The following is a 49508-nucleotide window of genomic DNA, read 5'->3' as shown; positions in this document are numbered from 1 at the left end:
ACTGCCCGGCCACCAGCCCCGGAATCAGCGTGCTCCAGGAGGCGTCGACGATCTCCAGCTTCACGCCAAGCTGCCCCGCCAGATTCTGCGCCATGTCGACATTGTAGCCCTCCCACTGGTCGGTGTTCGGATTCTTCGACTGCGAGGGGACCGAGTCCGCCATGCCGACACGCAAGGTTCCGCGCGTTTTAATGTCGGTCAGGCTGTCGTTGGATTGAGCATGAGAGGCGCTGACGCTTGCCAATACGGAGACGGCAATAGCACCCACGAACGAAGTCCACTTATACATTGCAACCTCTGGAATTTTGATTGGCGACGAACGCAGGATTCATCATCTAAGTGAATATGCTTGACATCAAGAGATCAATTTTTGATCATTAAATGAATAATTTTCATGAGACTGCATGAAACTCCCGCTGGATACCCTCCCGACCTTTCAGATCGCCGCGCAGAGCGAAAGTTTTTCGCAGGCGGCGAAGGCCCTGCATCTCACCGACAGCGCCGTCAGCCACCAGATGAAACGACTGGAGGAGGCGGTCGGCGTCGCACTCTTCGAAAGGCACGGGCGAACCGTGCGCCTCAGCCCCGAAGGTCGCGTGTTTCTCGGCACCGTTCAAATGATGCTCGGGTCACTCGACGATTCGGTCCGCGTGATGCATCGCAGTGCCGGTTTGAGCGGGACGATAACGATCGCCTGCTCCTCCATGTTTGGCAGCAAATGGCTGTCGCGACATCTGCGCGATTTCGTCGAGCGGCATCCCCATGTCGGTTGCCAACTCAAGCTGGTCGACAATGAGCGGGTCATTTTCGAGGACGATGCCGATGTGGCCGTGCTGTTCGGCAGTGGTCCCTGGCCTAATCACGTGGTCCGGCTGCTTGGCCAGGTAAACCTGGCGCCCGTGTGCAGCCCGCGCCTGTTCTCCGCACGAATAGGCATGCCCAAGGACGTGAAGGAACTGACGGACTATACAATCATCCATCAGGACGATGGCACCGAGTGGCGCCAGTGGACGGAAGCCGCCAACCTGTCCGGTCTCGGATTATTTCGAAGGCATATCTATTGCAACGATACCGGCTTTGCCATCGATCTCGCCTATCACGGAGGAGGCATCACGCTCGCCAGCGATGAACTCGCGGACTCCTATGTCAAGGAGGGGTCGCTCATCCGTCCATTCTCGGTAACGATTGAAGTCAGCGGCGGGTGGTATCTGATATCGGACCGACGACGCCATCAGGAAATGCGCGTGCAACTATTCTTCGAATGGATATCCAGTTATTTCCCGAAGAGCAAAATAGTATCATGAATTCCATCCACTCGAACAATTGTGTTCGGATGTATGGATCGGAAGCGGCGGCCATGAACCCTGACCGCCGTCTCAGGAGGGCAATCGACGGCGCTCGGCGTGCCCAGTTTGGCACTGAAATGGCGGAAGAGGTGGCTGGATAAATACAAGAAGAACTACTTGAAATCACTCTGAAAACCATGAGCCCGGCGTTCGCTGACCTCGTTCTTGGCCTCCCATAATTTTATTTATGCAGCACATGTGGAAAGGGCGCCCACGGATTACCGGGGCGCCCTCTTAGTCTCAAGCCAGTCCTCGAACTCTCGTCGCTTCCATCTCGTCGCCTTGGCGCTGAGCCTGTAGGGCGCCGGGAAACCCGGCTGCTTCGCCCATTCCCAGACCGTCGCGACGTGCACGCTGGTCATGTCAGCGATGGCCTGGGCTGACAGATACTCGGCGGCGTCAGGTGCGGGCATGCGCTGCTACCAATCCGCACGTCGTCTCGTCCGCCATCTTTCCGATCTCGTCGGCCAGGTTCTCCAAATCCTCCGGATAGAACCCAGAACCATCCTTGCGCACCTGATCGGCTTTCCTGCGGAGGATGGCCGCAACGTTGTGAAGCGTCTGCCGCTTTGCCCGGTCGATGAAGACCGCCAGTCGGGTGCCCCGGATATCGTCAAGGCGACGGATCGGCTCACTCATCGCCGCCTCCCGTTGCGGCGGCCGGCGCGTCGACGATCAGCTCTTTCGCTATCGCCTCGGCGTCGGCGATGGCGGCGTTATCGAAGTCGAAGAGCGAGCTGAAGGCGTAGAGCCATGTGGCGAGGTACCATTGCGCACGGGCTCGATCATCGGCGCTGATCCCCACCCTCAGCGTGAGGGGGCATGTCGGCGCGTCTGCCTCGACAGGCCGCCCGGCCAGCGCAGCCTTCACCGTCGGGTGGTGCATCACGATGGATCGGATCTCCGCCACCGTGAGGCGGGTCTCGCCGAGATAGCCGAGAACATGGTGGAGAGCGGCCTTGGCTGTTGATGCGTCCCCACCCATTGCGGGCTGGGGCGCGACACTACCGCTCATCTCCGCGATCCGCACGGCTTGGGCTTCGAGGGCGGCAGCGACGTCGTCCTTGTGCCCCGAGCCACCGCAGTGCGGGCAAGCAAGCTCGGCGTCGCGAACATAACGATCTTCCGGACTCTCGGTCTCGGCAAAGACCACACTTTCCCCGCCACGATCATGCTCGATGGCCTGATCCTCGACCAGCCCCGCCACGTCGGAGTTGTCGCTCGCATCTGCCGTCTCGTGAGCCACAACTGGCGTTGCTTCGCACGGGGGATCGACAAGAGCGCTGCGGATGCGGGCTTCATAGTGATCCTGGACCGTCTTCTTCGCTTCGATAACGCTAGAAGCATGCCCGGCGCTTTGCGGCCCAAGCCACGCTCCATCTCCGTAGACGGTAAGCGTGCCGAAAGGTGTCTCGGCGTAGCTGGCATAGGGATTGCGGTCCTCCCACTCCAGCGGCTTGATCTTCACCGCCCCGCCGGCCTGCGCGAGGTGCGCGGCTATGGCCCCGTCGATCCAGTCGGCAAGCCCCCGGCATTCGGCGATCGGCAGCCTAGAGAGGTTGGCGACGCTGAGCTTCAGCACTGCGGCATGATCCGCAACAGCGCGGAGGCGCTGGGCGAATGCGGAAGCAATTTCGGCGTTCATACCGGCCATCCCATGAAACGCGCGAAGGCGAGGCAACCGAGAAAGACCCCGAGCACCCACGGGATGAATTTATGGATGATCGTCCCGAGCATGGTGTTCGTGGTGACCATGCCGACGAGGAAGAGCAGGTACGCGGCGGACGCGGCTTCCAGGGCAAGGGCCGTCATTTCGTCGCCCCCTCACCCGCATCCCCCAGCCCAATAAAGACATTGCCGTAGTCGATGCCGAGTTGATCGGCGACGATGGAAGCGAGGAACTCAGTGCTCTTGTCGCCGAATTGCTCCTCAGCTCCGGCAAAGGCCGCGGCGATCTCTTCCGGCGTCGGACCATTGCACTTAGCCATTATCGATCTCCTTCAGCGCCTCATCGCGGGCGCGGTTGAGTTCCGCCATGGCGTCATGCGATCCGCCCGGCTTGTCGGGGTGACGGATTGAGGCGAGACGGCGGTAGCAGGCTTCGATAATGTCGTGCGTCACCCGCTCGCCGGGCGCGCGCTCCATAACTTCACGCCAGGGGCGCTTGGCGCCGGGCGGCGGCAGTAGCGGCGTGAAGCCTCGGAACGTCGCGCGCACCAGTGCGAGGGTGCCGTGCCGAAGTTCGGTGCGGCGCGCCTCGAGCACGTGGTGAATCGCCTGCAGGTTCGCCTCGACCGTCTTGTAGCGGTCGACCGGGATGCAGCGCTGCTCGCCATCCCAGAGGAACCATGCTGCGACGCCGGGATCGTCCGGCTTCATCTTGCCCAGCGTGATGTTCGAAGAGAGGACAATGCCCGACACCGGCTTGCCGCTGTCGCGGCCGAAGGCGCGCAGGGAGCCTTCGACGTTGTCGAGGGCGCCGGCGAGCGATGTCCGGAACTGCCCGGCCTCGCGCTTCTCCACGGCGACGCGGGGCCAGCCTTCCGGCCATGTGAGTGGAAAGGCGTCAACCATCGGCGCGCCCCTCATACTTGCAGGCGCGCTCCCACGCCTCACTCTCACTCATGCCGAGCCAGGCTTCGAAGCGGTTCTCGCTGCTGCAATGACCGATGCTAGCGTGAAGTGTGAATCCTATCGGTCCAAGACCGAGGCGCCAATTACCGCCATAAACGTCGGCGTCCTTCTCGAAGCCGAAATGCCATGTCAGCGGGAAGAGGTGGGCGCTGAAGCCGATGTCGCGGCAGTTGCGCCAGTGCCAACGGGGTTCAGCCACTACCGCCTCCCAACAGATCGATGCCGGTCCGCTCATGCAGCCGGCGCAGCCGGGCGATGATCTCGTCTGCGGTGAAGCGGCTGTAGAGGCCCGAAAGCGACGGGGCATCGCCGCGCGCGAAGGTCGACGTCGGGACGCCGAGCGGGACGACGTCCTCGCGCTGCCGGAGCATCAGCACGGTCTCGTTCTCGACGATGCGGATGGTGTGGAGCTCGTCGGCGTGCATGAAATAGTGCTCGCCAGCTTCGCGCTGAAGGCGACGGGTCTCGGCTAAGTTGACCTCTTCGGCGAAGATGAAGCCGTTGCCGCCGTTGAGCGGCGTCCGGTAGTGGAAGCGGTTGAACCGCTGCCCGCGCGGGTCGAGGTCAAACCAGACGTTCTCCGATGCCCCAGCAATGACCCATGTGTCGAAGTCATATCGGTGATCGTGAGGGTTCACGACCTCCGGCAAACGGGTCACATCGCCGTCGAAGAAGTAGAGCTTAATGGTCTCGGTTGGGCTGCGGCGGACGCAGATGTAGTCGAAGCCCTTGACGTGATAGTCGCGGATCGAATGCTCGACCGAGTGATCGATGCTGATGGCGCGATCGAGATACGGGAGCCTCTGCAACATGGTCATGGCCTCCAATCCCAGAAGCCCTGCGCGCCCTTCGCCGGCACGGGCGGCTTGATCTGCTCGATCTCGGAGACCGGCCAGGCCCAATTGCAGTGCTCGTCGCGGTCGCTGTCGTTGATGGTGCCGCCGAACTCGCCAACGATCTCGTACGAGCGCATAGGCGCGCCGAGCACCGCGGTGCCGAGGATGTGCGAGCGCGGCAGGATGCCCGGAGTCAGCTTCACACGCTCCAGGAACTCCAGAGCCTCGGGCTTGAGGCACGTCGTCCAGGCATCGTCGCCCTTCAAGCGCACGATGAGGTCAGCAACCTCCGTCGCCCTCACCGGCCGCGCGCCGGCGTGGATGGCGACGCGCTTGCCGCGCAGACTGATCGGCGCCGGCCAGCCGCGGAACTCGTAGGGCTTGAAGCCGAGGATGATGAGAGAGGCCCACGGCTGCCAGACGGTGAGCGCCTTCACGATGGCGCCGGTCATGATCCGCCCCCAGCCTGCACGGGGCAGCGGAGGACAAAGTGAATCGGATACCCCTCTGTTCCGCCCCTTCCGTCGAGATACGCGGCTCTCAGGAGGCGCGGGCCGACGTTGACGACGCGCGCGTCCTCATCCGGGCCATCGCCGCAATGACGCACGATGTCACCGACCTCGAACTGCGGCAGGCTCTCGTGTTCCAGGTTCTCGACCGAGCAGGAGCGCACCGCTGACTCCCCGTCGAGCAGGAACGTCGCGATGCCTGCGTCGAGGACGCATAGGCGCCCGACCTTGCCGTAAAGCCCCGGCAACGCGTTGTAATAGCGGCCCGTGAACCGGACGCGATCACCGGGCACGAACGTGCCGGGGACCAAGGTGCGCTTCGGTGCAACGAAAAGGTCGGCGAGGCAATCGGGCACCTCGGTGGGATTGCCCCACTCTTCGATCGACGGCGGGGCCGGCGGCAGGGTCATGTAGCGCGCCCGCGGCGCATCAGCCGAGGCAAAGCCGATTGCGGGAAGCACGAAGAACTGTTCGCCCGGGTTCTCTTCGGCAAGGCGCCCCGCTCGCCGATGGCGCTTTCCTCGCTCTCGTGCCGGAACTGGGGCGGACGAACGCCCTTCGGGTTCCAGACGAGCCAGAATGTCTCGCTCATGATGTTCTCCAGAATGGACGCGCCGCGGCTACGCGCGGCGTGGCGTCACTGCAGGATCTTCGGGATGTCGTGGGCCGCCTCGGTGCTGGCCGGCGCCGGCATCGAGGCGATGAATTCGGCGATGGCAAGCCGGTGGTCGCTGCCACGCGCGTCGGCCAGGATCTCTTCGACCGCCACCGTGATATCGGCGGCGCTGATGCCGGAGATGCTCCCGGCCGCGATGTCGCGCCGGAATGCGATGCCCTTGGCACGCTCCACCAAGCCGACCAGCATCGCGCCGGAGACGACGTTGGCGAGCAGGAACGGCCGGAAGTCGGCATCCGCGCCCTTCTTGGTCACGCTGGCTCTGCCCGCGAGCGCCAGAACGTTCTCGTCGGAGAAGAAGCGATCACACGCGTGCCGCGCCATCTCCTCGGCCGACCCGTCCGCCAGCGGGACGCCGGCCATAGCCTTCATGATGATGGCGTGCGCCGCGTCGCGCGTCGGGCGCTCCACCCGAATACGCCGATCAATTCGCCCGTCGCGCAGGATTGCCGGATCGATCGCGGAAGGCCGGTTGGTCGCCAGCATCACGAAGGCGCCGCTCTCCTCTAGCCCGTCCATCTCCGCCAGGAACGCGGCCACGTTGGAGGCATGAAAGGACGCGCTGGTCGCATCGCGCGGCGGCAGGATGCTGTCGGCTTCGTCGATGAAGATGACCAGCGGATGCCCATGCTTGCGCTTGTAGAGCCGGGCGAACTTGAAGATGTTGCGGATGGTCTGTTCCGTGACGCCGACAAAGGGGCTCTGGATCTCCGGCCCGTTGATCTTGATCAGTGATGCGTTGGCTCCATAGAGCCGCCCGACCGCAGCCGCTGCCGCCTTGCCGAACATCGTCTTGCCGCAGCCAGGCGGGCCGAACAGTAAGACGCCCTTGAGCGGCTTCTTGCCGTAATGGCGATAGAGGTCCGCGTGCTTGGCCGGATGCTCGATCGCTTCCAGCAGTGCCGTGCGCGCGGTCTCATTCCCGACGACGTCGTCCCACTGCGTCGAATGCTCAGCTGTCAGAAGGTACTTCTCGACCACCTTCTTGGCATTCTCGTATTCGCGATCATCCTGAAGCGCGGATCCACTAAAGAGGGCTGTGTAACCCCTGCGACTCATCTCATCGAAGATCGCACCAATGCTACGGAAGTCATCGGATACGAATGTGGAGCTTCCGCCCGCGCCGCCCTCTACACGTCCATCAGGCTTCCGGCCGTCACGCGGATAGCACTGGGGGCACGTTGGATCGCCGCAGCCGCCTAAGAGGTGCTCGGTTTCCCTCGGCTGAATATCGAATTTCACGGTACGCATGATCGGGTCAAACTTGGACATCTGGCTCCTCGGTATCTTGGGTTTGCGCTTCGCCATGGTCACGGCGCCACGGGCGCCGGTGAGCTGGCCTGCAGGTCCGCCAGCACCCGCAGGCGGATGGCCGAGGACAGGTTGTTGTGGGGAGCGCGGACGGCATCGATCTCGCCGGCCAGCGCGCTCATCGTCTTCCCCTCGCGTGCAGCGAGCGCCTTGAAGGCATCGAAGAATTCGTTCTCGAGGGATATGCTGGTCTTGTGGCCCGCGATCACAAGAGATCGCTTGAGGATCTTGCTCATTGACTCCTCACGATAGTAACGCGCTCGGCCGCTCGCGTAATTGCGGTATATAAATGCTTGGCTGCGTCTTCCCGAAACGTCTCGCTCTCATCGAAAACAAAGACGTTGTCCCACTGCGAGCCCTGGCTCTTGTGGACAGTCAGCGCGTAGCCGAAATCGAATTGCTCGGTGCCGCGGATCTGGTGGAACTCCAGTTCCTTCTCGCGGCCGACAAAGTAGAAACGGTGGACCTTCACATCGACGGGCTGCCGCGTCGCGCCGGCATCCGACGGCTCCACCACCATCTCGAAATAGTCCGGGTCATCCGACCGCATGTGGTCGGCGACGGCCCAGAGGCCGCCATTCAGCAGGCCCTTGTTGTGCCGGTTCTTCAGGCACACCAGCCGCTCGCCAATGTGCGGGCGCTGCCCGGTAAACCCGCGCAGATCGCGGATCCGCGCGTTGTAGCGGGTTCGCGTCTTGTTCAAGCCGATCAGGATCTGCTCGGCGCCCAGCACCTCCCCCTGCTCGACGTCACGCGGCCGGATGATCTTGCTGGCGCCATAGACGCCGAAAGTCAGTTCCCGCCCCTCGCGCACATCCATCGACATGCGGATGATCGGGCTGTCCTGTGCCTGGCGGTGCACCTCAGTGAGCATCGCGTCCGGCTGCCGGCTGGTGAAGAACCCCTCCCCGCGCACCGGCGGCAACTGCGCCGGATCGCCGAGCACCAGCACCTTCGTGCCGAAGGACAGGAGATCCTTGCCCAACGTCTCGTCGACCATCGAGCATTCGTCGATCACGACCAGCCCGGCCTTCTTCACCGCGCTGTCCTCATTGAGGACGAACTCCACCACCCCGCCACGCTTGCGGCGCGGCTTGTAGATCATTGAGTGGATGGTCGACGCGCCGATGCACCCCTTGCGCTGCAGCACCAGCGCCGCCTTGCCGGTGAAGGCGCCGTAGAGCACCTCGCCATGCGCCTCGCTGGCGAGATCCTTTGCCAACGTGGTCTTGCCCGTCCCGGCGAAGCCGGCGAGGTAAAAGACCTGCGGGCCGTTCCGGTCACGTAGCCATGTGGCGACCTGACGGCGGGCGTCCTCCTGCTGCGGGGACCAGCTCATCCCCGCCACTCCGGGCCAAAAGGGATATCGTCGTCCAAATCATCGGCCATGCTCCGAGGGCCACGGCTGCCACTGCCCGACGACCTGGTGCTAGACCCTCGATCCTCACTGCGGCGGCTATCCCGCCCGCCGCCCCGGTCGTCCCGACCGTCATCACGACTGCCGCTCTTGCGAGCCGCGCCGGGCACTTCGACCGTGCTGCCGAAGCCTTGCACAACGACCTCGGTGACGTACCGCTTCTCGCCGTTCTTCTCGTATTCGCGGGTCTGGAACTTGCCCTCGACATAGACCATGTCGCCTTTGCGGGCATGCTCTTCGACGCGCTCGGCGAGGAACTCGGTCCAGATGACGACCGGCACCCAGTCGGTGCGCTCCTGCCATTCACCATTGCGATCTTTCCAACGTTCGCTGCATGCGACGCGCAGATTCGCCACGAGCTTGCCGGTGCCCGTGCGCTTCACCTCGGGGTCGGCGCCGAGCCGCCCCAGGACCGTGACGCGATTGATGCTCATGATGTTGCTCCGTTCAGTCGGGCCCGAAGGCCATGTCGACGTCGGCCCGGACGGGGTCGCCGCTCGCCTGGCGGCGCGCCTCCCATTCCTCCGCCGTCATGGTGCGCAGCGCCTTCGCGCGCGCCTGCGCTGCGATGTCGTTGCGTGCGGCTTGAGAGATCGGCGTGACAGAAAGCGCCCGTGCCCCTGCCTGTTCTCTGCTCTTGGGCTTATCGGCCATGTAACGGTTTCCCCTAACGTCGTTTCAGACTTTACGGTCCGAAATGTAAGACGACGGCCGGCCTCATAAGAATTGATCTAACGTATAGTCAGAGACGATTCACTGATTTGGTTAAGTTCTCGCCACATTAAATTGCAAAAACTGACCATATCGGTAGACGCGAAATCAACGAAATGCGTCGCGATTCTTCAAGTGATGCTTCGCATTCGCGAGAACATCGCCCTTGAAACTTGACTTTTCGACAATCCACACGAGGTACTTCGTCGGAACGTCGTCCCAGCGTTTTCCCTTGTGTTCGCCAAAGGTGCACTTGGGCAGCAGCGCCGGCCCCTTGGACCAGCGCACCATGTCGTGGATCGAGACGCGCCCCTCTTCGAGGATGCGGGCCATCAGGGCGCCACCGACATAAGCGTCCGGCACGGCGCGATGGGCCGGAAGCCCGAGCGCCTGGTCGATATCCAGATCCAGCGCATATCGGAGGAACTGCAGCTTGTGACTGTCCAGATCGGGCCACATCCGCAGCGCGACCTTGTAGGTGCAGATCCAAGAGACCGTGCTGCCGAAGAACTGCTGCTCGAACTCGGCTTTGTGGGCGGCGTAGTGGGCGATGTCGCCGGACGCCAGATCCATGCAGGCCCGGTCCGGCGTCGGGGCGCCGACCACATCCCGGTCCGAGATATGGTGCACGGCGCGGGCCTCCGGCGGGATCGGGCGCCCCGGATTGACCAGATAGCCCTTGGGCTGGCCGAGCACCGGCACAGCAAAGCCGTCTTCGAGATCCTGCTCGTCGACCGTGATATCGCACCAGCCAACCTCGCAGATGGCCTGTCGCACGTCCTCCGTGGGCTCTCCGGTGGTCTCGAAGTCGATGCAGCGAATGATCATTGCGGCCTCAGCGGTATGATCTTGGCGGTGGCGCCGAACGCCCGCGGCCGGGGCTCTTCGGCGAGGCAAAGGTCGAGATAGACGTGGGTGCTGCGCGCCAGTTCGGTGCGGAGAGCGGCATCGGCGATATCAAGGAGCAGATCGGCCAAGGTGTGCGTGGTCGCCGAGAGGAGCATCTCGACAGGAACCCCGAGACTTGGACCCTCGCCGAACTCCTGCACCCACTCGCTGATCACGACGTTGAGCCGCTCCCGCAGGTGCTCGACTGTCATGGCGGCAGCACCGGATACGGGACCTGGCTGGCCGCGGCCCTGTCCACCACGGCCTCATCGAGCGCCTGATGGATCGTTGCGGTGAAGGTCCCGCGCTCGGCCGGGTGGCCGGAGACGATGACCTCGGCGAGAACCTGGACGAGGGCCTCCGCCACCTCGGCGGCGTCGAACACCATCCCGTCGCCGGTCTTCTGCCCGCGAGCCACAACGTGCTCGCGGACAGCCTCACGGATTGCGCCGTGCAGATCCTGCTGCATGACGATCACCCGTTCTTCGGCGGCGGCTTGTAGCCGGTGACGCTGTCGTGCCCCTTCATCCAGCAGATGCCGTGCACCCGCGCCTTCTCGTCCTTCTCCTCGACATACCGGCGCTTCAGTTCGGCCGGCACGGTCCGGGGGTGGCCGGCATGGGCGGCGTCATGCCCCTGCAGGTACATCCTGCACTGCTCGATATCGCTCTGGTCGATGCCGCGCGGCGCGACGTCGAGGTTCTCCATGCGGGTGAAGACGGCCTCGGCCTCGTCGGCGGGGTCGGCATCGGAGGTTCCCGCGTCACCCTCCGCGAACGGATCTTCTTCCTCGGGCGTCGCGGCGACATCCTGTTGCGCCGTGGCGTCGGAGGCGCGCGTCGCGGCCGGCTCGCTGCTGGCCTCAGTCGAGGCTGTCTCCGGCTCGCTCCGCTGCGCGGTTTGCGACGCCTCCTCGACCTGATCCGCCTTCTCAGCCTCGGCCGCTTCGCGCGTCGTGGTGCGCGTGCGCCGCTCCCGCTTCGGCTTCTCAGCTTCGACCTTCACGGCTGCTGCAGCCTCGACGAGTTCCACCTCGTCGGCGTCGACGGACACCGAGAGCCGGTCCAGCGCCTGGCCGAGCGTCGGCCGTGCCGGCGTGACGTCACGAGGGGCGCCGCGATCGTGCTCGATTTCGTCGACTGCGTAGACCCCCAAGATGACGTCCGGGAAGTGACGGCGCGCAAAGGCGCGCACGCTGTAATAGCCATGCTGCTGGTCTGGGTCCGCCTTCCACAGCGGCGAGTTCTTCGGCGTGATCTTGTCGAAGGCCGGCGAGACGTACTCGACCGTGTCGTCCGTGCCGTCGTCGAGAACGCCCCAGACGATGCATTTGCGTGTGCCGCCCTCTCCCTCGAAGCGGAACTTCGGCCGGCCCTTGAGCGGCGCGCGCATCAGGATCACGGCGTGGATGAGCTGCGCCTCATAGGCGAGCTGGTCATTGACCGAGTAGCTCTTATTGGCGACGGCGAAGGGCGACATGCGCCACTCGATCGCCTGGATCGTGACGGCAAGGCAGGTGCCGGGGTTGCCGCGCAGATGCTTGCGGATGGCGACGCCGCCGATCGCCATGATCTTGGCGAACTCCAGAACCTGCGACATGTTGGAGAAGGACATGCCGCCGGCGCTGTTGGAGATCGCGAGGCCACGAGTCTCGAGAGGGTCGATGCGACCGGCGATGCGCTCCTCGAGCGCGGCGAGATCATTGCTCATCGGTGGATGCCTGTTCGATTGCGCGGGACAGCACGTCGCGAAACTCGCGGACGGCGTGAATTCCCATCGGATGATTGGAAGGGTCGTCGGGCCTGGCGGCGCGGAAGCCTGCGGCCCAACAGAGGATGTCGGCGAGGTCGAGGTTCAGCCGGCGTGCGCCCTCAATCGGGTACTCGACGGCAATCACGGCGCGCCGGCGGGCGGCCACCTGTTCTGCCCGCTCCCGGCCCCGCGCCTCTTCCGTGGCGCGCTCGGCATCAGACAGCATGCGATAGAGCCGCCCACCGCCGTTCGGGAGCGTCAGGTTGACCACCTGGCCGAGCATCTCGTCCCAGCAGAGGCCATCACAGGAGCGATCGCCATGTCTGACCGTGAAGCCGTGCGGGTCCCTCTCGATCACGATCGGGTCCGAAATGCCGGAAGCTTCACCAGACGAACAAGCCCGCATGTTCTCAGCCGAGTTTCGCAGGTCTTTGCTCATCGGAACGACGCCTTTGTCATCTCCACGAACTCGACGCCGGCGATCGGCATGGAGCCCTTGTGGGTGCGGATGTGCGCGCGCAGCGCCTTCTCGAGCACATCGACCGTGAGGTACGGGCGGAGTGCCGCGATATCGACCTTCGACCAGTCGGCGACGCGGAAGTCCCACTTGTCGCTGGCGGTCGCCAGCATGCCGGTGTCGCTGCGCGCCCGGGTCAGATCGGCCGCCCGGGCCGTGGTGGTTTCGGCAGCCTGGGAGGCGCGGAAAGCCACGGTCTCGGCAATCTCGGCGTGGACCTCAGCCGCATCGGTGTCGCCGATGTCGGCCTCGAAGGTGGCGAGGCGCCGCAGGCGTTCTTCCTCGTCCCGGAGCTTCTGCTCCTCCTCCAGGGCCTTGCGCCGCGCCTCGAGCTTCTTCTGGTGCGCATAGGCATCGGCCCGCGCCGACAGGCCCTTGATGATCTTGTCGAGCCGCTCCTTCGGGCCGCGGAAGGTGTCATCGACGATCTTCCCATCCCGAAGGAAGGGGGCCTTCTCCTCGACCCGCGCGCCCTCGATCGACGAGAACGCCTCGGTCGCAGCCTTCACCACCTCACCGAGGGCAAAGTTCTCCTCCTCGGTCGAGAGCGTCTTCGGTTGCTCATTGGCCCGCTTCGCCAGCGGCTCCACCAGCGCAAACAGCCCGGCATGACGGTCGGCCAGCACCTCGGCCAAGCTGGGCGGGTTATTCCCACCCATGACCGCACGCGGATTCTCAGCCTCCATGGCGAGACCCCTTCAAGTTCGAGATGTCAGAATTCGTCGATGTCGGCCGGCGCGGTCACGGCGCCCGCCTTCACCTTCACGCTGCGATAGCTGCTCGGCTTGACCTCGTAGCCCTTGCGGTGCGTGGTCTTGGCCGTCACCTCGGTGCCGTCGCTCATCCGCCCGGTGGTGGCATTGCCGAGCATGTTGATGATCTCGGTATCGATCGTCTTGCGGGCCTTCTCGGCCGACGCGCCGGCACGCTCGACCTCTTTCAACTTCTCGCGCTCGGCAAGGATCTGCACGATCCGGTTTCCGCTGAGGTCAACCGAGGAACCGTCGTCCTGGGTGTACAGCCGCTGGATGAGCGCAGCGTCCTTGCTGAAGTCCGCATCGGGCTCCTGGTCTTCCTCGACCATCGTCCAGAAGTTCCGGACCTGTCCGCGGATCCGCTTGATCATTTCCTGATGGATCGGGATGTCGATTAGCGGCATGTCGATGCCGTAGCTGACGACCAAGGGCGCGACGGCGCCCCACGCCGCACCGGCCAAGTGTGCCTCGGTCAGAGTCTGCAGCACGATCCAGAGGGGAGGTGTCGTCTCGTGGGTCTCTGCATCAACCCACTTCCGCCGGAACGTGCCGGCCTCGACGCTCTTGACCTGCACGACGCCGAGGCCGCGCACCGGGCACTCGACAAACACGTCCACGGTCGCGCCGAGATTGACGCTGGCGTCACGCAGGTAGGCCGCGCCCCGGCCCGTGTTGTGGGTGATCTTCCATTCCGGGTGTTGCTCGCGCAGCAACTGCACGGCGACTGGCTCCAGCAGGCGACCGCGCTTCATCGCGTCGGTCTCTTCCGGGTCTTCGGCGGTGAGCCCGGTTTTCAGCGCGTAGAGGCCGAACGGGGTCTGGTAGTCGTGCACGCCGAACAGCGCGCCGACGACGGATGCGGTGATGTCGTTCTTGCGGAGATCGAGCCATTCGTCTCGGGAACTGAACTGGATGCGCTCAATGACCATGAGCGCCCCCAGATGCCGCACGTGCGGCCCTGCGAGATGAGGTCATGTTGTGCTCTGCCTGAGAGCGACGCGAGCCATTCCCGCGTCGATTTGCAGAGCATGTTGCAGATTGAGTTGTTTTGCAACTCTCTCGGCGCGGATTTTTTACAACTTTTTTAGATAGCTACCGTTCGAGATTGGCACAGAACCTGCAACACGTGCGCATGAAAGTTGTGCCCGTCGAGAAATCCCGACGCACAGAGCACGCTGAGAAAATAGGACAAGTTTCTACAAAAATGGGCTGCATATTATGATTGGGGTTATGCAGATGATGGGGGCGCTTGAGGCGCCCCTCATAGCAACCTGCTGATATATAACCTTAATATAACTCTAAGTGTATATACTACGCGGGCGTGGCGCACGCGCGCAGGAAAGGTTCGCGGCTCAGTACAGCCGGAAAGCGGCGGCGACGATTGCCACGACCTGCGCCTCGACGTCTGTGCTCCGAAGCGACATTTCCAAGCCCGAGGCCCACGGACGAACCACCGTCTGGACCTCGTTTAGCGCCTTGCGCCTCAGCTCGACGATGACCGGGTTGCCGGCAGCCGGAGCGCCGATCTGCCGCTCATAGTCGCCCGCATCGACGGCCAGCACGAACATGCCGTCCTCAAGGCCGGCATGCGGGTCCCCGCGGAACAGGTAGGCCGACTGCCGGCCGGTGTAGCGGGCATCCGGCTGGATCAGCACCGTGCCGCGCGGCTGCTTCAAGGGGCGGCGCCAGGCGCCCTCCTCGATGATTCCGACGACCGGCAGCCCCTGTCCGGAGGCTTCACTCACCGGTGGTGGCGAACCGATTTCTTCCGTGTTGCCAATGAGGTAGTCGACGGAGCACTGCAGGGCGCGGGCGAGCGCCAGGAGGGTTTTCTGCTGGGGTTTCTGCTTACGACCTTCCATGAGGTCGTACACGAAATTGCGGTGCAGCCCGGCCCGACGCGCGGCCTCCCATTGGGTGATACTCAGGGCCTCAAGTCGTTGCAGCACGCGCGTTTTCAGCATTTTCCCCTCGAAATGATTACCTCCGTCTGCGGATAGATCTCGCACTTTCGGCAATTTATCAAGCGCCTGCGGGGTTGATGTCCGTTCGCGAATGTGTTGTTTTACAACTCATGAGCATGCGTGAGACTCTCCTCTCCAACATCGGTCGGCTGATCGCCGCCTATAGCGGCCCGATCTCGAACAGCCCCGGCCGCGTGCTGCGCAGCGTCGGCATGTCTCAGACCGACGCGTCGCATGTCGCGCGGCTCCTCTCCAGCCAGAGCAACTTCACCGTCGAAACCTACGACCGGTGCGTCCAGGCATTTTCGGATGTCTGGCCGCACTATCTGCCGTGGCCCGACGGGATTGAGCGTCCGACCCGTCGCGCGGCCGGGCGTAGCGATGACAGCGCCGCCGCATAGGGCGGCGCGCGCAACCCCAGCCCAGGAATATTCCCATGGCGAAGAAAGCAAAGCCGAACACAGGTTCGGTTGACAGGGAACTGTGCGCCGAATTCGAGCGCCGGTATGCCAGCTATCAGGGCGACCTCGATAGTCTCCGCAGTGACTACATGAATGCGTGCAAGGATGTGCGCGGTGACATGAAAGACCTGTTCGAGGAGGCCAAGGAGCGCGGCATCGTCCTGAAGCCGTTCAAGGCCCGGCTCAAGGTGCTGAACCTGCGTAAGCGGATCGAGAAGGTCCGCGATGAACTCGAAGCCGAGGATGCGCGCCTCTTCGACTACTACGACGACGAGGGTGACAAGCCGGCCGCGAAGAAGGTGCCGGGCAAGCGGGCCTCTGCCGAGCAGCAGGCGGACCGTGAAGCGGTGGACGAATTCGAGAACGAGACCTTCCAGTGACCTCGGCACCGCCGCGCATCCTGGCGCTCGACATCGCGTCGCAGACTGGCTGGGCCTACGGCGTGCCCGGGGAGGTGCCGCGGGCCGGCACCATCCGGTTCGCCTCCCCCGGCTCGTCATGCGGCGCTGTCGGGCGCGGGATGATGCGGTGGTTCGCCGACTTCATGAAGCTCTGCCCGGTGGATGCCCTCTATTTCGAGGCGCCGTTCGATCCCCGCAAGATGGGCATGCGGACCAACATGAATACTTCGCGCATCCTGCTCGGCCTGGTTTTCCTGATCGAGACCCTCGCCCAGGCCAAGGGCATCGGTGAGATCCGCGAGACCGATATCTCGGATGTGCGCAAGCACTTCGTCGGCAGCAACCCGCCGGGCGAGAAAGGCAAGCTGGCGGTGCAGCAGCGCTGCCGGCATCTCGGCTGGAGATTCGACAGCGAGGACGCTGCAGATTCGCTCGCCGTCTGGTCCTACGCCTGCGCGGTCGTCGCGCCGAAGACGTCAATCGCCACCACCCCGCTTTTCCAGTCGCGTGCCGTGATCGTCGACAAGCCCCAGGCGATGGAGAAGTCCGAAGCGCTGCTGCGCAGGTTCAATGACATCGAGGACATCCCCCTGTGAAGGCGGCAGTGAAGAAGAACGCGCATCTGTGGGAGCGCGATCCCAACGATTGGTATGTCGAAGAGGAATGGTGCGCCCGCAGGCTGTTCGCGGAAGAGAAATTCGAAGGCCCGATATGGGATCCGTGCGCGGGCATGATGACCATTCCCAAGGCGGCCCTTGCTGCGGGTTATGACGCGATCGGGACCGATCTGGTCGCTCGCGGATATGGCGAGGTCGCGCCCGTCAATTTCCTCGCCATGAAGCGGCCGATGCAGGTTCGCGGCCGACCGGCGCGATCCATCGTCTGCAATCCACCTTTTGGCATTGCCAAAGCCGATGTGAAGGCCGGCCGCCCCCTGGGCTTCGTCCAGCACGCGCTCGATCTTGCCGACCACAAGGTCGCGATGGTCCTGCCGGCGCGCTGGCTCTGGGGCGACGAGCGCAGCCGGTGGCTGGAGCAGAGCCAGCCAAGGCGCGTGTGGGTTCTGACGCCGCGGCCATCGATGCCCCCGGGTGCGGTCATCGCCGCCGGACTGAAGCCGGGCGGTGGCGACAAGGACTTCCTGATCATCGTCTGGCTCCGTGGATACGAGGGGCCTTTTGAGACGCGCTGGCTGCGGAGGGACCCATGAAATGCCGATGTGGCGGCGAAACGCAGGTTCTCGACTCACGAAACGGGCCGATGAACACCGTCAAGCGCGTCCGGCGCTGCACGATCTGCGGCTATCGCGTGAAGACGATCGAGGCCGTTGGTGATTCCGCGACCGAGTTTCTCATGCGGCACCGAAAGGCACGACGAGAGAAGCAGAAGCGCTGGTGGAACAGCCTCTCCCCCGAGGAGAGGCGCGCGTGGAAAAAGCGTGAATACACCCGGGCGTCGGCCCGCCGCGAGGCGCGGGAAACCGGTGAACCCGTCGAACAGATCTACATCCGCTGGGGATGCGCATGAGCGACCTGCCGTCCGACTGGCCGCCCGACTGGCCTGCCCCGCGCGTCACCATGCGCGACATGTTCGCTGCCCTCAGTATTGAGCGTGCCGGCCTCATCCGCCGGCACAGGGATCTCGTCGAGAGCGGAACCCGACCGGCACCCGACGAGAGCATCCTGCGGCGCGCTCTGGCGCTGCACCGCGCCGAGCGGTTCATCCTGAAGTGCTCGCCCTATATCGAACAGGTCAACGACCTGGTGCGCCGTCTGCAGACACGGGGGCCGCGGTCGTGAAGCAGCCCTCTCCCGATCGTCCTCCCCGCCCGCGCCGCCGCGCGCCACGCCGGCGGACGATCTCCTACTCGGTGCCGATGAAGATCCGCATGGCCTACCTCGCCGGCATGGGCCGGTCGGGGCGGCAGATCGCGGACGAGGTCGGCGTCGACGATCCGCAGAAGGTGCGTGCCGTGCTGCGCAACATGGGCACCCCGCTCCTGCGCGAGGCCGGCGGCGTTGAGCTGCTCATGGTGCGCATCGAGCGCCCTGTCGCCAAGGCCATCAGCGATCTCGCCGACGGCGCGGATCTGACATCCGAAGAATTCGCCGCCCGGGCCCTGACGCTGATGTGCGTCGAGGAGCGGGTGATGTTGATGAACTTGATGAGCGAGACAGAAGAATGAAAAACCTCGCCTTCGAGGGCTTCGCGGACGCCAAGCCTATTCCCGACGACATCCTCGGCGGGTTGCTGCGTGGCCTGATCGTCGACGGCTTCGCGGGCGGTGGCGGCGCATCCACCGGGATCGAGTGGGCGCTCGGCCGCTCGCCGGACGTCGCGATCAATACGGATGCCGCTGCGCTGGCGATGCACGGCCAGAACCACCCGCGAACCCTCCACCTCAACAAGAACATCTGGAAGGCGGACCCGATGACGGTCACGGCCGGCCAGCCGGTCGGCTTGATGTGGGCGTCGCCGGATTGTCGCGATCATTCGAAAGCGAAGGGCGGCCGTCCGGTTTCCCGCTCGGTCCGCGCGCTGGCGTGGGTGGTGGTGAGCTGGGCGCGGCAGGTGCGTCCGAAGGTCATCCTGCTCGAGAACGTCGAGGAGTTCGAGGACTGGGGTCCGATTGACGCCGAGGGGAACCGCTGCAAGAAGCGAAAGGGGCAGGAGTTCAAGCGCTGGGTCGCCGAGCTGGCCCGCCTCGGCTACGACGTCGAGTGGCGGCGCATGCGCGCTTGCGACTATGGCGCGCCGACGACGCGCAACCGCCTCTTCCTTGTCGCCCGCTGTGACGGGCTGCCCATCGTGTGGCCGGCGTCGAGCCATGGGGATCCGAAGTCGGCGGTGGTCCGGTCTGGCGGGCTGCTGCCCTGGCGCACGGCGGCCGAAATCATCGACTGGGATCGGCCCTGCCCTTCCATCTTCATGGCGCGCACCGAGGCACGCCACTACAAGCTCCGCACCGGCGTGAAGGTGAACCGGCCGCTGGCACGCAATACCATGGCGCGAATCGCCGCCGGCACGAAACGCTACATCCTCGACGCCGAGAAACCGTTCATCGTGACGTGCAATCACAGCGGTGACGGCTTCCGGGGTCAGGATGTCGGTGAGCCCTTCAAGACAGTGGCGGCCTCCCGCGACGCCCACGGTCTGGTTTCCCCGACAATGATCCAGACCGGCTACGGCGAGCGCGACGGCCAGTCGCCACGCGCCCTCGATATTCACAAGCCGCTGGGCACCGCAGTTGCCGGCGGCGGCAAGCATGCCGTCGTTTCCGCCTACCTGGCCCAGCACAACGCCGGACCGCGCCCCGGGGCGCCCGGCCGGGACGTCCGCGAGCCGATGTCGACGCCCACCACCAGCGGCAGCCAGCAGGCGGTGGTGTCGGCGCATATGCTGACGCTCAAGGGTAGCGACCGCCGCGCGTCGTCGGTCGAGGCGCCGGCGCCGACCGCATGCGCAAAGGGGCAGCACAACGCCGTCGTGATGCCGACCCTCACGGTCTATTACGGTTCAGACGAGGACGGGGCCGGCGTCGACGAGCCGATGCGGACGGTCACTTCCAAGCCGCGCTTCGGCCTGGTCGAGGCGGAGGCCGTCATCCCGCCGATGACGCCGGAGCAGGAGATTTCGGCTCGGCGCGTCGCCGCGTTCCTGCGCGAGTTCGGGGCCTGGGACGATCGCGAGTTCGTCACCGTCGGCCCCTATGTCATCGTCGACCTCGGCATGCGGATGCTCACGCCGCGCGAGCTGGCACGCGCGCAAGGCTTCCCGGACAGCTATGTGCTGGCGGCAAACTACAACGGCCGCACGCTCAACGAGACCGAGCAGCGCCGGATGATCGGCAATTCGGTCAGCCCGTTCCCGGCCGCCGCGCTGGTCCGCGCCAATATGATTGATGCGGCCCAGATGAAGCCGCTGCCGCGCCGGCGGCTGGTCGAGGCGCGCAGACGACATGTCGAGCGTTCTGTCGAGATTGCGGAAGTCGTCGGAGCGCCGGACCTGTTCAGCGAGGTTGCAGCGTGACCAGGCCGACTCGCCCCGTTCTCCGCTGGCATGGCGGTAAGTGGAAGCTGGCGCCATGGATATTGCGGCACTTCCCGCCTCACCGGGTCTATGTCGAGCCGTTCGGGGGTGCGGCTTCCGTGCTGCTGCGCAAGGAGCGCTCTTATGCGGAAGTCTACAACGATCTCGATGACCACATCGTCGGCCTTTTCCGTGTCCTGCAGGACGATTGCAAGGCGGAGCAGCTTGTCAGTCGCCTGTATCTGACACCGTTCTCTCGGCGAGAATTCGATCTCGCTTGGGAAGCCGCGGACAATGAGATTGAGCAGGCCCGGCGGCTGGTCATCCGCTCATTCATGGGGTTCGGCTCCAACGCCCATAACGTGGAACTCGGCAGGGGAGCGACCGGCTTTCGGGCCGACTCCACCAAGTCTGGGTCAACCCCAGCTCACGATTGGTCGCGGTACCCCGCATCGCTCTATTCCATCGTAGAAAGAATGCGAGGCGTAGTAATCGAACATCGCCCAGCTCTTCAGATTATGACCAAGCATGATGGTCCGAACGTTCTTCACTACGTCGACCCGCCCTATATGCATGAAACAAGAGGGTTGAAAAACAAACACGACCCCAAGCATCTCTATCGCTACGAGCTTTCGGCAGAAGATCATCAGCAGCTGCTGTCGGTTCTGGCCGAATTGAAGGGCATGGTTGTCCTATCCGGCTATCCGACCGAGCTCTACGACGAAATGCTCCGAGGCTGGAGCCGTGTGGAGACCAAGGCGCTCGCCGATGGCGCCCGTGCGCGCACGGAAGTTCTCTGGATCAACCCAGCCGCCGCAACTGCGCTGCGGACCCACCGTGGGGGCTCCCACATGCCCCTATTCGCGGAGATCCGCCCATGATTTCCGAGGCCCAGAAGCAGGATCTGCGCGACCGCAACCCTGTGACGACCGTTGCCGGCAAGTGGGTGAAACTGCGCCGCGGCGGCGCGAAGGGGTGCATGGTTGGACCCTGCCCGCTGCATTCGATTGACCCCACTGCGAAGGATTCGACGTCCTTCGAAGCGTGGGCGGATGGCTGGGTCTGCGCGACCTGTGAGGACGGCGGCGATGTCTTCAAGCTGGTGATGTTGCACGACGGCGTCGGCTTCATGGAGGCCGTGAAGATCCTTGGCGGCGAGCAGGAGGTCGATCCTGAAGTGGCGGCGCGCCGGGAGCGCGAGCGGCAGGAGAGGAAGGCGCAGGAGGAGGCGGAGGACCGCCGCCGGCGCGAGCGCGACATGACCCGGTGCGAGCGGCTGTTCGACCGCGCCCGGCCGATCGCCGGCACCCTCGCCGCCCACTATCTCGAATCGCGGGGCATGGCCGTCGACCCGTCATGGACCTTCGACCTGCGCTACATGCGCGGCCTGCCCTATTTCGGCTATGCCGACGAGGCTGCCGAAGAGGTCCGGGATCTGGGCGACCATCCTGCCATGCTTGCCGCGATCCGCGACGCGGCGGGAAGCCTGATCGGCGTGCACCGCACCTACCTCGAGGCGGGCACCGGCGCCAAGCTGGCCCCGCCGGGCGACCGCAAGCGCAACAAGGCGAAAAAGATCACCGGCGAGCAGAAGGGCGGGCTCATCCGCCTGTCGCCAATCCGGCCCTATCTGGCTATGGGCGAGGGCATTGAAACCTCGCGCTCGTGGCGGGTGCTCCGCTCACCCACCAGTCGGGACTGGGCCATCGCGGCGGCTGTGTCGCTCGGCAACCTGTCCGGCCGGGCACTGACGCGCCGGGACCATCCATCGGCGCGCATGCCGAGCGGCCGGCCGATGCAGGTTCCGGTCGACCCGGATCTCGACAGCCCCGGCATTGTCCTGCCGGCAGGCGTCGAGGTCGTCGCCATCCTCGGCGATGGCGATTCCGATCCGGTGATGACGCAGGCCCGCCTCCTGATGGGCGGGCGGCGGTTCCAGCACCAGGGCGTGGAAGTCCTCTACGACCTCGCCCCCCGGGGCGCTGACTTCAACGACGTGCTGATGCAGCGGAGGCGGACGTCATGACCGGCGTTGTCGACGACGACCTCATGGATATGAGCGCCTTCGAATATCAGCACGAGGAGGAGATCAAGGCGGCGTGGCGCCCGAAGCTGCGGACGATCCGCTGGCGCGACCTGGATGCCGCCGGCCCGGAGTCGGAGTGGCTGGTCTACCAGGTGTTCACGGCCGCTGCGGTGTCGCTGATCGTCGGCCCCAGCCAGCACGGGAAGAGTTTCTTCGCGGTCGAGTACGGCATGTGCGTCGCGCGCGGGTCGGACTTCTTCGGCCACGCCTCGCTGCAGGGCGGTGTGCTCTACATCGCCGCGGAGAGCGGCGGCGGCATCAAGAAGCGCCTGCGTGCCTATCGCTCCTGGAACGCCGACGAGGTGCCCAAGAGCATGGATCTGCCCTTCGGCTTCCTGCCGGGCAAATTCAACCTGTTCGCGGGCGACGACGACACCAATGCGCTGATCGACGACGGGAAGCACTGGAACGATCTGTTCGAGGCCGAGTTCGGCGTGCCGTTGCGGCTGATCATCGTCGACACCTTCTCCGCCGCGACGCCGGGGGCCGACGAGAACAGTGCCCGGGACATTACCCCCGTGCTGGCCAGGGCAACGAGGATCTCCGAGGAGCTCGGCTGCGCGGTGACGATCGTCCACCACGCCAACCAGGGCGGCACCAAGCCGCGCGGACACACGTCGATCTTCGCCAACGTCGAGAACGTGGTCTCGGTCGAGCTTTCCGAGAAGCGGGTGGACGAGGATGGGCGGGCGATCCGCTACGCCAAGGTGACGAAGCAGAAGGATTCCGAGGCCGGCGCGTCCTGGCCGTTCGTGCTGCGGGCGGTAGAGGTCGGCACCGACCGGCTCGGCAAGCCCGTCACGTCCTGCGTCTGCGTGCCGCCCGCCCAGGACATCGATGTGTCAGGTCCGGCCGATGGCGGGTTCAACGCCTCGGAGCGGGACCGGCAGTTCCTGCAGTGCGTCCTCGACGCCGTGAAGAATGACGGCCAGACGCCGCCGACCGACCTCCCCTGCCCGGGCCGGATCACCCAGGCCGTCACCGTCAACACGGTGAAGAAGCTGTTCTGGTCGCGCTATTCCGCCGGCGAGGAGGGCACCGAAGAGGTCAAAAAGGACGCGCTTCGGCAGCGATGGAAGCGGGCGCACGACCGCATGGTCCAGTACGGGATCGTGGGCTCGCACGAGGCTCCCGGCTCGACAGTGGCGTGGATGTGGATCACCGGCAAACCGGTGAAGGGCATGTCCATGGGTGGTGAGCGGAAGAAGGCGCGCGAGATCGCCGACGAAAAACCATCCGCCCTGGGCCGCGATGAAGAAGACGACTTCCTGTCCGGTTTCGGCGAATGAGCGAGGCAAAATTCATGGCGAGCGTCACGGATTTCGACGTTGGTGTCACGGAAGGAGAGGAAGGCGTCGCGCCGCTCGATACCGAGGCGATGCTGAAGGCCCTCTTCGAGAGCGGGGTAGAGGTCGCGGAGGAATGGACGCGCGAGCTGGTCATGGACCGGCTCGCCGACGCCATCCGGTTGGTCCACCGCACCGTCAGCCGCCCGGGGCCGAAGGGGTTCGGCCGGTCCATGCCCGACTACGAGTACAGCGGGCTGGATCTCTGGTTCCAGTCGACGCAGGAGGCATGGGAGCGGGAACACGGCGACTTCGAGCGCAACCGGCCGAAGATCGGCGCCACCTCGGCCGAGATCGTTGCCGCGGACGTGGCGCTCGCATGGGTGCCGCGCTTCGTGCCGCAGGAGCATGTCCGTCGCGCCCTCAACACCTGGCTGCTCGCCAAGGCGACCCGTCGCCCCTGGACGAAGGTGACGAAGGAACTGGGGCTGGTGCACCGCACCGCCATCGCGCGGCGGGACCGCGCCGTTGCGCTCATCGTCTATGGGCTGACCACCGAGGCGATCGAGCAAGCCCAGGCAGCGGCGGGTCGCGACGATGAAGGCTGATCTGTTCGGCCCCCGCCCCGCAGTGGCGCGGGTTACTCGAATGCATGCGGTCGACGCCGGCCATGCGCCCGGCCTGATGCCGGGCTGGCGCACCAGCATGGGCGGGCACTTTCGCTGCCGGCGCTGCGGCCACGATGACGGCTGGTCCTTCGACATGACGGTGTCGGAGATCCGGCGCGGCCTGCCCTGCCCCACATGCAACGCCCGAAAGGAAGGTCCTTGATGCGCCCTGCCCGCCCACTCTGGACGCCGGAGGAGGATGACATGCTGCGTCGGTCATTCCCGCATGAGACCTTCGCGCAGCTCTCCGCCCGCTTGCCGGGCCGCTCGTCCCTCGCCGTCCAGCGCCGTGCGCGGCTGCTGGGCCTGCGCCGACAGCGCTCCGGCAAGATCGAAGTGAAGATCAGGATGACAATCGAGCTCGCGGATCGCGTGCAGTGTCGCGCCCGCCGGGCTGGGCTCTCTGGTGCCGCGTGGCTCCGCAACATTGTCGCCTGGGCGCTGGAAGGAGATGGGCCATGTACCTGACCGATCGCCAGCGTGCCGAGCTGTGCCTGCCGGCCCACGTCATGATGGGCGTGCTGTTCGCGGGCGTCGTGGAACAGGACGCGGAATTTACCCGGGCTGTCGAGCTGCTGAAGACCGCGGCGCGAGAGCCCATCACCGACCTCGATGACCGCAAGGCGCGCAAGCTGCTGGAGCGCGTCCGCCGCCTGCACCACCAGGTCGTGCAGCCCTATGCCGGCGAGGGCGAGGATGTCGCCAAATTCGGCCTGATCGCCTTCTTCTGGATCAAGATGCTGGTGGAGAGCGGCTATTTCATCTTTGCCGAGGGCAGCGCGATCGACGAGGCTCTGCGGCTCTACATCGGCGCGATCGAGCACAAAGCCGAGGAGCCGCGGGTAGTGGCTTCAGCCGAGAAGCAGGCGCGCAAGATGATCCGGCGGCTGCAGGCGCAGGGATATTACGCTGGGCTCGGAATGGACGCCGCTGCGATATCTGCCGGGCTCGGCGAGTGGCCGGAGACGGCACCATGACCACGCGTCTCCAATGCTGCGTTCCCTTCTGCCGGCGAACGACCAAAGATCGTCACGACGAATGGGTCTGTGGCAAGCACTGGTCGGCGGTCCCGCAACGCGAGCGCAGGCGCCTCGCGCGCGCCGGGCGTTGGTATCGGAAGCGCTTCGGCCAGAACGCCGCATGGACCTATCCCGCGGGCTCGCCGAAACGGATTGAGGCGGTGCGCTTTGACCGGCACTGGCGCAAGTGCTGGGAGCGCTGCAAGCGAGCGGCGATCGAGGCGGCGGGAGGGATCGGATGAAGATCGAAACTCGCGCAGAAGCCGCGCAGGACGCATACAACAAGGTGGCGTCCGGCACCCATGTCGTTGTGCCTGTCGCGCTCCTGTACACGCTCGCAGCGGCTGGCTTGTGGTCCTACGACCCTGCGTGGGGCGGCGATGCAAGCCCGGCGATCAACGCTGGCCGCGCTGCCGAGAACATCCTCGATCGTCACACGCGGCTGAGACAGTGAGGCTGGATCTCAGGGGTTGAAGAGACGCCTCAGTGCAACATCGCCGCGATGATCAAGCCGATGATGCCGAGGCAGAGCAACACGATGCTCAGCTTCCCGACGAATTCGAAGGTGCCGCCGATCGCCCGACCGAGACCCGCCGCCACATGTGCCGGGAGGAACCAGCCGGCGAGAATGCGCACGGTAGCGACCAAGATGATGACGACGATCGCGCCGAAGATGATGATGGTCATGATGGCCTCCCCTGCGTGATGGTGGAGCAGGGAAAGCGGTACCGTCAAGTCTGTGGGCTCTCGCGCATCTGCAAGTAGGGGTAAGGTCCCAAGGAAGGCTGTAGGTTGTCGGCTCGAATCATCTCCGCCGCCGCCGCGCGTGCAGCATCTTGCGATTGGGCGTTTAGCAGCATCCGCAGCACAGGGCGCACCCAAGTCGGAATATCCTCAGCGCCGCGAGCCCACTCCTCGGCGCGCTTGAGACGCACGCCGAATATGCGTGCGAAAGCGGATACGCTCACACCTGCATCGCGCAGTCCGTTGCGGAACTGCTCGGCGGTGAGGCGGTCATATTCGAAGCGCGGCGCCATGATTGGACCTCCTCTGCCTGGATGGCCTTGACGGCCTGGTTGTTCTGATAGCGCGCCCGGAAGGCGTCGAACATGGCGTCGCGATCGTCGAACGTCACGCCGTAGTGGTCGGCCAGCGGGTCCTGCCGGATCATGTCCATGCGCTGGCCGAAGCGGATAGGGCCGACCTGCGCGGTCGGGAAGTCGATCTTGACCTTCTGGACGGGGCTGGGCGCGCCGCCGGCATCGAGGAAGGACACCAGCGCCTCGCCGACCCGCATCTCGGTAATCTCGCGCTCGGCCTCGACGTCCGGGTTCTGGCGGAAGGATGCCGCTGCAGTGCGCACCGCCCGCGCGTCGCGCGGGGTGAAGGCACGCAGGCTGTGTTGGATCTTGTTGCCGAGCTGGCCGAGCACGCTTTCGGGGACGTCGAGCGGGTGCTGCGTCACGAAATAGACGCCGACGCCCTTGGAGCGGATCAGGCGGACGGTGCGCTCGATCGTGTCGAGGATTGTCCGCGAAGCCCCGTCGAACAGCAGATGTGCTTCATCGAGAAAGATGACGAGCTTCGGCTTGTCGAGGTCGCCGGCCTCGGGCAGCGCCGCGAACAGGCGCATGAGGAGCCACTGCATCAGCGCGCCATAGGTGCGGGGCGCATCCATGAGACGCTGGGCGGCTAGCAGGTTGATGACGCCGCGGCCGTCCGGCGCTGTCTCCAGCAGATCCATGATGTCGAAGGACGGTTCGCCGAACAGGTTGCCGCCGCCCTGCCCTTCCAGCACCAGCATAGAACGCTGGATGGCGCCGATTGACGCTGCCGTGACGTTGCCGTGGCGCGTGCGCAGCGCCTCCCGGTGGTCGAGCATGTCCGTGATGCTGGCGCGCAGCCCGTCCAGGTCCATCATCAGCGATGCCCCGGGGTGGAAGTCGGGATCGGACAGCCAGCGATAGGCGACGTGGAGAACACCCTCCTGCGTCGCGTTGAGGTTGAGCAGGCGGGCCATCAGGTCCGGGCCCATCTCCTCGACCGACGTCTTGATGGGCATACCGAGGTCGCCGAAGACGTCCCAGAACCGCACGGGGAAGGCGGTGGAGACGCCAGAGAGGTCGCCCTTCACATCGGCGGCGAAGACCGGCACGCCAGCGGCGCTGAATCCCTCGGCGAGGCGCTGGAGCGTGGTCGTCTTGCCGGCACCGGTGCTGCCGGTGATCAGTCCGTGGCGGTTGGCATACTTCAGGGCGATGCCATGGCCCGGGGCGAGGTCGACCCGCATCTCTTGGTTCTCCACGATTGGAGTAAGGTGGGTGTTCAGCCCTTATCCCGGGCGTTCAGCTTCGCCAATATGGCCGCGCCCGCGGTCGCGGTCGACACCCTGGGGTTCTCAGCGCTTTCCGATGCCTCGACCGCACGCATGCCCTTGCTGCTCGCGCTGTATTCGATCAGTCCGGCTAGCGCGATCTCGCGATTCACCTTCTTCGCCACCTCCGGCTCCAGCCCATTGCTGTTGAGCGTGAACCTGGTGAGGGCGACGGCGGTCCTGCGTGCCTTGCGCCCGATAGATTGCCGAGCCTTCAGCCCGAGCCCCGGCGCGTGTTCCTGCTCGATCCGGCGATAGCCGACGTCGCGCTCATTCTCGAACAGAAGACCCCGCTCCTTGTTCGCCCGCTGCATGGCGCCGTAGATGAACGGGCGTGCGGACTGGGCATCGAGGCCTGTGATTTCGTGGATCTTGGCATAGGTAACGGTGCCGCCGATCGGTGTCTCGTAAAGTATTTGCAGGACGGCGATGCGGACGAGAAGCTTTTCAGAAGATGATTTGAACATCTACATTCTCCATGAAGGATTGCGTTGCGTTGAGGTGCGTAGCGTAGCGCTGCGTAGCGCTGCGGGGCGTGGCGGAGCGCGGTGGAACCGTTACCGGCTCCCCTGCCCGTCCCTTTGTCGAGGCGGGCGGGGCAACCGGCCCTTGTGGGGCCGGGCCGGATCAGGCGGCCTTGGCCACGAACTCACGGTTGTCGTGCCACTCAAGACCGGCGAGGCTGAACCGGCCGTTCATGCCGCCACTCATCTCCGGCCGCCAGCGGCCGATGCCGACGAACAGCCCGGCGATGTCGACCATTTCGCGGAAGACCTCCTCGGTGATGATCGGGTCGACGATCCAGATGTCGAACCTTGCCGACCACGACGGGACCTGCGGGAATCGGCGGGTGACGGTCGTGCTCTTCTGGGCGCCGGTCATTCCCTTGGAATCGCACTTCACGTCGATGAAGCCGACCTCGGAACGCGGAATGCCGGTGTCGATATCTTCGGCCAGGATCAGCCCGCTCTTGAATTTCGCGGTCCATGTCGCCTTGCCCTGCCCCGGGATTTGCCGCTTCGAATACTTCGCGGCGGCAACGAGCGCCTGATGGATGGCGACGGCGGGGATGACCAGGTGGCCGGCGGCGTTGAAGTGCGCCTTCGACATGAAGTTCCGGCGATCGTAGTCGCCCTTGTCCTCACCCTTCAGCATCGGCAGCCCGTGGTCATAGGACTGGCTGTAGGGGGACATGGACTTGAGCGTGACGGTGGCAGAGGTGAAATTCATGAGGATCTCCTGTGTTGAGGTGGCGGAAGCGTTGCGACGCGGAGAGTTGCGCGGTGGAGCCTAGCGAAGCACTGCGAGGCAGATGGCGCCCGAGAGCACCCAGGAAGAGGCCGCGACCTCCTCGGGGGTGCCCCCGATCCGAAGATCGAGGGCCGCTGCGTTGAGTAGTACTGCGGGGCGTGGTGTCGCGCAGCGGAGCGAAGCGTTGTGGCAGGTTTCCCCACCTTGAGACGGCTCCCGGAGGAGCCGTCCTAGTTAGGGAAGATCGTTGCGTGGAGAAGCGTGGAGCTGCGTTGCGAGGCGCCGCGAAGCGGTGCCTTGTGATGCCTTCCGGCATCCCGAAACCCACGGCATGGGCTCGGGGATGCCGGCCCCGGAGGGCCGGCGCTGGTGCGTTGAGCTGCGGTGCGTCAAGGCGCGTGGCGGCGCAGGGCGAAGCGATGCCGTGCAGCGCGGAGCGGTCGGTGGCTTCCCACCCTGACGCCCTCCACGAAGGGCGCTGGTTGGGGAGCTATTCGTCGTAGTCGAACGCATCATCCGTCGTCGGCGGCGTCGATATCAGGCTCACCGGCGTGCCGACGCCGTCGACCCACACGGAATAGGGCCCGATGATGCCGGTCACCGTGCCGGCGAAGCGCGCGCCCGCCGCGTCGACGCCTTCGACTTTGGCGCCGACGGGATAGGGGTAGGCGACCAGAGGTCGCGCCTTGCCCGTCACAGCGGCGCGCCGGCGGGCGCGGCTGTGGGGCCAGCGATAATGCGGCGGAACTTCTCAACCTTGGTCGCCGACGCGATGTAGCCACCTTCCCGGTAGGAGAAGCGGCATTTCAGGTCGTCGCCGATGATGCGCGCCGCGAGGGTCTTGTATCCGTCCGGCGACGGGCAGCGCACGACCAGCTTGCCCTTGTTGTAGCGGGCGGCGAAGACGGTGAAGTCGTCCATGGTGTTCTCCTTTTGCTTTGCCACAATTGGCTGGTGTCAGGTCTTCGCCGTGCGCCGTCGACGCGGCGGCCGGTATTCGTCGAGTTCGCCGTTCGGCCAGCGGAAGGCGGTGCGGGGTCGGCGGACGCGGCTCATCGCTCTTTCTCCAGCAGTGCACGGGCAAGGCTCATGGCAAGTTCAAGCCGTCCGTCGTCTTCCGGCAAGTTGTCGAGGATTTCGGACAGGTAGAGGGCGTCAACCTTCGGGTCTGTTGAAAGCCCAGCTTCCTCGTAATAGTCGAGTTCGGAGCTGGCACCGTAAGATGTCAGTGACCCATCTAGGAGAGCCCCGCACCCATGGCAGCCCGGCATGCTGTCATGGGAGGTCCGCCATCCACCGTCCAGGATGTAATCGTTGCGGCGCTTACGGTCATGTCGGCGAAGGTTGCGAACCTTGAAGTACCCGCAGTCAGGGCACCATTCATAGCCGTTGTCACCGTTCGGCGTCGCGATCCAGTGACATGGGCGCACCGGCGCCGAAATGCGGGAAAGTGCCCACACCAGTTCCTGCCTGTCCATCATCGCTCTCGCACCGGAAGATTCCAGAGCCGGCCGAGATGCTCGGCAATGGCCCATGCACGCTCTTTGTCGCCCGGCGGGCCGTCCGTGATGCACTCGCAGCCGACATGCGTCGCCGTCGGGCGGTAGTGCCCATAGACGGACCAGAATTCCGCGTCGGCGTCGTCGCACGCTTCCATGTGAGTGCCGTTGTCACCGGGCTCGGAGACGTCGCGCACGCCGCCGACCTCCAGCCAATCGAAGCGCGCGATTTCTTCGGGTGTCGGGCTGACGCCGCCGGACCAGCAGTTGAAGAGGTCGGCGTCGGTGATTGTCGGGCCGGAGCGTTCAGCTACCATCGCGTCAGCGATGTCGTAGGAAAGATGCACGGCATTGATGATGCCCTCCTCCCTGCTCGTTTCATCTTTGTAAGCATTCTCAATCATGTAGCTGGCCACAGACGATAAAACTTGGCCAGCAAACCAGTCACGTAAGGACATGCCAGGCGCGCCGCCATACGCGTGAGTGTAGTTGGCGTTCTGGACCGGGAACGCCGGCCCGCCGTCCTTGCGCTCAGCCATTGGCGCGCCCCTCCTCGGCAAGAAGGTTGCCTCGCCAAGAAAGCGGGTTAGGTGCGGTGGGAAAACCCGGAGGCCAATCGCACCTTGACCATGAGCAGCCGCCGTCATCGTCGACCATGGGCCAGCGTGCTTTGAACCTCTTCTCGTCGCACTCCTCACACTGGCAATTGCGGAGGCGTTCCTTGCGGGGCCAGAACAGGCTGTTACCGGAATAGCCGCATCGACCACGTCCGAACTGGTCTTCGAGGTCGGTCATGATCTGATCGGTCACCTCGCCGAAATCAGGACCCGTCGCATCCTCGCGGTCGTTTCCGCTGCCCCAAGTGCTGCACGCGCGGATCACCCAATAGGCCGGCCGCTGGTTGATCGTGGCGATGGTGAAGAGTGCGCGGCCATCGCCGTAAATGGTTGGCGAGACGCGGGGGATGAAGGTGATCGCGTCGGATGGCGTCCAGAGATAAGCCTTCTCGCGCTTCTCGACTGCCCGCCGAAGCCTCTTGTGGACAGCGTCTTCAGCGCCATCCCGACTGGGGAAATCATCCATTGGCGCGGCCCTCCGCCCTGTTGATCGAGGAAATCGCGCGGAGGTAGGCAGGGTGGGTTTGTATCCAGCGCGGGTTCCTGCTCTCTCGCTCCAGAAGCGTGATTATTTCTTTCAGAGCCGCCAGCATTTGGGGGGCGGCATCGCGGACCGGGTCCGCCGGCGCGCCGGCAATGGCCGCGCGGATCGACGCCAGCAGGTCGAGAATGCCGTCCTGCGACTCGTCGTCCTCGAAGCCGGCGATGAAGGATTCGGCACGGCGGAGGGCATGGGCAACCGGATCGGGCACGGCGCCAACAACGACGTGCTCGGCAATCTCGACATAGCAATGCGCGGCGCCGTGCTCGTCCTGCAACGCCTCAACCTTGGCGCGCCAGTTGGAAGCGTTGGCGCTCTTGGCCTGCCCGTTGTCGGAAAGCATGAGGTTCGTCAGGTCCATGGCCTCGGCTTCGGCGCCGGCCAGGTCCGCGAATGCCTTGGTGATGTTGCCCGGCACGCTGAAGTGTTCGGCCGTGAGAATGTGGATTTTCATGACGTTAGTCCTTCCTGCCGTTGGTGAAGTCCGCGAGCACGATTTCGACCGTCGGCGAGACGCCGCGCCACCCGTCCTTGTGAACGTTGCAGTCCATGCCGCAGTTATGCTGAAGCGTGATGCCCGTGGCCTTCTTGAAATCGAGGTAGCCGGGTTCCTCGCGTCGCTCGAAGCAGGGCCGTCCGCTGTAACGGAATGGCGCCGAGCTCTGCGGGATGATGAAGGTCCCGGCGTCCGCAACGTCCGCCGCGAGGTCGATGACGTGATATTCGAAGGCATTGCCGCGATATCGCGGCCCGTTGCGGCCAGCCCGCCGCACCGCCCCGAAGGGCGGGTTGCTGATAGCGATATCGAAGCGCCCGAGATCGGCGGCGAGGAACGGCAGTTCGAATATGTCGGCGCAAATCCATTGCGCCTCCGGGAGGAGCTTGCGCCCGACCGCGACATAGTCGGGGTTCTTCTCGATGCACACGATTTCGCGCGGCGGCTCGTTCCATCCGTTGCGCCAGTGGCACGCCAACGCAAGGCAGCCAATGCCGGCGCACAGATCGATGATGCGACGCCCGTTAACCTCGATGGTGAAGTCTAGGGCCAAGTCCAGCGGCGTGAAGAACGCCCCGGCGGTGCCGTTGACGTGGTTCGCGTCCTCGCGCCAATTGCGCAGCACGAATTCGCGCTGGTCATCCGTCAAGCGGTCCTTGCGCAGAAGGTCCACAGCTGCGGCGTGGTGCTTGGCTTGGGATTTCGTGAGCTTCGCCATGGTCACGCCCCTGCCGGCTGGAGCGCCGACACGACACGCGAGACGGCGTATCGTCCGCCGTTGTTGAGGTGCCGCTGCCACGCGCCCTCGGACGGCGCCCAGCGGAAGCCCTCGCGCTTCAAGGTGTCGCGAACCTCAGCGGCGGGCTTCCCGTCGAAGAACAGCTGAATGCGCGCGGCCTCGCCGTTCTCGACAACACGCAGGCGCCCGGCAGCCGTGTTGTGCTCGCGCTCCACCGTGCCGCGTTCGCGGTTCCGCTCGATGGTGGCTAGACGGTCCTCCAGCCGCTTGATCTCGGCAAGCTCGCCCGAAAGCTGATAGGCGGCGAAACCAGCGCCCATCCATTTTTGAGGCGGGACAACGCAGCGCCGGGCCGTCGCCTCGCGCCAACCGGTGGCGTCGACCACGGCTTGCACCTTGGTGTCGACGTCCTTACCCCTCGCTGACCGAATCGCCGCGTTGGCGGCTTTCATCAGCGCATGTGAGGCGCGGTGCTTCTCGATCTCGGCGCGGATAAGCGCCGGCGCATCGGGGTTGCTGGCGCGGATCGGTTCGCCCGGTGCACCGTGCGGGAACGCGGTGCGCTCGACCGATGCGCGTGCGGCTTTGACGTGCTCGCCAAGGGCGCGGAAGGCGTTCTCCGCCCAATCCATGCGCTTGCGGTTGCGGTCCACGGGGAACCGCGCCGGGCCGACGACGAACCACGACATGCAGCGCGAATCCATCGCCCATGCGCGGCGCGTCATGGAGACGTGCCGGACGGCGAAGCGCTCGACTTCTGCCGAGGCGTCGAGATTCCCGCCGCGCTCGATAGTGGCGACGACATGCGCCGCGAAGGCGTTGAGCCGTTCGGCGAGGGCGCCTAGCTCCATGCGGGCGCGGCGATCCGGAAAATGGGACAGGGCGTCCCATGTGCCTTCGATCTGCTTCACGGTGAGGTCCAACGAGAACCCGCCGGCCGACACGCTCAAGGCGTCATCGTGGAACCGCGCAACTTCGTGCACGGGGTGCGCTTCGGTGGTCATGGCGATGTCTTTCGATTCGGCACAATTGCCAGGTGGTCAGTGCGACGGCTCGTCCCGGAACACGGCGCAATCGTCGTGGTCCATGTCGTCCGCGCATTGCGCGCGGTGCTGCGCTTCGAGGTAGAGGCACGCGGGCTCGGCGCCCTTGAGACACGCCGCGTAGAGCGCATCATCGGGCATCCCCAACAGGACTGGGTCTAACCCGAGGTCCGCCGCGCGCAGGTCGCACACGATGTCGGCGGTGCAGCCCGAGGAGGCGAGAACGGCCATGCGTTCGTGCAGGGGCATGACGGGCGGGCCGGACGCGTTCAGAGCGGAGACGGCCAGCGCGAGGGCGCCCCCGAGGATCAGAGCGGAGCGCATGGCGACGTCACGCGTAGATGAACGCATCGGACAGGGCCACATGCTTCGCCGCGATGCGCTGGCGCCGCGCCGTGCGCAAGATGCGCTGGCGGCTGTCGGCTACGGCGGCTCGGCATTTGCGTTCAAGCTTAGTCATGATCTGGTCCTTTCAGGTGTCACGATTGACGGGGTTGCGGCGGGGAGCAGCTGGGCTTATCTTCCGGGCAACCGGGGAGCGAATGCCCCCCGGCGCCTGCTGCTAGAAGAACCAAACGGCGATGGTTATGCGGACCGTCGCCGTTTTTCTTTTCCAGAGCAGGGAGAGCGACCAGAGCATGGCCCTTCCCTCCCACTTCGGAACCGGCATCCGGCCGGCGCGGGGCGTGCCCCTTGGCCCGTTCAGCACGGGCCGGCGAGCGCTCCATGACGCGCACCGCACGGGTGCGCGCTTGCAGAGCTCACGTCGTGCGATGTGCCGACTGGTCGCGCGTCCAACTCCACCGCGCGACATCGTCGAGTTGGCCCCACGTTCTGCGCGGGCGCCCTCCCGGATAGTTGGGGCGCTGGCGCAGGCTGGCCTCATACGACTCGCGCCCACTTTCCGCGTGCCTCCGCGCTGCATCGAGATTCTCGCCCGGTGTGGCCCGGGATAGGTCGCCCGCTTCCACCGCTTCGCGGCGTTCGATTTCGGCGCGCATGGCGTCCGACCGTGCGGCACCCTCAGCGATGAACCGGCGCAGTTCGGCCGAGGTGTACGCGGGGAACGCGCCTGCATAAAATGCCGTGTCCATGTTGGCCCCTCAAGCATTCGCAATGATCGCGCGCACCGCGCGGCGGATACGTTCACGGCGCTCGCCCCAGCGCTTGAGCGAGGCGTGCCGTGTCATCGGGTGCTCGGTCGCCGTGGACCACGCCCAAAGGCGCGCGAAGCGGTCCATAGCGGCGGGCGAGAACATGCCGAAACGATAAAAATGTTCGGCGCGGTCCATGCTCCAGCCCGCCCGGATAGCGACGCGCAATTCGGTGCGCGGGGTTTCTGCGATATACCGCATAGCGCCCTCACACGTTCGCAGTGCGCAGCGAGGCCTGGACGTGACGCACGCCCTTCGCTGCTTGGACGCGGTGGGCCTTGGCCCGAACCTGCCCAATCATCATTTTCGCCGTGGGGCTTCCGGCACGCGTCAGGGCCAGCATGGACAAGGCCACAATCTCCACCGCGTCAATCGCGGTCATGTGCTTGCGATTGCGGAGGCAGAAGCGCGAAGCGTTGTAGAGGGTGCGGGCGTAGTCTTTGAGCATCGGTCTTTTCCTTCGTCACGATTGACGGATGGCGGTTCAGGAGGCCGCGCGGTCCGCGCGGCGCTGGTTCCGGCGGGCGTTCTCTTCCCAGAGCACAGCGGCTTCCTCAAACCCACGGGCGCGGCAATCGGCCGCCCGCGCGAGGTCTTCGGCAACACGGGCTTGCCACTTGAGGGCGATTTCGTTGTGGGTGTTCATCGTCTTTTCCTTCGGCACAGTTGCCTGTGAAGCGGTGGCGTTCGCCGTTGCTTCGTTGAATTAAATGTACTGCGGCTTGTGTTGTTTTGCAACTCGAAATGAGCAAGTCGACAACTTTTTTCGTGCTCGGCCTACCTGCAGCTAAGGCCGGCTATCCGGCTGTGAGTGCGCGCGAAATGCGATTGGCCGTGGCATAGGGCGCACGCTGTGCTGTGCTGCACGTGGTGTTGCACAGCAGGGCGCAAGGCCCGTGCGTGCGCGTGCGGGGCGCCTCTGTGCGTGCGCCGTGCTTATGGGCTGGTGGGGCGCGTGTGCCCGCATGGGGCATGGGTGCCAGGTATCGGCCGGCCAAGGCCGGGACGTCATGCGCGGGGGCGTGCAGCTCGCAAGATCGCGGGAGGCAGCCTTGCCCATGCCCAAGGATCGATGGCGCAAGGTTGAGCCACGGGGCGACCTCGATGGCACGGGCACAGCATGAGGGCGCGGGCCATGTGCGGCGGCATGGTGCGGAGCGCGCACGGGGGAGCAGAGGGAGCGCAGGACGGGCAAACGTGGTGCGAGGGGTGCCTTGCCTAGGTCGAGGGGGCGAACGGGCGCCAGCGGGGAAGTCTAGGGACCGTAGGGGCACGGGCGGGCCGCGGGAGACCTCGTCGCCCCCGACATCTCGGCGAATTTGGCTCCTAAGCGCCCCACACCACCGATAAGCATTGCCGATGGAACTGTGACTTGCATGAGAAAACTTGTTGCAGCGGGTGCTGATGAAAAGTAGGCTTGCAGCGTGATTTGATTGCAGGATCAAACACTTCTGGTGCTGATCGACGCTCCTATCTGGCGAGGGACTTCGATGCTTGACATAGCCGGCGCGGATGCGCCCGGACGCTACCAGCGTGGCACCCGCACGCTGATCCCTCAGATCCGCAAGATGCTGCGCGAGAGCCCGTTCATGGAGCGCGAGCACATGCGCGAGAGCCTTCGGGCGCGAGGGCATATCGGGAAGTGCGGCTTCGGGGGGCGCCGCCTGTATGACGCTCTGCATTGGCTCGAGGATTGCGGCGAGGTGGAGTTGACGCCCTCGACGGTGCGCGCCGTAGACCTGGCGGCGCCCCGGCCTCGCCAACCCTCAGAGCGGCGGCAGCCGAGCCTCCGAACGATTCGCCGGGAGCTTGCCCGGAAGCGCGAAAAAGTGGTCGAACGGCTTCTCCGCGGGGAAGCTGTCAAGGTGCGTTCCACAATTTTATAGCGAGGGTGTATTTCGGGTCCGACGACGTCGCGAAACCCGTTGAGCGGAATCGCTTGGCGTTGCATTTCAACCATTGGATCTGGGCTTGGGAGTTACCTCTTCGGCACCAGACGGCGCTTGACGGATGTCACTTTTCTGGGCTTCTCTTCGTGCGGCAACGGTGAGAGCTGCACTCAGTGCACGACTTAAGTCCCAGCGCTTCGGACTTAAGGGAGCGCGCCGCCAAGCGGCGCTCCCCAAGCACCACTTAAGATCCTGTCCAAGCACAAGACTCAGCTTTGGTTATTAGGGTGAGCAACCTCTTGCGTCACACTTTCGATAAGCTCTGTCACGAATAGGACGTGTGGTGTCACGTGTCGCCGCCGGTCCGGCGATGCCAGATCGGCGCGGCAGCCTCGCCTTCAGAACATCGCAGAGGAGATGACATGACGACCAGCGTTGTCGTGAAGGCCAACCATGGCTGGCCGGTGGATGTCACGCGCAAGGATCCGAAGACGGGCGAGGCGCTCGCCGGGCCGGAACGCGTGGAGCCGAACACCGAGCGGACCTTCTACGTTCACGGCGGCATGGATCTCCATGTCCACGAGGTCCAGGAATACGCTAAGGCGCCGAGCGCCAGCTGAGTTTCCAGCGGCGGGCTTCGGCCCGCCATATCACTGGCGGGGGCGATCCCGCCTAGCGCGCTGCTCTTCCGGCTTGAGCGAGGGGGCGTTGCGAAACCACGAAGCCGGCGGGCGACGGCGCGTCTGATGACGGCTACAAGCCCGACAATTCCGGCGGGGAGCACCGCGAGCGGCCGACCCCGGCAATGACGCCAACGTCCTAATGGCGCCCGCCGGCTTGCAGGCCCGAAGCCCCTCTGAGCCTTGGACATAGGCTCGGGAACAGCGGCACACTTCACTTTTCAGGCCGAAAGCGACGACACGCTTCGATCGCCTGACCACCTTTCCGGCACGCCCATGACCCTCGACGCGGAGCCAGACCCGTCGCGGCGAGGTGTGCCGGTTACCCATCCACGCGCGAGGCACCATGATCGAATTCAAGGTCGAGCGGTCGGGCCGCAAGGCCCTGGCCGAGCTCGCGCTCAATCTGCAGAAGACACCCGAGATCAAGCGCGGGCTGTCGCGCGCCATGGGCGAGCATCTGCGTCTGCAGGATCGCCAGGCGGTGACGCTGATGGCTGCCCAGACGAAGCTGCCCACCTCGCGCGTATCCGGCGCCACCAGCGTGCGGCATTCGAGCTCGAGCCTCGTCGGTCGTCTGCGCGTCCGCGATGAGAGCGTCCCGCTCGGCGAACTGACGTCGCGCTCCTGGTCCCGCTCCGCGGCCGGCGCCACGGCCGGCGACTGGGACACGAAGACCTATGCCGGGACGTTCATCGTCCCGCGCTTCGGCGGGCGCATCTATCGCCGCACCGGCAAGGGACGGTTCCCGATCCGCCGGGTCTGGGGTCCGCTGCTGCCGAATGAACTGCTGCGGCCGGACATGCCGACGCTGCCGGCGATCGAGCGCCTGGTCGAGAGCGACCTCGCCGCGCGGGCGCTGCGCCATGTCGTGAAGGTCATCGCTCCGTAGCCCCATGCCGAAGGGAACGCCGAAGGGCGAGAAGCGCGTCGAGAGCGAAGAGTTCCTCGCGTCGCTGCCCGAGATCGTGACCGGCGCGCAGATGGCGGTGATCCTCGGCGTGAACCGGCGCACGATGCTCGATCTTGCCGCCCGCGGCATCCTCGCGCGCACGCATCGCGGTCAGTACCGGCTGATGGATAGCCTGCACCGCTACCATCGCCACCTGCGCGATCAGGCGACCGGCCGCGCCAGCACGCAGACGGGGAAATCGCTCACCGACGAGCGCGCGGAACTGACGGCGATCCAGAAGAAGCGCGAGCAGCTCGCCCTTGATCGGGACCTGCGCACGGTTCTGACCTTCGAGGAGGTGAAAGACGGCTGGGCGCGCATCGCTGGGAAGACGAAGAGCACGGTGCTCGGATTGACCTCGCGCATCCGCTTCGAGCTCCCGCACCTGACGGCGCATGACGGCGAGAAGATTTCCACCGTGTGCCGGGAGGCGCTGGAGGAAATCGCCGACGAGATCGGCGGGGGCAAGGCGGTGCCTGGCGCCAGCAAGCAAGACCTGAATCCCGATGTCGTCTGAAGCACTTGATCTGGCGCTGAGCGGCGCCGCGCGGAGCTTCAGGCCGCCACCGGTCCTGGCCTATTCGGACTGGGTCGCCCAGAGCTTCTACATCGAGAGCGCCGGGGCAATCCGTCGCTTCAAGCTCTGGAAGTTCCAGAAGCAGATCGCCGACGTCATGGGCGACCGTGCCCACACCCGCGTGACAGTCGTGAAGCCGGTGCAGGTCGGGTACACGACCTTGCTGGCCGCCTGCATTGGCGCCGATGCTGCGAACGACCCGACGTCCGTCATCGTCTACGTGCCCACGGACGAAGACGCGCGGAAGATCATGGTCGACGACATCGACCCGGGCTTTCGCAACTCCCCTGCCCTGCAGGCCGAGATGCGGGTCGGACGATACGATGGCCGGAACACGCTGGTGGTGCGCGCCTTCACAGGCGGCGGCACGCTCAAGGTTCTTGGCACCAATTCTGCGCGCAACATGCGCTCGCATCGCGCCCGCAAGCTCTACCTCGACGAGGTGGATGCGATGGTTGTCACCAAGGAAGGTGACCCGGTCGAACTCGCCGAGAACCGGACGAATTCCTTCCCCGACCGGAAGATCGTGGTCGGTTCCACGCCCGTCGGCGAGGGGGAGAGCTTCGTTTGGAAGCGCTACGAGCAAAGTGATCAGCGTATCTTCGAGGTGCCGTGCAAGTTCTGCGGCGTCTTCTTCGAGATGCTTTGGAAGCATGTCGAGTGGCCGAAGGGAAAGCCGCGCGAGGCCGTTGTTGTCTGCCCGCATTGCGCCAACGCGATCGATCATCGCTTCAAGGTCGAGATGATCGAGGCCGGGGACTGGCACCGGACCAAGCCGGACGTCGAAGATCACGCCGGCTTCAAGATGAACGCGCTCATCTCGCTCCAGCCGACGGCGACGTGGGGCGCTCTGGCGGAGAAGTTCGAGGAGGCGAAGAAGTCCGGGCCGTCCGGTCTCCAGCCCTTCCGGAACACCGTCGAAGGCCTGCCGTGGTCGACGACAATCGACCAGGTCAACGAGCACCACCTTATGGCGCGCGCCGCGGCGTTCGGCTTGCGGTGGGATGAAGAGAGGCAGCGCTGGGATGTCCGCATCCCCGTGCAGGTCCTCTACATCACCGTCGGTGTCGACGTGCAGCCGGACCGTCTCGAGGTGGTCCTCGTCGGCTGGTCGCGGGATCAGCGTTGGTTCCTCGGGCACGAAATCCTGCGTGGCGACACCGGCGGCGAATCCCTCCTCTGGAATGATCTCGACGCGATGTTGCTGACGCGGTGGCGTCACCCGCTGGGCGGCGACATCGGCGTCGAGGCAACGGCCATCGATTCCGGCGACGGCAACCGCACTCAGGCCGTCTACGACTTCTGCGGCCCGCGCACGCCGCGCCGCATCATTCCGATCAAGGGTGATGAGGGGCCCCGCCCCTTCATCAAGGCCACCACGTCGAAGCGCGCCCGCCGCGCTGGCGCCCGGCTGCACATCGTCGGCGTCGACGGGATCAAGATGGACCTGATCACGTCGACGCAGATCGACCCCGGCGAGCAGGGCGCGCTGCAATTCGCGGACGTGCTCTCGAACGAGTTCTTCATCCAGTTCACGTCCGAGCGGCGGAAGGTCGACATTCGCAACGGCCGCGCCGTGACGAAGTTCGTCCGCATCGGAAACCGGCAGGCCGAGGCGCTGGACGGCTCCTGCTACGCCATCGCCGTCCGCAACATCTGCCGTTTCGACTTCGATCGGCGAGAGACCGAATTGGCCGTCCCCGACGCGCCGAAGCCTGACCCCAACGCCGCCTTGCGCGCCGCCCTCGGAAGGAAGAAGTGGTGAAGTTCTGGCCTCTCGCGAAGAAGGGTGCGCCGCCGGCCGCATCCCCGCGGAGCCAGGCGATGGCCTATTTCCGCAACAACGCCTCGCCGTTCTTCCGCTCCTGGATGCCGGCGCTGCGCGAGACCGCGCAGGACATCCGCGGCGCATGGCAGCAGGCCGCAGCGCGCACGATCGATGCCTATCAGAACTCCGGCTTCATCTCTGGGATTGTCGACCAGTCCGCATCGGCTGTCGTTGGCACCGGCCTGTCGCTGTCGTGTCAGCCCGACGTCGATGCGCTCGACTGGACCGAGGATCAGGGCGCCGCCTGGGCGCGGATGGTGGAGCGCCGGTTCTATTCGTGGTCGACGACGGCGCGGGAATGCGATGCCGGCGGGCGGATGACGTTCGGCCAGATGCAGGATGCGGCGTACAAGGGCTGGTTCTGGTATGGCGAGATCCTCGCCTTGCTGCCGATCTTCCAGCGCCGGCGTGGCGGCTCCTACTCCAAGGTCACGCTGCTCCCAGCCTCGCGTCTATCCCGCAAGAGCGACGGCCAGCGTCAGTTCGACGGCGTCACCGTCGATGCTCTCGGGTGCCCGTTCAGCTACACGATTCAGGTACTCGACCGCTGGGGCATGCGTGTCGACCGCGAGTATTCCGCGTTCGACCGGGATGGGCGCCAGCGGGTGATCCATGTCTTCGAACCCGGGCTTCAGACGTACCGGGGGATCTCCCCGCTGGCGCCGGTGCTGAAGGTCGTGCGCCAGATCGACCAGTTCTCGGACGCCACGCTGACGAAGGCGCTGATCCAGACGATCTTCGCGGCCACGATCAAGTCCGACCTCACTGGCATCCGCGCCTTCCAGGGGTTGATGACCGGAGACGATGGCATCGAACTCAACCTTGCCGGCTACGCGGATGCGCGCAGCCAGTGGTACGAGAGCGAGAAGATCGACCTGAACAAGAGCGGCCGGATCGGTCACCTGTTCCCGAACGAGGAACTCCAGTTCCACGAATCGACCTCTGCCAGCGCCGCCTATGACGAGTTCATGGGATGGCTGCTGCGCGAGCTTTGCCTCGTTGCCGGCGTCACCTACACGGCCGGCACGCTGGACTCGCGGAAGGCCACCTATTCCTCGGTCCGCATGGATACGGCGGTGAACTGGAACGTGGTGCTCCGCCGCCGCGCCTTCATCGTGAAGCCCTTCTGCCAATCAGTCTACGAGGCGTGGCTCGAAGACGAAATCGGGTCCGGAAGCCTTCCATTCCCGGGCGGTCTCGACGCCTTCCTCGAGAACAAGGCGGCGGCCTGCGGCAGCCAATGGAACGGCCCGGCACAGCCGCAGGCCGACGAATTGAAGGCCGCGCGCGCCTACGAAACCTACAAGAACATGGGCGTCATGTCGCTTGCCCGCATCTCGGAAGCGCTGGGCATCGATCCGGACGACGAGTTGCGCCAGCGCAAGCGCGAGAAGGACGCGGCGATCAAGCTCGGCCTTCCCGATCCGCACACCCCCCAGAACCCCGGCGCCGAGTTCAGCCGCGCAGAGCAGGGCTCGGACGAGGACAAGACCGACAACCCCTCATTCGTCCCAGATTAGGAGCCCTCGATGGCGAGCAAGGAACCCAAGCCGGACGACGCGCAGGCCAAGGCCGCCGCGGCAGCGAAGGCCGAAGCCGAAGAGAAGGCCAAGGCGGAAGCCCGGGAGCAGGCCGAGGCTGCCGAGAAGGAGAAGGCCCTGGCTGAAGAAAACGCGAAGGCCGAGGCCCAGAAGAAGGCGGACGAGGAGGTCGCGCGCCGCGCCGATGAGAAGGCCAAGGCCGCCGCGGCAGCGAAGGAGCGGGGTCGCCCCCATCGTATCCGCCGGATTGACCAGCACGGCGAGGTCTCCTTCTTCAGCATGCACGGGGACTTCCCCGGCTGGAATGCTGATCCCGACAAGGCCTATGTCTTCGACACGGCCGATCTCGCCGAGATTGTCCTCGCCGATCATCTGCAGGGCGATGGCGACCTCTCCGTCCAGCCGGTTGACGCCTGATCATGGCGATCGATTACGAGCTGATCTTCGGGGTCGAGCAGTACGACCCCTGCGCGGCCCTTGTCGCGTTGCGTCCGGCCTACATGCGCCTGATGGCCGGCGGCCAGGTTGAAAAGGTCTCCTTCCGTGACCGCGAGACATGGTTCGCCAAGTCCGACGTCGCCGAGTTCAAGCTCCTGATCGATCGACTGGAAAGCGAGTGCGCCGAGAAGCGGGGCTGCGGCCCCACCCGGTTCGCCATCCGCGCAGGCGCACCGGCGCGCCCCGGCGGCTTCGACCCCTTCAAGGTCTGAAAGGTTCATCATGTCGGTTCTGGTGAACGGTGAGATCGTCCTCACCGGGTTCGTCGGCGATTCCTTCTGGGATGAAGGCTTCACCGACAAGGAGGTCATCGAAGCGCTGGCCGAGATCGGCCCCACCACGGACGTGATGGTTCGCCTCAATTCGGGCGGGGGTTACGTCTCGCACGGCAAGGCCATCTACAACGCCCTGTCCATGCATAAGGGCAAGGTCACGGTCTCGGTCGAGGGTACCGCCGCGTCCGCGGCATCCGTGATCGCGATGGCCGGCGAGGAGATCATCATGCGCCGAGGCGCGACGATGATGGTCCACGACCCGCTCTTCTTCACCTACGGCAACGCCGAAGAGCACAAGAAGAGCGCCGAAATTCTCGACAAGGAAGCGGTGTCCATTGCCGTGATCTACGCCGACCGCTCGGGCAAGACCGAAGACGAGTGCCGCGAGATCATGCAGGAGGAGACCTGGTTCACTGCCGATGAGGCAGTCGAGGAAGGGTTCGCTACCTCCGCCGACACCAAGAAAGCCAAGGCCGTCGCGTCGTTCGACTATTCGATCTACGCGCATGCGCCGCGCGCTGCAGTGGCGCTGACGAAGAAAAACTCGTGGAACCTCCGCGAGGCCATGCAGGCGGCATCGTCCGCCGTCGCAACCAGTCCGAAGGAACCTCCCATGGCTGAGAAGAACAAGGCGGACGACACCACGAACGTCGACGCCGACAAGATCCGCAACGATGCCGCCGCCGACGCGACGAAGCGGATCGGCGAAATCCTGAGCTGCGACGAGGCGAAGGGCCGCGACGATCTCGCCAAGCACATCGCCCTCAACACGACCATGTCGGCGGCCGATGCCAAGAGCATGCTCGCCGCCGCCCCGAAAGCCCAGGCCGACACGTCCACGCCCGGCGGCACGAAGACGGCGGCCGAGAACTACGGCCAGCGCAAGGCTGAAGGCGACGGACTGGCCGGGCCGGAGAACAAGACCAACAAGGCCGACATCTCCGCCAAGTGGAAGAACGCATTCGCCCGCGCGAACGAATCGCGCGGCGCGACGGCCTCCTGAACCCCGCCCGCAACTGACGGAACATCCCCATGCCCACTCTTACCGAAGGCCCCCGTCCGGGCGAGTTCATCATGAGCGAGGCCAACTGGCACCGCTCGCGCGACGTCATCACCATCGCCGCCGGCGCGGGAAAGGTTCCGCCGAATACCGTGCTCGGCAAGGTGACGGCGAGCAGCAAGTATGTGCCCTCGCCCGCCACGGGTTCGGACGGCAGCCAGGTCGGCACCGTCGTCAGCATCTACGGCGTCGATGCCACCAGCGTCGATGTCAAGGTCACGGTCATTGCCCGTGACGCCGAGATCAACGGCAAGTGCCTCAACTACGAGGCCACGGTCAACGACGACACGAAGAAAGCCGCCAAGGCGACGCAGCTCGCTGCCGCCGGCATCATCGTGCGCAACTGAGGGGCGATCTGAAAATGCTCGACATTTTCCAGCAGGACGCATTTTCGGTCACCACCCTGACCGATGCGATGCGCGAGGTCCGGTACGTGCCCGGCTATGTCAGCCGGCTCGGCCTGTTCACCACGCGCTCGATCTCCACCACCAGCGTGGCGATCGAGAAGGACAAGGACGGCCAGATCTCGATCGTTCCGGCCAGCGCGCGCGGCGGGCCCGGCGATACCGTCGGCCGCAGCCGCCGCACGCTGCGCACCCTGACGGTGCCGCACTTTCAGCGGGACGACGCCATCCTTGCCGACGAGGTGCAGAACGCGCGCCAGTTCGGCGAGGAGGCCGCCGTCGAGACGCTTATGGGCGCCATCGCCGACCGCGCGGCGGACCACCGGCAGTCGTTCGCGCTGACGGAGGAGTATCACCGCCTCGCCGTCGTCACGCAGGGCAAGCTGCTCGATAAGGACGGCTCGGTCCTCTACAACTACTTCACCGAGATGGGCGAGTCTCAGCCCACCGAGGTGGACTGGGATCTGGACAATGCGAGCCCGGCTGATGGCGTTCTCCGCCAGAAGGCCGCTGATCTCAGCCGGGCCATGGGTGCCACCCTTGGCGGCCTCCCCTTCAGCGGCATCTTTGCCCTCTGCGGCGATACCTTCTTCGACAAGCTGATCCAGCACAAGGAAGTCCGCGACACCTACAAGGGCTACGAGGCCGCGGCGATTCTGCGCACCAACTTCCTGAACGACGGCAACCCGCAGGAAGGTATCTGGGGCGAGTTCAATCTCTTCGGCATCCGCTGGGCGAACTATCGCGGTGGCTTCAATGTCGGTGTCGACAGCGACAAGGCGCGGTTCGTCCCGCTCGGTGTCCCCGGGCTGTTCCGCTCGGTCTATGCCCCTGCCGACTACAACTCCACGGTCAACCGTCCCGGCCAGGCGCTCTATGCGAACCAGTGGGAGATGCCGAACGGCAAAGGCATCCAGATGGAGTTCCAGACCAACGTCCTGCACTACGTCACGCGCCCGCGCGTGCTCATGTCCGGTCGCATGACCTGACCGCTGCCCGGCGACACGCGGCTCCCATGCAGAAATTCGCGGAATACGAGGCGATGGTCACCCAGGCCGTCGATGACCTCTATGGCGAACGCGTGCGTGTGGAGCCGCGCGCCGACAGCAAATTCGTGCTCGCGTCGGCGGACCCCGACCGCCCCGCGACCACCATCGAAGCCGCCGTGGTCGACCTGCAGCCGGCGGTCGCGCGCCTGCGCAATGCCGGACGGAATGATGCCGATATGGCAGAGGTTTCGGCGGACCTCTGCCACATCAGCATCGCCGACGCACGCCTGCCTTTCGCGCTGCGCCGCGGTGACCGCTTCCGGCTGATCGATCGCCCGGAGCAACCCGTCTGGGCTGTCTCGAAGGAGCCGGAACCTGACGGCATCGGCCGGACCGTCTTCCGCTGCGTCTCGATTTCCGAAGGGGATGGTGCATGAGCCTGGTCGCCATCGCCACGCGCATCGCCATGGTGAATGCGCTTGAGGGGAAAACGTCGGCCGGGTTCGTGCTCGACGCGCCGAAGGAACCCATCGATAGCCTGGGCGAAAAGCCGGTGATCGCGGTCTACACCGGCGCGATCAAGTTCACGCCCGGCGGGCGCGGGCTCTACGGCGAGTTCGGCCGGCCCACGACCATGGAGATGGTCCTGCAGCTCTACCTCCCCGCCGGCAATGTCGTCGTCGAGGGGCTGGGGCTCAACGTGAGCGACGCTGGCGCCGGCTTCGGCATGGATCTCCTCTGGCGCCAGGTCACGGACGCGCTGTCCGACCCGACCAGTGCGTGGGCGGAGATCTATCGCCTGCTGGTCCAGTCCTATTCGTCCTTCTCCAGCCAGCCCGTGCTGGTCGAGAACGAGCGCGGCCAGCGCTATCCCTGCCGCGAGATCCACCTCGGATGCGACGTCATCCAGGAGCCCACGATGGGCATGCCGCTGAACGCGAACTGGCAGAAGATCGACGCGGCACTGCGAACCCAGCCCGAGACCATTCCGGTCGCCGATGTCATCAAGGCGGTTATCGAGCGACCGGCCGATCTGCCGACATGGCGTGCCATCCAGGCGCGCGAAGGCATGTCGGATGCGGAGATCCGGGCCGTGGCTATCGGGCCGGCCGACGACGATCTCCAGACCGACCCTCCATCCATCACGGCCGTTGAGGTCGATGCGGAGCCGGCTTCCGGTGATTAACCCCCGCCATCTGATCGAGGCGCTGGCGCGCTCGACACAGCTTGACTGGCGCGCGGCGAATGCGAAGACGACGGGCCCTGTCGTCGAGGTCGACCCGAAGAATGGCAAGGCGCGCATCCGCCTTGGCGGAACCGACGATAAGCCGTTCCTCAGCCCATGGGTGCGCTACGCGCAGACCATGGGCGCGCTCAAGATGCACATGCCGCCGAGCATCGGCCAGCAGATGGACCTGCATTCCGACAACGGAAACTTCGAGCAAGGCACGCTGCACCCGCGCACGCAGAGCGACGACAATAAGAGCCCGAGCGAGAAGGGTGACGAGCACGTGGCGACCTTCGGCCAATTCCGGACCGAGATCCGCAGCGGCGACCTGCTCGTGAAGGTGCCGAAGATCCGCATCGAGTGCGGTGGGACGATTTTCGAGCTCACCGGCGACGGGCTGAAGGCCGTCGCAGACGATTACCAATGGGATTGACCTGATGCCCGGTGTCGCCTGCGTGAGCGTCGACGTTGCCGGCGGGGTTCAACTCGGCATGCAGGCCGCCAAGTTCAAGGTTCGCGGGCAGCCCGTGGTGGTCGTCGGCGATGCTGTCGCGCCCCATCCGCCAGACCCTCCGCATTCCGCCGCGCCGTACATGGTCGAGGGCACCGCTAAGTTCCGCGTCAGCGGGATCGCTGTATGCCGCGCGGGCCATGTCGCCAATTGCGGCCACCCCACCACGGGGCGGCCCTTCTTCCGCATTCCGTAGGAGACGTCATCATGAAGGTCATCGTGAAGGAAAGCGGCTTCTACGCCGGCGTTTGGCGCGAAGCCGGTTCCGAGCCGGACCTGCCGGAGAAGATCGCGCGCCCGTTCCTGTCGCCGCGCGGACACCAGCTTGCGCTGCCCGAGCCCGTCGAAGCCGAGGTTCCGGTGAAAGCCGGGCGCGCGGGCAAGGCCGACTGACGTGGCCTCGTCGTCCGGCATCAGCCGCGTGACCGGGGCGGTCCTGACGGACTTCGACCACGTCGTGCAGTCGATCAACGTCATCTTGACCACACCCATCGGAAGCCGGGTCATGCGTCGCGAGTTCGGGTCCGAAATCCTCGACCTCATCGACCGCCCGATGACGGACCAGGTGATCCTGGCGGTCTACGCTGCCGCGGCCACGGCCATTGCCCTGTGGGAGCCGCGCTTCGCCGTCACGTCGTGCCGACTGATCGCCGCGTCAGCGGAGGGCACGCTGGAGCTCGCACTGACCGGCACCTATTACCCGCGCGGCCACCTCGGCGACTTCACGCCGGCGAATGACAACGCGAGCATTCTCGTGCCGCTGTCGAGGATCGCCGCATGAGCCGCTTCGTCGCGCCGGATCTCGGCTCGCTTGGCGATGTTCCGCAGGTCGTCACAGTCGACTTCGAGGCCATCAAATCCGGTCGTGACGAGTTCCTGATCGAGGCGCTGGCGCAGCGTGGCGTCACCTATGACGTTGCCAAGCTGGAGACGGATCCCCTCGTCGTCGCCTACAGCGAGGGTGGCGGCTACCAGGAGATGCTGTGGCGCCAGAGGGTGAACGAGGCCATCCGGGCGCTCACCCTCGCCAAGGCGCGGGGTGGTGATCTCGACCATATCGCCACGACCTATGCCGGCATTTCGCGCCTGATCTACGACAACGCGGCGGATGATCAGCCGCCGAATTCGCAGTGGGATGGCGTCCGCGGCAAATGGGTCGAGCTGGACGACATCTTCCGCGAGCGGATCAAGCTGGCCTTCGAGGCGTTCAGCACGGCCGGCCCCGAAGGCGCCTATGTCTTCCATGGTCTTGAGCTCGACGGCGTTCGCGACATCGCCGACGCCGCGGCCTATTCCGAAGAGGATGGGGCCACCTACAGCGCGACGCTGCATGCCGATGCCTATTCCGCCGGAATGCGGTCGACGCCGTTCAGCGGTCGCGGGAATGGCGATCCGGTGCTCGCACCGGAAATCCTGCTCGTCGTCCTCCCGACGCTCGCCTACGGCGCGGCCGACCAGCCTCTCCTCGATCGCGCCTTCACGGCGGTGACGGCGCAGGACGTCCGCCCGCTGGGCGACAACGTCCGTGTCGAGGCCGCGACGGTCACCACCTACAACATCGCCGTGACCCTCTATTACGCGCCCGGCGCCGATGCGACCACGCTCGCCGCCGAGGCTGCGAAGCGTCTGACGGCCTACGCTCTTGCGCGACGTCGCATCGGTCTTGCGGTGCAGCGCGAAGTGATCGGCGGGCGCGCCGCGGTCGACGACAACGTCACGATCGACGTCACCTCGCCGTCGTCCGACATCCTCCCAGGGTCGAAGGGCGCCGCACAGGTTGGCACGATCACGGTGACGCCGGTGCAGACGGTGGGGACGTGGGATGACGACTGAGGAGGCCATTGCCGCCGCAGCGCCCATCGCCGACGCCATCCTGCCGCCGAACGCGTCGCTCGAAGAGCGCGCCATCCTGACGGCAGAGATCGCCCGCCTGTCCCTGATCGACCCGCGGGTCATCGCATCGATCTGGAACCCAGCGACGTGTCCCGATGAACTGCTCCCATGGCTGGCACAGGGCGTGTCCGTCGACGTCTGGTCCGACACATGGCCGGAGGCGCAGAAGCGCGCCGTCATCGCCGCCTCGCCCATCGTTCACC

At 65.4% G+C, this 49508-nt stretch carries 80 protein-coding genes (2 of these 80 only partly in view); 37 read left to right on the top strand and 43 right to left on the bottom strand.

Annotated features, from left to right (window positions below; genetic code table 11):
- Window positions 1–163 carry the beginning of a substrate-binding periplasmic protein gene (locus QOZ99_RS09205; RefSeq protein WP_306889670.1) on the bottom strand. It extends 503 nt beyond the left edge of the window, so only the first 163 of its 666 coding nucleotides appear in the window; its start codon is at window positions 161–163; its stop codon lies beyond the left edge, outside the window.
- Between the two features lie 241 nt (window positions 164–404).
- On the opposite strand from QOZ99_RS09205, the gene QOZ99_RS09200 reads away from it, so the two are divergent.
- Window positions 405–1304 carry a LysR substrate-binding domain-containing protein gene (locus QOZ99_RS09200; protein WP_306889669.1) on the top strand — a complete coding sequence of 300 codons (900 nt, stop codon included), beginning with the start codon at window positions 405–407 and terminating at the stop codon, window positions 1302–1304.
- Window positions 1305–1564: 260 nt separating this feature from the next.
- Here the strand turns inward: QOZ99_RS09200 and QOZ99_RS22310 are convergent, their stop codons facing one another.
- The 24 genes from QOZ99_RS22310 to QOZ99_RS09085 all read right to left on the bottom strand — a co-directional run bounded on the left by QOZ99_RS22310 (window position 1565) and on the right by QOZ99_RS09085 (window position 15316).
- Window positions 1565–1759: a helix-turn-helix transcriptional regulator gene (locus QOZ99_RS22310; RefSeq protein ID WP_370876819.1), complete on the bottom strand. Its 195-nt coding sequence runs from the start codon at window positions 1757–1759 to the stop codon at window positions 1565–1567.
- Window positions 1746–1985 (bottom strand): hypothetical protein, encoded by a 240-nt coding sequence (locus QOZ99_RS09195; RefSeq protein ID WP_306889668.1) that lies wholly within the window; start codon window positions 1983–1985, stop codon window positions 1746–1748. Before QOZ99_RS09195 ends, QOZ99_RS22310 begins: the two co-directional genes overlap by 14 nt.
- The gene (locus tag QOZ99_RS09190; protein ID WP_306889667.1) at window positions 1978–2991 is read right to left on the bottom strand and encodes a hypothetical protein; all 1014 of its coding nucleotides are present in this window, start codon (window positions 2989–2991) and stop codon (window positions 1978–1980) included. Before QOZ99_RS09190 ends, QOZ99_RS09195 begins: the two co-directional genes overlap by 8 nt.
- Window positions 2988–3158, bottom strand: coding sequence for a hypothetical protein (locus QOZ99_RS09185; protein ID WP_306889666.1), 171 nt, complete (start codon window positions 3156–3158; stop codon window positions 2988–2990). The genes QOZ99_RS09190 and QOZ99_RS09185 overlap by 4 nt, the downstream gene beginning before the upstream one ends.
- Window positions 3155–3334, bottom strand: coding sequence for a hypothetical protein (locus tag QOZ99_RS09180; protein WP_306889665.1), 180 nt, complete (start codon window positions 3332–3334; stop codon window positions 3155–3157). The genes QOZ99_RS09185 and QOZ99_RS09180 overlap by 4 nt, the downstream gene beginning before the upstream one ends.
- Entirely contained in the window at window positions 3327–3920 is a 594-nt protein-coding gene (locus QOZ99_RS09175) for a J domain-containing protein (RefSeq protein WP_306889664.1), read from the bottom strand. The genes QOZ99_RS09180 and QOZ99_RS09175 overlap by 8 nt, the downstream gene beginning before the upstream one ends.
- Entirely contained in the window at window positions 3913–4179 is a 267-nt protein-coding gene (locus QOZ99_RS09170) for a hypothetical protein (RefSeq protein WP_306889663.1), read from the bottom strand. Before QOZ99_RS09170 ends, QOZ99_RS09175 begins: the two co-directional genes overlap by 8 nt.
- The gene (locus tag QOZ99_RS09165) at window positions 4172–4798 is read right to left on the bottom strand and encodes a hypothetical protein (protein ID WP_306889662.1); all 627 of its coding nucleotides are present in this window, start codon (window positions 4796–4798) and stop codon (window positions 4172–4174) included. Before QOZ99_RS09165 ends, QOZ99_RS09170 begins: the two co-directional genes overlap by 8 nt.
- Window positions 4795–5268: an ASCH domain-containing protein gene (locus QOZ99_RS09160; protein WP_306889661.1), complete on the bottom strand. Its 474-nt coding sequence runs from the start codon at window positions 5266–5268 to the stop codon at window positions 4795–4797. The genes QOZ99_RS09165 and QOZ99_RS09160 overlap by 4 nt, the downstream gene beginning before the upstream one ends.
- Window positions 5265–5735: a hypothetical protein gene (locus QOZ99_RS09155; protein ID WP_306889660.1), complete on the bottom strand. Its 471-nt coding sequence runs from the start codon at window positions 5733–5735 to the stop codon at window positions 5265–5267. The genes QOZ99_RS09160 and QOZ99_RS09155 overlap by 4 nt, the downstream gene beginning before the upstream one ends.
- Window positions 5732–5917, bottom strand: a complete 186-nt coding sequence (locus tag QOZ99_RS09150) for a hypothetical protein (RefSeq protein ID WP_306889659.1) — start codon at window positions 5915–5917, stop codon at window positions 5732–5734. The genes QOZ99_RS09155 and QOZ99_RS09150 overlap by 4 nt, the downstream gene beginning before the upstream one ends.
- A 45-nt stretch (window positions 5918–5962) precedes the next feature.
- Window positions 5963–7273, bottom strand: coding sequence for an AAA family ATPase (locus QOZ99_RS09145; protein WP_306889658.1), 1311 nt, complete (start codon window positions 7271–7273; stop codon window positions 5963–5965).
- A 38-nt stretch (window positions 7274–7311) separates the two neighbouring features.
- Entirely contained in the window at window positions 7312–7548 is a 237-nt protein-coding gene (locus QOZ99_RS09140; RefSeq protein ID WP_306889657.1) for a ribbon-helix-helix domain-containing protein, read from the bottom strand.
- Window positions 7545–8651 carry an ATP-dependent DNA helicase gene (locus tag QOZ99_RS09135; RefSeq protein ID WP_306889685.1) on the bottom strand — a complete coding sequence of 369 codons (1107 nt, stop codon included), beginning with the start codon at window positions 8649–8651 and terminating at the stop codon, window positions 7545–7547. Before QOZ99_RS09135 ends, QOZ99_RS09140 begins: the two co-directional genes overlap by 4 nt.
- Window positions 8648–9163 (bottom strand): single-stranded DNA-binding protein, encoded by a 516-nt coding sequence (locus QOZ99_RS09130; protein WP_306889656.1) that lies wholly within the window; start codon window positions 9161–9163, stop codon window positions 8648–8650. Before QOZ99_RS09130 ends, QOZ99_RS09135 begins: the two co-directional genes overlap by 4 nt.
- Window positions 9164–9176: 13 nt before the next feature.
- Window positions 9177–9383, bottom strand: coding sequence for a hypothetical protein (locus QOZ99_RS09125; RefSeq protein WP_306889655.1), 207 nt, complete (start codon window positions 9381–9383; stop codon window positions 9177–9179).
- A gap of 165 nt (window positions 9384–9548) precedes the next feature.
- Window positions 9549–10268, bottom strand: coding sequence for an exonuclease domain-containing protein (locus QOZ99_RS09120; protein ID WP_306889654.1), 720 nt, complete (start codon window positions 10266–10268; stop codon window positions 9549–9551).
- Window positions 10265–10540: a hypothetical protein gene (locus tag QOZ99_RS09115; RefSeq protein WP_306889653.1), complete on the bottom strand. Its 276-nt coding sequence runs from the start codon at window positions 10538–10540 to the stop codon at window positions 10265–10267. Before QOZ99_RS09115 ends, QOZ99_RS09120 begins: the two co-directional genes overlap by 4 nt.
- Window positions 10537–10797 carry a hypothetical protein gene (locus QOZ99_RS09110; protein WP_306889652.1) on the bottom strand — a complete coding sequence of 87 codons (261 nt, stop codon included), beginning with the start codon at window positions 10795–10797 and terminating at the stop codon, window positions 10537–10539. Before QOZ99_RS09110 ends, QOZ99_RS09115 begins: the two co-directional genes overlap by 4 nt.
- A gap of 5 nt (window positions 10798–10802) precedes the next feature.
- Window positions 10803–12038 (bottom strand): recombinase RecT, encoded by a 1236-nt coding sequence (locus QOZ99_RS09105; RefSeq protein ID WP_306889651.1) that lies wholly within the window; start codon window positions 12036–12038, stop codon window positions 10803–10805.
- Window positions 12028–12519 (bottom strand): hypothetical protein, encoded by a 492-nt coding sequence (locus QOZ99_RS09100; protein WP_306889650.1) that lies wholly within the window; start codon window positions 12517–12519, stop codon window positions 12028–12030. Before QOZ99_RS09100 ends, QOZ99_RS09105 begins: the two co-directional genes overlap by 11 nt.
- Window positions 12516–13283 (bottom strand): hypothetical protein, encoded by a 768-nt coding sequence (locus tag QOZ99_RS09095; RefSeq protein WP_306889649.1) that lies wholly within the window; start codon window positions 13281–13283, stop codon window positions 12516–12518. The genes QOZ99_RS09100 and QOZ99_RS09095 overlap by 4 nt, the downstream gene beginning before the upstream one ends.
- A 26-nt stretch (window positions 13284–13309) precedes the next feature.
- On the bottom strand, window positions 13310–14281 hold the full coding sequence (locus tag QOZ99_RS09090) for a YqaJ viral recombinase family nuclease (RefSeq protein ID WP_306889648.1): 972 nt from the start codon (window positions 14279–14281) through the stop codon (window positions 13310–13312).
- A 423-nt stretch (window positions 14282–14704) separates the two neighbouring features.
- Window positions 14705–15316 (bottom strand): helix-turn-helix domain-containing protein, encoded by a 612-nt coding sequence (locus QOZ99_RS09085; protein ID WP_306889647.1) that lies wholly within the window; start codon window positions 15314–15316, stop codon window positions 14705–14707.
- Between the two features lie 77 nt (window positions 15317–15393).
- Between QOZ99_RS09085 and QOZ99_RS09080 the strand changes: the two genes are divergently transcribed.
- The 17 genes from QOZ99_RS09080 to QOZ99_RS09000 all read left to right on the top strand — a co-directional run bounded on the left by QOZ99_RS09080 (window position 15394) and on the right by QOZ99_RS09000 (window position 25720).
- A complete protein-coding gene (locus QOZ99_RS09080; RefSeq protein ID WP_306889646.1) occupies window positions 15394–15717 on the top strand; it encodes a hypothetical protein in 324 nt (107 codons plus the stop codon).
- 35 nt (window positions 15718–15752) lie between these two features.
- Window positions 15753–16157: a hypothetical protein gene (locus QOZ99_RS09075; RefSeq protein WP_306889645.1), complete on the top strand. Its 405-nt coding sequence runs from the start codon at window positions 15753–15755 to the stop codon at window positions 16155–16157.
- Window positions 16154–16774, top strand: coding sequence for a hypothetical protein (locus QOZ99_RS09070; protein ID WP_306889644.1), 621 nt, complete (start codon window positions 16154–16156; stop codon window positions 16772–16774). The genes QOZ99_RS09075 and QOZ99_RS09070 overlap by 4 nt, the downstream gene beginning before the upstream one ends.
- A gap of 8 nt (window positions 16775–16782) precedes the next feature.
- Complete coding sequence (locus QOZ99_RS09065) at window positions 16783–17388, top strand: TRM11 family methyltransferase (protein WP_306889643.1); 606 nt, start codon at window positions 16783–16785, stop codon at window positions 17386–17388.
- Window positions 17389–17438: 50 nt separating this feature from the next.
- Complete coding sequence (locus tag QOZ99_RS09060) at window positions 17439–17705, top strand: hypothetical protein (RefSeq protein ID WP_306889642.1); 267 nt, start codon at window positions 17439–17441, stop codon at window positions 17703–17705.
- Window positions 17702–17977: a hypothetical protein gene (locus QOZ99_RS09055; protein ID WP_306889641.1), complete on the top strand. Its 276-nt coding sequence runs from the start codon at window positions 17702–17704 to the stop codon at window positions 17975–17977. Before QOZ99_RS09060 ends, QOZ99_RS09055 begins: the two co-directional genes overlap by 4 nt.
- 89 nt (window positions 17978–18066) lie before the next feature.
- A complete protein-coding gene (locus QOZ99_RS09050; RefSeq protein WP_306889640.1) occupies window positions 18067–18363 on the top strand; it encodes a hypothetical protein in 297 nt (98 codons plus the stop codon).
- On the top strand, window positions 18360–20207 hold the full coding sequence (locus QOZ99_RS09045; RefSeq protein ID WP_306889639.1) for a DNA cytosine methyltransferase: 1848 nt from the start codon (window positions 18360–18362) through the stop codon (window positions 20205–20207). Before QOZ99_RS09050 ends, QOZ99_RS09045 begins: the two co-directional genes overlap by 4 nt.
- A complete protein-coding gene (locus tag QOZ99_RS09040) occupies window positions 20204–21088 on the top strand; it encodes a DNA adenine methylase (protein ID WP_306889638.1) in 885 nt (294 codons plus the stop codon). The genes QOZ99_RS09045 and QOZ99_RS09040 overlap by 4 nt, the downstream gene beginning before the upstream one ends.
- Window positions 21085–22233: a DUF7146 domain-containing protein gene (locus tag QOZ99_RS09035; protein ID WP_306889637.1), complete on the top strand. Its 1149-nt coding sequence runs from the start codon at window positions 21085–21087 to the stop codon at window positions 22231–22233. The genes QOZ99_RS09040 and QOZ99_RS09035 overlap by 4 nt, the downstream gene beginning before the upstream one ends.
- Window positions 22230–23582, top strand: a complete 1353-nt coding sequence (locus tag QOZ99_RS09030) for an AAA family ATPase (protein WP_306889636.1) — start codon at window positions 22230–22232, stop codon at window positions 23580–23582. Before QOZ99_RS09035 ends, QOZ99_RS09030 begins: the two co-directional genes overlap by 4 nt.
- 14 nt (window positions 23583–23596) lie before the next feature.
- A complete protein-coding gene (locus tag QOZ99_RS09025) occupies window positions 23597–24187 on the top strand; it encodes a hypothetical protein (protein WP_306889635.1) in 591 nt (196 codons plus the stop codon).
- Window positions 24188–24227: 40 nt separating this feature from the next.
- Window positions 24228–24410, top strand: a complete 183-nt coding sequence (locus QOZ99_RS09020; protein WP_306889634.1) for a hypothetical protein — start codon at window positions 24228–24230, stop codon at window positions 24408–24410.
- Window positions 24411–24451: 41 nt separating this feature from the next.
- Window positions 24452–24715, top strand: a complete 264-nt coding sequence (locus QOZ99_RS09015) for a hypothetical protein (RefSeq protein WP_306889633.1) — start codon at window positions 24452–24454, stop codon at window positions 24713–24715.
- A complete protein-coding gene (locus QOZ99_RS09010; protein ID WP_306889632.1) occupies window positions 24706–25224 on the top strand; it encodes a hypothetical protein in 519 nt (172 codons plus the stop codon). Before QOZ99_RS09015 ends, QOZ99_RS09010 begins: the two co-directional genes overlap by 10 nt.
- Entirely contained in the window at window positions 25221–25508 is a 288-nt protein-coding gene (locus QOZ99_RS09005) for a hypothetical protein (protein WP_306889631.1), read from the top strand. The genes QOZ99_RS09010 and QOZ99_RS09005 overlap by 4 nt, the downstream gene beginning before the upstream one ends.
- Complete coding sequence (locus QOZ99_RS09000; protein WP_306889630.1) at window positions 25505–25720, top strand: hypothetical protein; 216 nt, start codon at window positions 25505–25507, stop codon at window positions 25718–25720. Before QOZ99_RS09005 ends, QOZ99_RS09000 begins: the two co-directional genes overlap by 4 nt.
- Before the next feature lie 29 nt (window positions 25721–25749).
- Here the strand turns inward: QOZ99_RS09000 and QOZ99_RS08995 are convergent, their stop codons facing one another.
- The 18 genes from QOZ99_RS08995 to QOZ99_RS08910 form a co-directional block, all read right to left on the bottom strand.
- Window positions 25750–25953, bottom strand: a complete 204-nt coding sequence (locus QOZ99_RS08995; protein ID WP_306889629.1) for a hypothetical protein — start codon at window positions 25951–25953, stop codon at window positions 25750–25752.
- Window positions 25954–26230: 277 nt separating this feature from the next.
- Window positions 26231–27556 carry a helicase HerA-like domain-containing protein gene (locus QOZ99_RS08990; protein ID WP_306889628.1) on the bottom strand — a complete coding sequence of 442 codons (1326 nt, stop codon included), beginning with the start codon at window positions 27554–27556 and terminating at the stop codon, window positions 26231–26233.
- Between the two features lie 35 nt (window positions 27557–27591).
- Complete coding sequence (locus QOZ99_RS08985) at window positions 27592–28107, bottom strand: class I SAM-dependent methyltransferase (protein ID WP_306889627.1); 516 nt, start codon at window positions 28105–28107, stop codon at window positions 27592–27594.
- 160 nt (window positions 28108–28267) lie between these two features.
- On the bottom strand, window positions 28268–28870 hold the full coding sequence (locus QOZ99_RS08980; protein WP_306889626.1) for a hypothetical protein: 603 nt from the start codon (window positions 28868–28870) through the stop codon (window positions 28268–28270).
- 511 nt (window positions 28871–29381) lie between these two features.
- Window positions 29382–29588 carry a hypothetical protein gene (locus QOZ99_RS08975; RefSeq protein ID WP_306889625.1) on the bottom strand — a complete coding sequence of 69 codons (207 nt, stop codon included), beginning with the start codon at window positions 29586–29588 and terminating at the stop codon, window positions 29382–29384.
- The gene (locus QOZ99_RS08970) at window positions 29585–29812 is read right to left on the bottom strand and encodes a hypothetical protein (protein ID WP_306889624.1); all 228 of its coding nucleotides are present in this window, start codon (window positions 29810–29812) and stop codon (window positions 29585–29587) included. Before QOZ99_RS08970 ends, QOZ99_RS08975 begins: the two co-directional genes overlap by 4 nt.
- A 131-nt stretch (window positions 29813–29943) precedes the next feature.
- Entirely contained in the window at window positions 29944–30372 is a 429-nt protein-coding gene (locus QOZ99_RS08965; RefSeq protein WP_306889623.1) for a hypothetical protein, read from the bottom strand.
- The gene (locus QOZ99_RS08960) at window positions 30369–30929 is read right to left on the bottom strand and encodes a hypothetical protein (RefSeq protein WP_306889622.1); all 561 of its coding nucleotides are present in this window, start codon (window positions 30927–30929) and stop codon (window positions 30369–30371) included. The genes QOZ99_RS08965 and QOZ99_RS08960 overlap by 4 nt, the downstream gene beginning before the upstream one ends.
- Complete coding sequence (locus QOZ99_RS08955) at window positions 30922–31473, bottom strand: hypothetical protein (RefSeq protein WP_306889621.1); 552 nt, start codon at window positions 31471–31473, stop codon at window positions 30922–30924. The genes QOZ99_RS08960 and QOZ99_RS08955 overlap by 8 nt, the downstream gene beginning before the upstream one ends.
- Window positions 31466–32002, bottom strand: coding sequence for a hypothetical protein (locus QOZ99_RS08950; protein WP_306889620.1), 537 nt, complete (start codon window positions 32000–32002; stop codon window positions 31466–31468). The genes QOZ99_RS08955 and QOZ99_RS08950 overlap by 8 nt, the downstream gene beginning before the upstream one ends.
- A 4-nt stretch (window positions 32003–32006) precedes the next feature.
- Complete coding sequence (locus QOZ99_RS08945; RefSeq protein WP_306889619.1) at window positions 32007–32762, bottom strand: methyltransferase; 756 nt, start codon at window positions 32760–32762, stop codon at window positions 32007–32009.
- Window positions 32763–32764: 2 nt separating this feature from the next.
- Window positions 32765–33787, bottom strand: coding sequence for a DUF8626 domain-containing protein (locus QOZ99_RS08940; RefSeq protein WP_306889618.1), 1023 nt, complete (start codon window positions 33785–33787; stop codon window positions 32765–32767).
- Between the two features lie 36 nt (window positions 33788–33823).
- On the bottom strand, window positions 33824–34150 hold the full coding sequence (locus tag QOZ99_RS08935) for a hypothetical protein (protein WP_306889616.1): 327 nt from the start codon (window positions 34148–34150) through the stop codon (window positions 33824–33826).
- 7 nt (window positions 34151–34157) lie between these two features.
- Complete coding sequence (locus QOZ99_RS08930) at window positions 34158–34286, bottom strand: hypothetical protein (RefSeq protein ID WP_306889615.1); 129 nt, start codon at window positions 34284–34286, stop codon at window positions 34158–34160.
- Window positions 34287–34587: 301 nt separating this feature from the next.
- Window positions 34588–34920: a hypothetical protein gene (locus tag QOZ99_RS08925; protein WP_306889614.1), complete on the bottom strand. Its 333-nt coding sequence runs from the start codon at window positions 34918–34920 to the stop codon at window positions 34588–34590.
- 9 nt (window positions 34921–34929) lie between these two features.
- Window positions 34930–35118 (bottom strand): hypothetical protein, encoded by a 189-nt coding sequence (locus QOZ99_RS08920; RefSeq protein WP_306889613.1) that lies wholly within the window; start codon window positions 35116–35118, stop codon window positions 34930–34932.
- A gap of 70 nt (window positions 35119–35188) precedes the next feature.
- Window positions 35189–35428, bottom strand: coding sequence for a hypothetical protein (locus QOZ99_RS08915; protein WP_306889612.1), 240 nt, complete (start codon window positions 35426–35428; stop codon window positions 35189–35191).
- Between the two features lie 36 nt (window positions 35429–35464).
- Window positions 35465–35626: a hypothetical protein gene (locus QOZ99_RS08910; protein WP_306889611.1), complete on the bottom strand. Its 162-nt coding sequence runs from the start codon at window positions 35624–35626 to the stop codon at window positions 35465–35467.
- Window positions 35627–36470: 844 nt separating this feature from the next.
- Between QOZ99_RS08910 and QOZ99_RS08905 the strand changes: the two genes are divergently transcribed.
- The 19 genes from QOZ99_RS08905 to QOZ99_RS08815 all read left to right on the top strand — a co-directional run.
- On the top strand, window positions 36471–36866 hold the full coding sequence (locus QOZ99_RS08905) for a hypothetical protein (protein WP_306889610.1): 396 nt from the start codon (window positions 36471–36473) through the stop codon (window positions 36864–36866).
- Window positions 36867–37291: 425 nt separating this feature from the next.
- Window positions 37292–37489 carry a hypothetical protein gene (locus tag QOZ99_RS08900; protein ID WP_306889609.1) on the top strand — a complete coding sequence of 66 codons (198 nt, stop codon included), beginning with the start codon at window positions 37292–37294 and terminating at the stop codon, window positions 37487–37489.
- A gap of 406 nt (window positions 37490–37895) precedes the next feature.
- Window positions 37896–38441, top strand: a complete 546-nt coding sequence (locus tag QOZ99_RS08895) for a hypothetical protein (RefSeq protein ID WP_306889608.1) — start codon at window positions 37896–37898, stop codon at window positions 38439–38441.
- Window positions 38442–38445: 4 nt separating this feature from the next.
- Window positions 38446–39018 carry a hypothetical protein gene (locus QOZ99_RS08890; protein WP_306889607.1) on the top strand — a complete coding sequence of 191 codons (573 nt, stop codon included), beginning with the start codon at window positions 38446–38448 and terminating at the stop codon, window positions 39016–39018.
- Entirely contained in the window at window positions 39008–40843 is a 1836-nt protein-coding gene (locus QOZ99_RS08885; RefSeq protein ID WP_306889606.1) for a phage terminase large subunit family protein, read from the top strand. The genes QOZ99_RS08890 and QOZ99_RS08885 overlap by 11 nt, the downstream gene beginning before the upstream one ends.
- Window positions 40844–40902: 59 nt before the next feature.
- On the top strand, window positions 40903–42426 hold the full coding sequence (locus QOZ99_RS08880; protein ID WP_306889605.1) for a phage portal protein: 1524 nt from the start codon (window positions 40903–40905) through the stop codon (window positions 42424–42426).
- A 9-nt stretch (window positions 42427–42435) separates the two neighbouring features.
- Window positions 42436–42864, top strand: a complete 429-nt coding sequence (locus QOZ99_RS08875; RefSeq protein WP_306889604.1) for a hypothetical protein — start codon at window positions 42436–42438, stop codon at window positions 42862–42864.
- Between the two features lie 2 nt (window positions 42865–42866).
- Window positions 42867–43157, top strand: coding sequence for a gpW family head-tail joining protein (locus QOZ99_RS08870; RefSeq protein WP_306889603.1), 291 nt, complete (start codon window positions 42867–42869; stop codon window positions 43155–43157).
- 10 nt (window positions 43158–43167) lie between these two features.
- The gene (locus QOZ99_RS08865) at window positions 43168–44223 is read left to right on the top strand and encodes a head maturation protease, ClpP-related (RefSeq protein ID WP_306889602.1); all 1056 of its coding nucleotides are present in this window, start codon (window positions 43168–43170) and stop codon (window positions 44221–44223) included.
- A gap of 29 nt (window positions 44224–44252) precedes the next feature.
- A complete protein-coding gene (locus QOZ99_RS08860; protein ID WP_306889601.1) occupies window positions 44253–44627 on the top strand; it encodes a head decoration protein in 375 nt (124 codons plus the stop codon).
- A 14-nt stretch (window positions 44628–44641) separates the two neighbouring features.
- Entirely contained in the window at window positions 44642–45673 is a 1032-nt protein-coding gene (locus QOZ99_RS08855) for a major capsid protein (protein WP_306889600.1), read from the top strand.
- A 26-nt stretch (window positions 45674–45699) separates the two neighbouring features.
- Window positions 45700–46110: a hypothetical protein gene (locus QOZ99_RS08850; RefSeq protein ID WP_306889599.1), complete on the top strand. Its 411-nt coding sequence runs from the start codon at window positions 45700–45702 to the stop codon at window positions 46108–46110.
- Window positions 46107–46859: a hypothetical protein gene (locus QOZ99_RS08845; RefSeq protein ID WP_306889598.1), complete on the top strand. Its 753-nt coding sequence runs from the start codon at window positions 46107–46109 to the stop codon at window positions 46857–46859. Before QOZ99_RS08850 ends, QOZ99_RS08845 begins: the two co-directional genes overlap by 4 nt.
- Window positions 46834–47334 carry a hypothetical protein gene (locus QOZ99_RS08840; protein WP_306889597.1) on the top strand — a complete coding sequence of 167 codons (501 nt, stop codon included), beginning with the start codon at window positions 46834–46836 and terminating at the stop codon, window positions 47332–47334. The genes QOZ99_RS08845 and QOZ99_RS08840 overlap by 26 nt, the downstream gene beginning before the upstream one ends.
- Window positions 47335–47338: 4 nt before the next feature.
- Window positions 47339–47608: a PAAR domain-containing protein gene (locus QOZ99_RS08835; RefSeq protein ID WP_306889596.1), complete on the top strand. Its 270-nt coding sequence runs from the start codon at window positions 47339–47341 to the stop codon at window positions 47606–47608.
- 11 nt (window positions 47609–47619) lie between these two features.
- Entirely contained in the window at window positions 47620–47805 is a 186-nt protein-coding gene (locus QOZ99_RS08830) for a hypothetical protein (protein ID WP_306889595.1), read from the top strand.
- Between the two features lies 1 nt (window position 47806).
- Window positions 47807–48193 (top strand): GPW/gp25 family protein, encoded by a 387-nt coding sequence (locus QOZ99_RS08825; RefSeq protein WP_306889594.1) that lies wholly within the window; start codon window positions 47807–47809, stop codon window positions 48191–48193.
- Entirely contained in the window at window positions 48190–49245 is a 1056-nt protein-coding gene (locus tag QOZ99_RS08820; RefSeq protein WP_306889593.1) for a baseplate assembly protein, read from the top strand. Before QOZ99_RS08825 ends, QOZ99_RS08820 begins: the two co-directional genes overlap by 4 nt.
- Window positions 49235–49508: the beginning of a phage tail protein I gene (locus QOZ99_RS08815; protein ID WP_306889591.1), read on the top strand. It continues 386 nt past the right edge of the window; the window shows 274 of its 660 coding nt (coding positions 1–274); its start codon is at window positions 49235–49237; its stop codon lies off the right edge, out of view. The genes QOZ99_RS08820 and QOZ99_RS08815 overlap by 11 nt, the downstream gene beginning before the upstream one ends.

This window comes from Ancylobacter amanitiformis (assembly GCF_030814815.1).
GTDB lineage: Bacteria > Pseudomonadota > Alphaproteobacteria > Rhizobiales > Xanthobacteraceae > Ancylobacter > Ancylobacter amanitiformis.
The sequence above is the reverse complement of the archived record's forward strand: the minus strand, read 5'-3'. Positions and strand labels throughout refer to the sequence as shown.

Bases quoted from the DNA above. Each gene is read 5' to 3' on its own strand.
- QOZ99_RS09200 (WP_306889669.1), top strand. From the start codon at position 405: ATGAAACTCCCGCTGGATACCCTCCCGACCTTTCAGATCGCCGCGCAG.
- QOZ99_RS22310 (WP_370876819.1), bottom strand. From the start codon at position 1,759: ATGCCCGCACCTGACGCCGCCGAGTATCTGTCAGCCCAGGCCATCGCT.
- QOZ99_RS09195 (WP_306889668.1), bottom strand. From the start codon at position 1,985: ATGAGTGAGCCGATCCGTCGCCTTGACGATATCCGGGGCACCCGACTG.
- QOZ99_RS09190 (WP_306889667.1), bottom strand. From the start codon at position 2,991: ATGAACGCCGAAATTGCTTCCGCATTCGCCCAGCGCCTCCGCGCTGTT.
- QOZ99_RS09185 (WP_306889666.1), bottom strand. From the start codon at position 3,158: ATGACGGCCCTTGCCCTGGAAGCCGCGTCCGCCGCGTACCTGCTCTTC.
- QOZ99_RS09180 (WP_306889665.1), bottom strand. From the start codon at position 3,334: ATGGCTAAGTGCAATGGTCCGACGCCGGAAGAGATCGCCGCGGCCTTT.
- QOZ99_RS09175 (WP_306889664.1), bottom strand. From the start codon at position 3,920: ATGGTTGACGCCTTTCCACTCACATGGCCGGAAGGCTGGCCCCGCGTC.
- QOZ99_RS09165 (WP_306889662.1), bottom strand. From the start codon at position 4,798: ATGACCATGTTGCAGAGGCTCCCGTATCTCGATCGCGCCATCAGCATC.
- QOZ99_RS09160 (WP_306889661.1), bottom strand. From the start codon at position 5,268: ATGACCGGCGCCATCGTGAAGGCGCTCACCGTCTGGCAGCCGTGGGCC.
- QOZ99_RS09155 (WP_306889660.1), bottom strand. From the start codon at position 5,735: ATGACCCTGCCGCCGGCCCCGCCGTCGATCGAAGAGTGGGGCAATCCC.
- QOZ99_RS09150 (WP_306889659.1), bottom strand. From the start codon at position 5,917: ATGAGCGAGACATTCTGGCTCGTCTGGAACCCGAAGGGCGTTCGTCCG.
- QOZ99_RS09145 (WP_306889658.1), bottom strand. From the start codon at position 7,273: ATGTCCAAGTTTGACCCGATCATGCGTACCGTGAAATTCGATATTCAG.
- QOZ99_RS09140 (WP_306889657.1), bottom strand. From the start codon at position 7,548: ATGAGCAAGATCCTCAAGCGATCTCTTGTGATCGCGGGCCACAAGACC.
- QOZ99_RS09135 (WP_306889685.1), bottom strand. From the start codon at position 8,651: ATGAGCTGGTCCCCGCAGCAGGAGGACGCCCGCCGTCAGGTCGCCACA.
- QOZ99_RS09130 (WP_306889656.1), bottom strand. From the start codon at position 9,163: ATGAGCATCAATCGCGTCACGGTCCTGGGGCGGCTCGGCGCCGACCCC.
- QOZ99_RS09125 (WP_306889655.1), bottom strand. From the start codon at position 9,383: ATGGCCGATAAGCCCAAGAGCAGAGAACAGGCAGGGGCACGGGCGCTT.
- QOZ99_RS09120 (WP_306889654.1), bottom strand. From the start codon at position 10,268: ATGATCATTCGCTGCATCGACTTCGAGACCACCGGAGAGCCCACGGAG.
- QOZ99_RS09115 (WP_306889653.1), bottom strand. From the start codon at position 10,540: ATGACAGTCGAGCACCTGCGGGAGCGGCTCAACGTCGTGATCAGCGAG.
- QOZ99_RS09110 (WP_306889652.1), bottom strand. From the start codon at position 10,797: ATGCAGCAGGATCTGCACGGCGCAATCCGTGAGGCTGTCCGCGAGCAC.
- QOZ99_RS09105 (WP_306889651.1), bottom strand. From the start codon at position 12,038: ATGAGCAATGATCTCGCCGCGCTCGAGGAGCGCATCGCCGGTCGCATC.
- QOZ99_RS09100 (WP_306889650.1), bottom strand. From the start codon at position 12,519: ATGAGCAAAGACCTGCGAAACTCGGCTGAGAACATGCGGGCTTGTTCG.
- QOZ99_RS09095 (WP_306889649.1), bottom strand. From the start codon at position 13,283: ATGGAGGCTGAGAATCCGCGTGCGGTCATGGGTGGGAATAACCCGCCC.
- QOZ99_RS09090 (WP_306889648.1), bottom strand. From the start codon at position 14,281: ATGGTCATTGAGCGCATCCAGTTCAGTTCCCGAGACGAATGGCTCGAT.
- QOZ99_RS09085 (WP_306889647.1), bottom strand. From the start codon at position 15,316: ATGCTGAAAACGCGCGTGCTGCAACGACTTGAGGCCCTGAGTATCACC.
- QOZ99_RS09080 (WP_306889646.1), top strand. From the start codon at position 15,394: ATGTCCGTTCGCGAATGTGTTGTTTTACAACTCATGAGCATGCGTGAG.
- QOZ99_RS09075 (WP_306889645.1), top strand. From the start codon at position 15,753: ATGGCGAAGAAAGCAAAGCCGAACACAGGTTCGGTTGACAGGGAACTG.
- QOZ99_RS09060 (WP_306889642.1), top strand. From the start codon at position 17,439: ATGAACACCGTCAAGCGCGTCCGGCGCTGCACGATCTGCGGCTATCGC.
- QOZ99_RS09055 (WP_306889641.1), top strand. From the start codon at position 17,702: ATGAGCGACCTGCCGTCCGACTGGCCGCCCGACTGGCCTGCCCCGCGC.
- QOZ99_RS09050 (WP_306889640.1), top strand. From the start codon at position 18,067: ATGGCCTACCTCGCCGGCATGGGCCGGTCGGGGCGGCAGATCGCGGAC.
- QOZ99_RS09045 (WP_306889639.1), top strand. From the start codon at position 18,360: ATGAAAAACCTCGCCTTCGAGGGCTTCGCGGACGCCAAGCCTATTCCC.
- QOZ99_RS09035 (WP_306889637.1), top strand. From the start codon at position 21,085: ATGATTTCCGAGGCCCAGAAGCAGGATCTGCGCGACCGCAACCCTGTG.
- QOZ99_RS09030 (WP_306889636.1), top strand. From the start codon at position 22,230: ATGACCGGCGTTGTCGACGACGACCTCATGGATATGAGCGCCTTCGAA.
- QOZ99_RS09025 (WP_306889635.1), top strand. From the start codon at position 23,597: ATGGCGAGCGTCACGGATTTCGACGTTGGTGTCACGGAAGGAGAGGAA.
- QOZ99_RS09020 (WP_306889634.1), top strand. From the start codon at position 24,228: ATGCATGCGGTCGACGCCGGCCATGCGCCCGGCCTGATGCCGGGCTGG.
- QOZ99_RS09015 (WP_306889633.1), top strand. From the start codon at position 24,452: ATGCTGCGTCGGTCATTCCCGCATGAGACCTTCGCGCAGCTCTCCGCC.
- QOZ99_RS09010 (WP_306889632.1), top strand. From the start codon at position 24,706: ATGTACCTGACCGATCGCCAGCGTGCCGAGCTGTGCCTGCCGGCCCAC.
- QOZ99_RS09005 (WP_306889631.1), top strand. From the start codon at position 25,221: ATGACCACGCGTCTCCAATGCTGCGTTCCCTTCTGCCGGCGAACGACC.
- QOZ99_RS09000 (WP_306889630.1), top strand. From the start codon at position 25,505: ATGAAGATCGAAACTCGCGCAGAAGCCGCGCAGGACGCATACAACAAG.
- QOZ99_RS08995 (WP_306889629.1), bottom strand. From the start codon at position 25,953: ATGACCATCATCATCTTCGGCGCGATCGTCGTCATCATCTTGGTCGCT.
- QOZ99_RS08990 (WP_306889628.1), bottom strand. From the start codon at position 27,556: ATGCGGGTCGACCTCGCCCCGGGCCATGGCATCGCCCTGAAGTATGCC.
- QOZ99_RS08985 (WP_306889627.1), bottom strand. From the start codon at position 28,107: ATGTTCAAATCATCTTCTGAAAAGCTTCTCGTCCGCATCGCCGTCCTG.
- QOZ99_RS08980 (WP_306889626.1), bottom strand. From the start codon at position 28,870: ATGAATTTCACCTCTGCCACCGTCACGCTCAAGTCCATGTCCCCCTAC.
- QOZ99_RS08970 (WP_306889624.1), bottom strand. From the start codon at position 29,812: ATGGACGACTTCACCGTCTTCGCCGCCCGCTACAACAAGGGCAAGCTG.
- QOZ99_RS08965 (WP_306889623.1), bottom strand. From the start codon at position 30,372: ATGATGGACAGGCAGGAACTGGTGTGGGCACTTTCCCGCATTTCGGCG.
- QOZ99_RS08960 (WP_306889622.1), bottom strand. From the start codon at position 30,929: ATGGCTGAGCGCAAGGACGGCGGGCCGGCGTTCCCGGTCCAGAACGCC.
- QOZ99_RS08955 (WP_306889621.1), bottom strand. From the start codon at position 31,473: ATGGATGATTTCCCCAGTCGGGATGGCGCTGAAGACGCTGTCCACAAG.
- QOZ99_RS08950 (WP_306889620.1), bottom strand. From the start codon at position 32,002: ATGAAAATCCACATTCTCACGGCCGAACACTTCAGCGTGCCGGGCAAC.
- QOZ99_RS08945 (WP_306889619.1), bottom strand. From the start codon at position 32,762: ATGGCGAAGCTCACGAAATCCCAAGCCAAGCACCACGCCGCAGCTGTG.
- QOZ99_RS08940 (WP_306889618.1), bottom strand. From the start codon at position 33,787: ATGACCACCGAAGCGCACCCCGTGCACGAAGTTGCGCGGTTCCACGAT.
- QOZ99_RS08935 (WP_306889616.1), bottom strand. From the start codon at position 34,150: ATGCGCTCCGCTCTGATCCTCGGGGGCGCCCTCGCGCTGGCCGTCTCC.
- QOZ99_RS08930 (WP_306889615.1), bottom strand. From the start codon at position 34,286: ATGACTAAGCTTGAACGCAAATGCCGAGCCGCCGTAGCCGACAGCCGC.
- QOZ99_RS08925 (WP_306889614.1), bottom strand. From the start codon at position 34,920: ATGGACACGGCATTTTATGCAGGCGCGTTCCCCGCGTACACCTCGGCC.
- QOZ99_RS08920 (WP_306889613.1), bottom strand. From the start codon at position 35,118: ATGGACCGCGCCGAACATTTTTATCGTTTCGGCATGTTCTCGCCCGCC.
- QOZ99_RS08915 (WP_306889612.1), bottom strand. From the start codon at position 35,428: ATGCTCAAAGACTACGCCCGCACCCTCTACAACGCTTCGCGCTTCTGC.
- QOZ99_RS08910 (WP_306889611.1), bottom strand. From the start codon at position 35,626: ATGAACACCCACAACGAAATCGCCCTCAAGTGGCAAGCCCGTGTTGCC.
- QOZ99_RS08905 (WP_306889610.1), top strand. From the start codon at position 36,471: ATGCTTGACATAGCCGGCGCGGATGCGCCCGGACGCTACCAGCGTGGC.
- QOZ99_RS08900 (WP_306889609.1), top strand. From the start codon at position 37,292: ATGACGACCAGCGTTGTCGTGAAGGCCAACCATGGCTGGCCGGTGGAT.
- QOZ99_RS08895 (WP_306889608.1), top strand. From the start codon at position 37,896: ATGATCGAATTCAAGGTCGAGCGGTCGGGCCGCAAGGCCCTGGCCGAG.
- QOZ99_RS08890 (WP_306889607.1), top strand. From the start codon at position 38,446: ATGCCGAAGGGAACGCCGAAGGGCGAGAAGCGCGTCGAGAGCGAAGAG.
- QOZ99_RS08885 (WP_306889606.1), top strand. From the start codon at position 39,008: ATGTCGTCTGAAGCACTTGATCTGGCGCTGAGCGGCGCCGCGCGGAGC.
- QOZ99_RS08880 (WP_306889605.1), top strand. From the start codon at position 40,903: ATGGCCTATTTCCGCAACAACGCCTCGCCGTTCTTCCGCTCCTGGATG.
- QOZ99_RS08875 (WP_306889604.1), top strand. From the start codon at position 42,436: ATGGCGAGCAAGGAACCCAAGCCGGACGACGCGCAGGCCAAGGCCGCC.
- QOZ99_RS08870 (WP_306889603.1), top strand. From the start codon at position 42,867: ATGGCGATCGATTACGAGCTGATCTTCGGGGTCGAGCAGTACGACCCC.
- QOZ99_RS08865 (WP_306889602.1), top strand. From the start codon at position 43,168: ATGTCGGTTCTGGTGAACGGTGAGATCGTCCTCACCGGGTTCGTCGGC.
- QOZ99_RS08860 (WP_306889601.1), top strand. From the start codon at position 44,253: ATGCCCACTCTTACCGAAGGCCCCCGTCCGGGCGAGTTCATCATGAGC.
- QOZ99_RS08855 (WP_306889600.1), top strand. From the start codon at position 44,642: ATGCTCGACATTTTCCAGCAGGACGCATTTTCGGTCACCACCCTGACC.
- QOZ99_RS08850 (WP_306889599.1), top strand. From the start codon at position 45,700: ATGCAGAAATTCGCGGAATACGAGGCGATGGTCACCCAGGCCGTCGAT.
- QOZ99_RS08845 (WP_306889598.1), top strand. From the start codon at position 46,107: ATGAGCCTGGTCGCCATCGCCACGCGCATCGCCATGGTGAATGCGCTT.
- QOZ99_RS08840 (WP_306889597.1), top strand. From the start codon at position 46,834: ATGCGGAGCCGGCTTCCGGTGATTAACCCCCGCCATCTGATCGAGGCG.
- QOZ99_RS08835 (WP_306889596.1), top strand. From the start codon at position 47,339: ATGCCCGGTGTCGCCTGCGTGAGCGTCGACGTTGCCGGCGGGGTTCAA.
- QOZ99_RS08830 (WP_306889595.1), top strand. From the start codon at position 47,620: ATGAAGGTCATCGTGAAGGAAAGCGGCTTCTACGCCGGCGTTTGGCGC.
- QOZ99_RS08820 (WP_306889593.1), top strand. From the start codon at position 48,190: ATGAGCCGCTTCGTCGCGCCGGATCTCGGCTCGCTTGGCGATGTTCCG.